General features: G+C 68.8%; 53 protein-coding genes, 1 other RNA gene and 1 riboswitch (1 of these 55 only partly in view). Of the genes, 28 read left to right on the top strand and 26 right to left on the bottom strand.

What is annotated here, in order from left to right; all coding sequences use genetic code 11:
* From A9Z05_RS24565 to cobA, 6 genes are all read left to right on the top strand, one after another.
* On the top strand, positions 1–613 hold the end of the coding sequence (locus A9Z05_RS24565; protein WP_069620398.1) for a nitrite/sulfite reductase. 1,067 nt of this gene lie to the left of the window's left edge; the window shows 613 of its 1,680 coding nt (coding positions 1,068–1,680); the start codon falls outside the window, past its left edge; it ends in the stop codon at positions 611–613.
* A 25-nt stretch (positions 614–638) separates the two neighbouring features.
* Complete coding sequence (locus A9Z05_RS24560; RefSeq protein WP_069620397.1) at positions 639–1,178, top strand: DUF934 domain-containing protein; 540 nt, start codon at positions 639–641, stop codon at positions 1,176–1,178.
* The gene (locus tag A9Z05_RS24555; RefSeq protein ID WP_069620396.1) at positions 1,175–1,918 is read left to right on the top strand and encodes a phosphoadenylyl-sulfate reductase; all 744 of its coding nucleotides are present in this window, start codon (positions 1,175–1,177) and stop codon (positions 1,916–1,918) included. Before A9Z05_RS24560 ends, A9Z05_RS24555 begins: the two co-directional genes overlap by 4 nt.
* A gap of 75 nt (positions 1,919–1,993) precedes the next feature.
* On the top strand, positions 1,994–2,956 hold the full coding sequence (cysD, locus tag A9Z05_RS24550; protein WP_006478076.1) for a sulfate adenylyltransferase subunit CysD: 963 nt from the start codon (positions 1,994–1,996) through the stop codon (positions 2,954–2,956).
* Positions 2,957–2,978: 22 nt separating this feature from the next.
* Complete coding sequence (locus tag A9Z05_RS24545; protein ID WP_069620395.1) at positions 2,979–4,295, top strand: sulfate adenylyltransferase subunit 1; 1,317 nt, start codon at positions 2,979–2,981, stop codon at positions 4,293–4,295.
* 60 nt (positions 4,296–4,355) lie between these two features.
* Positions 4,356–5,105: a uroporphyrinogen-III C-methyltransferase gene (gene cobA, locus A9Z05_RS24540; protein WP_069620394.1), complete on the top strand. Its 750-nt coding sequence runs from the start codon at positions 4,356–4,358 to the stop codon at positions 5,103–5,105.
* Positions 5,106–5,189: 84 nt separating this feature from the next.
* Here the strand turns inward: cobA and A9Z05_RS24535 are convergent, their stop codons facing one another.
* Genes A9Z05_RS24535 through lptF form a run of 3 tightly spaced genes read right to left on the bottom strand, consistent with a single transcriptional unit; the run spans position 5,190 to position 7,844 of the window.
* Positions 5,190–5,570 carry a sirohydrochlorin chelatase gene (locus A9Z05_RS24535; RefSeq protein WP_069620393.1) on the bottom strand — a complete coding sequence of 127 codons (381 nt, stop codon included), beginning with the start codon at positions 5,568–5,570 and terminating at the stop codon, positions 5,190–5,192.
* Between the two features lie 27 nt (positions 5,571–5,597).
* Positions 5,598–6,746 (bottom strand): LPS export ABC transporter permease LptG, encoded by a 1,149-nt coding sequence (gene lptG / locus A9Z05_RS24530; RefSeq protein WP_069620392.1) that lies wholly within the window; start codon positions 6,744–6,746, stop codon positions 5,598–5,600.
* Between the two features lie 3 nt (positions 6,747–6,749).
* Entirely contained in the window at positions 6,750–7,844 is a 1,095-nt protein-coding gene (lptF, locus tag A9Z05_RS24525; protein WP_069620391.1) for an LPS export ABC transporter permease LptF, read from the bottom strand.
* Between the two features lie 122 nt (positions 7,845–7,966).
* Between lptF and A9Z05_RS24520 the strand changes: the two genes are divergently transcribed.
* Genes A9Z05_RS24520 through A9Z05_RS24510 form a run of 3 tightly spaced genes read left to right on the top strand, consistent with a single transcriptional unit; the run spans position 7,967 to position 10,704 of the window.
* The gene (locus A9Z05_RS24520; RefSeq protein ID WP_069620390.1) at positions 7,967–9,478 is read left to right on the top strand and encodes a leucyl aminopeptidase; all 1,512 of its coding nucleotides are present in this window, start codon (positions 7,967–7,969) and stop codon (positions 9,476–9,478) included.
* Positions 9,479–9,512: 34 nt separating this feature from the next.
* A complete protein-coding gene (locus A9Z05_RS24515) occupies positions 9,513–9,929 on the top strand; it encodes a DNA polymerase III subunit chi (protein ID WP_050012070.1) in 417 nt (138 codons plus the stop codon).
* A 25-nt stretch (positions 9,930–9,954) separates the two neighbouring features.
* Positions 9,955–10,704: a DUF2486 family protein gene (locus tag A9Z05_RS24510; protein ID WP_069620389.1), complete on the top strand. Its 750-nt coding sequence runs from the start codon at positions 9,955–9,957 to the stop codon at positions 10,702–10,704.
* A gap of 146 nt (positions 10,705–10,850) precedes the next feature.
* On the opposite strand, the gene A9Z05_RS24505 is transcribed toward A9Z05_RS24510, so the two are convergent.
* Together A9Z05_RS24505 and ilvD are read right to left on the bottom strand one after the other, a co-directional pair.
* A complete protein-coding gene (locus tag A9Z05_RS24505; protein WP_069620388.1) occupies positions 10,851–11,177 on the bottom strand; it encodes a c-type cytochrome in 327 nt (108 codons plus the stop codon).
* A gap of 127 nt (positions 11,178–11,304) precedes the next feature.
* The gene (gene ilvD / locus A9Z05_RS24500) at positions 11,305–12,978 is read right to left on the bottom strand and encodes a dihydroxy-acid dehydratase (RefSeq protein WP_069620387.1); all 1,674 of its coding nucleotides are present in this window, start codon (positions 12,976–12,978) and stop codon (positions 11,305–11,307) included.
* 136 nt (positions 12,979–13,114) lie between these two features.
* On the opposite strand from ilvD, the gene A9Z05_RS24495 reads away from it, so the two are divergent.
* Together A9Z05_RS24495 and lgt are read left to right on the top strand one after the other, a co-directional pair.
* Entirely contained in the window at positions 13,115–14,029 is a 915-nt protein-coding gene (locus tag A9Z05_RS24495) for a LysR substrate-binding domain-containing protein (RefSeq protein ID WP_069620386.1), read from the top strand.
* A gap of 89 nt (positions 14,030–14,118) precedes the next feature.
* Positions 14,119–15,015: a prolipoprotein diacylglyceryl transferase gene (gene lgt / locus A9Z05_RS24490; RefSeq protein WP_069620385.1), complete on the top strand. Its 897-nt coding sequence runs from the start codon at positions 14,119–14,121 to the stop codon at positions 15,013–15,015.
* A gap of 163 nt (positions 15,016–15,178) precedes the next feature.
* On the opposite strand, the gene A9Z05_RS24485 is transcribed toward lgt, so the two are convergent.
* The 5 genes from A9Z05_RS24485 to A9Z05_RS24465 all read right to left on the bottom strand — a co-directional run bounded on the left by A9Z05_RS24485 (position 15,179) and on the right by A9Z05_RS24465 (position 17,557).
* Positions 15,179–15,919 (bottom strand): SIMPL domain-containing protein, encoded by a 741-nt coding sequence (locus A9Z05_RS24485; protein ID WP_069620384.1) that lies wholly within the window; start codon positions 15,917–15,919, stop codon positions 15,179–15,181.
* 183 nt (positions 15,920–16,102) lie between these two features.
* Positions 16,103–16,564, bottom strand: coding sequence for an EVE domain-containing protein (locus A9Z05_RS24480; RefSeq protein WP_059576737.1), 462 nt, complete (start codon positions 16,562–16,564; stop codon positions 16,103–16,105).
* 68 nt (positions 16,565–16,632) lie between these two features.
* A non-coding RNA gene (gene ssrS, locus A9Z05_RS24475) (6S RNA) lies at positions 16,633–16,814 on the bottom strand.
* An 81-nt stretch (positions 16,815–16,895) separates the two neighbouring features.
* Complete coding sequence (locus tag A9Z05_RS24470; RefSeq protein ID WP_011352906.1) at positions 16,896–17,210, bottom strand: cell division protein ZapA; 315 nt, start codon at positions 17,208–17,210, stop codon at positions 16,896–16,898.
* Positions 17,207–17,557: an ATPase gene (locus A9Z05_RS24465; protein ID WP_069620383.1), complete on the bottom strand. Its 351-nt coding sequence runs from the start codon at positions 17,555–17,557 to the stop codon at positions 17,207–17,209. The genes A9Z05_RS24470 and A9Z05_RS24465 overlap by 4 nt, the downstream gene beginning before the upstream one ends.
* A 154-nt stretch (positions 17,558–17,711) precedes the next feature.
* Positions 17,712–17,961, top strand: a riboswitch (cobalamin riboswitch).
* Positions 17,962–18,002: 41 nt separating this feature from the next.
* Between A9Z05_RS24465 and A9Z05_RS24460 the strand changes: the two genes are divergently transcribed.
* The 5 genes from A9Z05_RS24460 (at position 18,003) to cobC (ending at position 22,382) form a co-directional block, all read left to right on the top strand.
* The gene (locus A9Z05_RS24460) at positions 18,003–19,118 is read left to right on the top strand and encodes an iron ABC transporter permease (RefSeq protein WP_069620382.1); all 1,116 of its coding nucleotides are present in this window, start codon (positions 18,003–18,005) and stop codon (positions 19,116–19,118) included.
* Complete coding sequence (locus A9Z05_RS24455) at positions 19,115–19,930, top strand: ABC transporter ATP-binding protein (RefSeq protein WP_069620381.1); 816 nt, start codon at positions 19,115–19,117, stop codon at positions 19,928–19,930. The genes A9Z05_RS24460 and A9Z05_RS24455 overlap by 4 nt, the downstream gene beginning before the upstream one ends.
* A 61-nt stretch (positions 19,931–19,991) precedes the next feature.
* Entirely contained in the window at positions 19,992–21,047 is a 1,056-nt protein-coding gene (gene cobT / locus A9Z05_RS24450; protein ID WP_069620380.1) for a nicotinate-nucleotide--dimethylbenzimidazole phosphoribosyltransferase, read from the top strand.
* A gap of 13 nt (positions 21,048–21,060) precedes the next feature.
* On the top strand, positions 21,061–21,813 hold the full coding sequence (locus A9Z05_RS24445; RefSeq protein ID WP_069620379.1) for an adenosylcobinamide-GDP ribazoletransferase: 753 nt from the start codon (positions 21,061–21,063) through the stop codon (positions 21,811–21,813).
* Positions 21,798–22,382: an alpha-ribazole phosphatase gene (cobC, locus tag A9Z05_RS24440; protein ID WP_069620378.1), complete on the top strand. Its 585-nt coding sequence runs from the start codon at positions 21,798–21,800 to the stop codon at positions 22,380–22,382. Before A9Z05_RS24445 ends, cobC begins: the two co-directional genes overlap by 16 nt.
* A gap of 100 nt (positions 22,383–22,482) precedes the next feature.
* Here cobC and A9Z05_RS24435 read toward each other — a convergent pair whose 3' ends face one another.
* The 4 genes from A9Z05_RS24435 to cobU are packed head-to-tail and all read right to left on the bottom strand — an operon-like array spanning position 22,483 to position 25,901.
* Positions 22,483–23,400, bottom strand: coding sequence for a cobalamin-binding protein (locus A9Z05_RS24435; protein WP_069620377.1), 918 nt, complete (start codon positions 23,398–23,400; stop codon positions 22,483–22,485).
* On the bottom strand, positions 23,397–24,416 hold the full coding sequence (cobD, locus tag A9Z05_RS24430) for a threonine-phosphate decarboxylase CobD (protein ID WP_069620376.1): 1,020 nt from the start codon (positions 24,414–24,416) through the stop codon (positions 23,397–23,399). Before cobD ends, A9Z05_RS24435 begins: the two co-directional genes overlap by 4 nt.
* A complete protein-coding gene (gene cbiB / locus A9Z05_RS24425) occupies positions 24,409–25,353 on the bottom strand; it encodes an adenosylcobinamide-phosphate synthase CbiB (protein WP_069620375.1) in 945 nt (314 codons plus the stop codon). Before cbiB ends, cobD begins: the two co-directional genes overlap by 8 nt.
* Positions 25,347–25,901 carry a bifunctional adenosylcobinamide kinase/adenosylcobinamide-phosphate guanylyltransferase gene (gene cobU / locus A9Z05_RS24420; protein WP_069620374.1) on the bottom strand — a complete coding sequence of 185 codons (555 nt, stop codon included), beginning with the start codon at positions 25,899–25,901 and terminating at the stop codon, positions 25,347–25,349. The genes cbiB and cobU overlap by 7 nt, the downstream gene beginning before the upstream one ends.
* 74 nt (positions 25,902–25,975) lie before the next feature.
* On the opposite strand from cobU, the gene A9Z05_RS24415 reads away from it, so the two are divergent.
* From A9Z05_RS24415 to A9Z05_RS24405, 4 genes are all read left to right on the top strand, one after another.
* Positions 25,976–27,478, top strand: a complete 1,503-nt coding sequence (locus A9Z05_RS24415) for a cobyric acid synthase (protein WP_069620445.1) — start codon at positions 25,976–25,978, stop codon at positions 27,476–27,478.
* Positions 27,479–27,559: 81 nt separating this feature from the next.
* A complete protein-coding gene (locus A9Z05_RS37030; protein WP_176730242.1) occupies positions 27,560–27,697 on the top strand; it encodes a hypothetical protein in 138 nt (45 codons plus the stop codon).
* A gap of 149 nt (positions 27,698–27,846) precedes the next feature.
* Positions 27,847–28,260: a DoxX family protein gene (locus tag A9Z05_RS24410; protein WP_069620373.1), complete on the top strand. Its 414-nt coding sequence runs from the start codon at positions 27,847–27,849 to the stop codon at positions 28,258–28,260.
* Between the two features lie 147 nt (positions 28,261–28,407).
* Positions 28,408–29,067 carry a ParA family protein gene (locus A9Z05_RS24405; RefSeq protein WP_069620372.1) on the top strand — a complete coding sequence of 220 codons (660 nt, stop codon included), beginning with the start codon at positions 28,408–28,410 and terminating at the stop codon, positions 29,065–29,067.
* A 124-nt stretch (positions 29,068–29,191) separates the two neighbouring features.
* Here A9Z05_RS24405 and panD read toward each other — a convergent pair whose 3' ends face one another.
* The 4 genes from panD to A9Z05_RS24385 all read right to left on the bottom strand — a co-directional run bounded on the left by panD (position 29,192) and on the right by A9Z05_RS24385 (position 31,788).
* On the bottom strand, positions 29,192–29,578 hold the full coding sequence (gene panD, locus A9Z05_RS24400) for an aspartate 1-decarboxylase (protein ID WP_006484038.1): 387 nt from the start codon (positions 29,576–29,578) through the stop codon (positions 29,192–29,194).
* Between the two features lie 44 nt (positions 29,579–29,622).
* Complete coding sequence (gene panC, locus A9Z05_RS24395) at positions 29,623–30,462, bottom strand: pantoate--beta-alanine ligase (protein ID WP_069620371.1); 840 nt, start codon at positions 30,460–30,462, stop codon at positions 29,623–29,625.
* Positions 30,463–30,722: 260 nt separating this feature from the next.
* The gene (locus A9Z05_RS24390) at positions 30,723–31,595 is read right to left on the bottom strand and encodes a ScpA family protein (protein WP_021164248.1); all 873 of its coding nucleotides are present in this window, start codon (positions 31,593–31,595) and stop codon (positions 30,723–30,725) included.
* A 4-nt stretch (positions 31,596–31,599) separates the two neighbouring features.
* Positions 31,600–31,788, bottom strand: coding sequence for a DUF3460 family protein (locus tag A9Z05_RS24385; protein ID WP_006478107.1), 189 nt, complete (start codon positions 31,786–31,788; stop codon positions 31,600–31,602).
* A 248-nt stretch (positions 31,789–32,036) separates the two neighbouring features.
* Between A9Z05_RS24385 and A9Z05_RS24380 the strand changes: the two genes are divergently transcribed.
* Both A9Z05_RS24380 and A9Z05_RS24375 read left to right on the top strand, forming a co-directional pair.
* Positions 32,037–33,851: an autotransporter assembly complex family protein gene (locus tag A9Z05_RS24380; protein ID WP_069620370.1), complete on the top strand. Its 1,815-nt coding sequence runs from the start codon at positions 32,037–32,039 to the stop codon at positions 33,849–33,851.
* Positions 33,852–33,891: 40 nt separating this feature from the next.
* Positions 33,892–37,935 carry a translocation/assembly module TamB domain-containing protein gene (locus tag A9Z05_RS24375; protein ID WP_069620369.1) on the top strand — a complete coding sequence of 1,348 codons (4,044 nt, stop codon included), beginning with the start codon at positions 33,892–33,894 and terminating at the stop codon, positions 37,933–37,935.
* A gap of 85 nt (positions 37,936–38,020) precedes the next feature.
* Here A9Z05_RS24375 and metG read toward each other — a convergent pair whose 3' ends face one another.
* Positions 38,021–40,171, bottom strand: a complete 2,151-nt coding sequence (gene metG / locus A9Z05_RS24370; protein WP_069620368.1) for a methionine--tRNA ligase — start codon at positions 40,169–40,171, stop codon at positions 38,021–38,023.
* A 380-nt stretch (positions 40,172–40,551) separates the two neighbouring features.
* A complete protein-coding gene (locus A9Z05_RS24365) occupies positions 40,552–41,199 on the bottom strand; it encodes an OmpA family protein (protein WP_069620367.1) in 648 nt (215 codons plus the stop codon).
* 353 nt (positions 41,200–41,552) lie between these two features.
* Between A9Z05_RS24365 and apbC the strand changes: the two genes are divergently transcribed.
* The 5 genes from apbC to A9Z05_RS24340 all read left to right on the top strand — a co-directional run bounded on the left by apbC (position 41,553) and on the right by A9Z05_RS24340 (position 47,258).
* Positions 41,553–42,644, top strand: a complete 1,092-nt coding sequence (gene apbC, locus A9Z05_RS24360; protein ID WP_069620366.1) for an iron-sulfur cluster carrier protein ApbC — start codon at positions 41,553–41,555, stop codon at positions 42,642–42,644.
* 133 nt (positions 42,645–42,777) lie between these two features.
* Positions 42,778–43,314 (top strand): superoxide dismutase [Cu-Zn], encoded by a 537-nt coding sequence (gene sodC, locus A9Z05_RS24355; RefSeq protein WP_069620365.1) that lies wholly within the window; start codon positions 42,778–42,780, stop codon positions 43,312–43,314.
* Positions 43,315–43,509: 195 nt separating this feature from the next.
* Entirely contained in the window at positions 43,510–44,079 is a 570-nt protein-coding gene (gene dcd, locus A9Z05_RS24350) for a dCTP deaminase (RefSeq protein ID WP_006398615.1), read from the top strand.
* 81 nt (positions 44,080–44,160) lie between these two features.
* On the top strand, positions 44,161–46,440 hold the full coding sequence (locus A9Z05_RS24345) for an arginine/lysine/ornithine decarboxylase (RefSeq protein ID WP_006497175.1): 2,280 nt from the start codon (positions 44,161–44,163) through the stop codon (positions 46,438–46,440).
* Positions 46,440–47,258 carry a lysozyme inhibitor LprI family protein gene (locus A9Z05_RS24340; protein WP_069620364.1) on the top strand — a complete coding sequence of 273 codons (819 nt, stop codon included), beginning with the start codon at positions 46,440–46,442 and terminating at the stop codon, positions 47,256–47,258. Before A9Z05_RS24345 ends, A9Z05_RS24340 begins: the two co-directional genes overlap by 1 nt.
* A gap of 88 nt (positions 47,259–47,346) precedes the next feature.
* Here the strand turns inward: A9Z05_RS24340 and A9Z05_RS24335 are convergent, their stop codons facing one another.
* From A9Z05_RS24335 to A9Z05_RS24315, 5 genes are all read right to left on the bottom strand, one after another.
* Positions 47,347–48,030: an HAD family phosphatase gene (locus A9Z05_RS24335; protein WP_069620363.1), complete on the bottom strand. Its 684-nt coding sequence runs from the start codon at positions 48,028–48,030 to the stop codon at positions 47,347–47,349.
* A 95-nt stretch (positions 48,031–48,125) separates the two neighbouring features.
* The gene (gene argH, locus A9Z05_RS24330) at positions 48,126–49,535 is read right to left on the bottom strand and encodes an argininosuccinate lyase (RefSeq protein WP_069620362.1); all 1,410 of its coding nucleotides are present in this window, start codon (positions 49,533–49,535) and stop codon (positions 48,126–48,128) included.
* Between the two features lie 89 nt (positions 49,536–49,624).
* Complete coding sequence (locus A9Z05_RS24325; RefSeq protein WP_069620361.1) at positions 49,625–51,973, bottom strand: fimbria/pilus outer membrane usher protein; 2,349 nt, start codon at positions 51,971–51,973, stop codon at positions 49,625–49,627.
* Positions 51,974–52,043: 70 nt separating this feature from the next.
* On the bottom strand, positions 52,044–52,754 hold the full coding sequence (locus tag A9Z05_RS24320) for a molecular chaperone (protein WP_069620360.1): 711 nt from the start codon (positions 52,752–52,754) through the stop codon (positions 52,044–52,046).
* 6 nt (positions 52,755–52,760) lie between these two features.
* Complete coding sequence (locus tag A9Z05_RS24315) at positions 52,761–53,297, bottom strand: spore coat U domain-containing protein (protein ID WP_069620359.1); 537 nt, start codon at positions 53,295–53,297, stop codon at positions 52,761–52,763.
* Positions 53,298–53,596: 299 nt separating this feature from the next.
* On the opposite strand from A9Z05_RS24315, the gene A9Z05_RS24310 reads away from it, so the two are divergent.
* Entirely contained in the window at positions 53,597–54,592 is a 996-nt protein-coding gene (locus A9Z05_RS24310; RefSeq protein ID WP_069620358.1) for a spore coat protein U domain-containing protein, read from the top strand.
* 7 nt (positions 54,593–54,599) lie between these two features.
* Here the strand turns inward: A9Z05_RS24310 and A9Z05_RS24305 are convergent, their stop codons facing one another.
* Positions 54,600–55,409 (bottom strand): helix-turn-helix transcriptional regulator, encoded by an 810-nt coding sequence (locus A9Z05_RS24305; protein ID WP_069620444.1) that lies wholly within the window; start codon positions 55,407–55,409, stop codon positions 54,600–54,602.
* Positions 55,410–55,566 lie beyond the last annotated feature (157 nt).

Here is a 55,566-nt window from a genome sequence, read left to right as displayed (position 1 = left end):
GGATCTGGTCGCGGACTGGGCCGACGCATACTCGTTCGGCGAGCTGCGCGTGTCGCACGAGCAGAACCTGATTCTCGCGAACGTGAAGAAGCGCGACCTGTTCGCGCTGTGGGAAAAGGCGAAGGCGGCCGGTTTCGCGACGCCGAACGTGGGCCTCCTGACCGACATCATCGCGTGCCCGGGCGGCGACTTCTGCTCGCTCGCGAACGCGAAGTCGATCCCGATCGCGCTGGCGATCCAGCAGCGTTTCGACGATCTCGACTACGTGTACGACCTCGGCGAACTGTCGCTGAACATTTCCGGTTGCATGAACTCGTGCGGTCACCACCACGTCGGCAACATCGGCATCCTCGGCGTCGACAAGGACGGCGCCGAGTGGTATCAGGTGTCGCTCGGCGGCGAGCAGGGCACGGGCCGCAACGGCGCGCGCCTCGGCCGCGTGATCGGGCCGTCGTTCTCGGCGGAAGAAGTGCCCGACGTGATCGCGAAGCTGATCGATACGTTCGTCGAGGCACGCCTCGACGGCGAGCGCTTCGTCGACACGTACGACCGCATCGGCATCGCACCGTTCAAGGAGCGCGTGTATGCGGCGCGCCAGGCAGTGAACGCGTAACCAACCGGGTAGAGGGAATTTGCAGATGGCTTCGATTATCAAGAACCGCGCAGTGATCGACGACGCATGGCAGGTCGTGCGCGCGTCGGAAGACGGTGCGCTGCCCGCGGTCGACGCATTGCCGGCCGGCAAGGTGCTCGTGCCGTTCGCGTGGTGGCAGGCCGAGCGCGCGGCGCTCGTCGCCGCGAAGACGAAGGACGAACTCGGCGTGTGGCTCGCGCCGGACAGCGAACCGGCCGATCTCGTGGCCGATTTCGGCGCGATTTCGCTGATCGCCGTGGATTTCCCGCGCTTCGCGGACGGCCGCGGCTACAGCATCGCGCGCCTGCTGCGCGAGCGCCATGGCTGGACCGGCGAGCTGCGCGCGATCGGCGACGTGCTGCGCGACCAGCTGCTGTACATGTCGCGTTGCGGCTTCGACGCCTTCGCGGTGCGTGCCGACAAGGACATCCACGACGCGCTGAATGCGTTCACGGAATTCACGCAGCGTTACCAGGGCGCGTTCGACGAACCGGCGCCGCTGTTCCGCCGCCGCGCGGCTGCGGATGCGAAGGTGAGCGCATGAGCGCCGCCATCGCGCTGACGCCGGAACTTGCCGCGAAGGTCGCGCGCCTCGACGCGCTGCTCGCGCAGATCGGCGAGCGTCACGACAAGGTGAAATTCGCGAGCAGCCTCGCCGCGGAAGACATGCTGCTCACGCACGCGATCCTGTCGAAGGGCGTGTCGATCGGCATCTTCTCGCTGAACACCGGCCGCCTGCACGCGGAAACGCTCGGCATGATCGACCGCGTGCGCGAGCGCTACGGCTACGAGATCGAGCAGTTCCATCCGCGGCAGGATGCGGTCGACCAGTATGTGGCCGAGCACGGCCTGAATGCGTTCTACGAGAGCGTCGAGCTGCGCAAGTCGTGCTGCCACATCCGCAAGGTCGAGCCGCTGAACCGCGCGCTGGCCGACGTCGGTGCATGGGTCACGGGCCAGCGCCGCGAGCAGTCGGTGACGCGTGCGGAGCTTCACGAGGAAGAACGGGACGAAGCGCGCGGGATCGCGAAGTACAACCCGCTCGCCGACTGGACGGAAGCCGACGTGTGGGCGTACCTCAAGGCGTTCGACGTGCCGGTCAACCCGCTGCATGCGCGCGGCTATCCGAGCATCGGCTGCGAGCCGTGCACGCGTGCGATCCGTCCGGGCGAGGACAGCCGCGCGGGCCGCTGGTGGTGGGAGTCGCGCGACACGAAGGAATGCGGGCTGCACATCACGATCACGCCGATTCCCGCGAACGCCGAAGCCGGCGCCGCGCACTGAAAGCCGACAAGAAACTGAATATTGCGCCGCCTGCGACAGCGGGCGGCACGAACCCAGAAGAGAAGGACTGAAATCATGAGCACGACGCTCGAGCAATCCGCCTTTGCCCCGCCCACCGGCGCCGACAGCCGCATGGGCCACCTCGACTGGCTCGAAGCCGAGTCGATCCACATCCTGCGCGAACTGGTTGCCGAATGCAGCAAGCCGGCGCTGTTGTTCTCGGGCGGCAAGGATTCGGTCGTCGTGCTGCATCTCGCGCTGAAGGCGTTCGGCCTTGGCGCGAACCGCAAGACGACGCTGCCGTTCCCGCTCGTGCATATCGACACGGGCCACAACTACGAGGAAGTGATCGACTTCCGCGATCGCCGTGCGCAAGAGCTGGGCGCGGAGCTGGTGGTCGGCCACGTCGAGGATTCGATCAAGCGCGGCACGGTCGTGCTGCGCCGCGAAACCGATTCGCGCAACGCCGCGCAGGCCGTCACGCTGCTGGAAACGATCGAGCAGCACGGTTACACGGCGCTGATCGGCGGCGCGCGCCGCGACGAAGAGAAGGCGCGTGCGAAGGAGCGGATCTTCTCGTTCCGCGACGAATTCGGCCAGTGGGACCCGAAGGCGCAACGTCCGGAACTGTGGAGCCTGTACAACGCCCGCCTGCACAAGGGCGAGCATCTGCGCGTGTTCCCGATCTCGAACTGGACCGAGCTCGACGTGTGGCAGTACATCGCGCGCGAGAACCTCGAACTGCCGTCGATCTACTACGCGCACCAGCGCGAGATCGTGCGCCGCAACGGGCTGCTCGTGCCGGTCACGCCGCTCACGCCGATGCGTGACGGCGAGACGAGCGAGCTCGCGCAGGTGCGCTTCCGCACGGTCGGCGACATCAGCTGCACGTGCCCGGTCGAGAGCGACGCGGACGACGTCGAGAAGATCATCGCCGAGACGGCGGTGACCGAGATCACCGAGCGCGGCGCGACCCGGATGGACGACCAGGCATCCGAAGCCGCGATGGAACAGCGCAAGAAGCAAGGTTATTTCTGAAGCACACGAGGACATTCACATCATGAGCATCATCGAGAACACCGAAGACCTCGGCGTGTTGCGTTTCATCACCGCAGGCAGCGTCGACGACGGCAAGAGCACGCTGATCGGCCGCCTGCTGTACGACAGCAAGGCCGTGCTGTCCGACCAGCTGTCCGCGCTGTCGCGCGCGAAGAACAAGCGCACGGTCGGCGACGAGCTCGATCTCGCGCTGCTGACCGACGGACTGGAAGCCGAGCGCGAGCAAGGCATCACGATCGACGTCGCGTACCGCTACTTCGCGACCGCGAAGCGCAAGTTCATCATCGCCGACACGCCGGGCCACGAGCAGTACACGCGCAACATGGTGACGGGCGCGTCGACCGCGCACGCGGCGATCGTGCTGATCGACGCGACGCGCATCACGGTCGAGAACGGCGTCGTGCAACTGCTGCCGCAGACCAAGCGCCACAGCGCGATCGTCAAGCTGCTGGGGCTGCAGCACGTGATCGTCGCGATCAACAAGATGGACCTCGTCGACTACAGCGAGGCGCGCTTCAACGAGATCCGCGACGCGTACGTCGCGCTCGCGAAGCAGCTCGGCCTGGCCGACGTGCGCTTCGTGCCGGTGTCGGCGCTCAAGGGCGACAACATCGTCGGCGCGAGCGAGCGCATGCCGTGGTACGCGGGCGAGCCGCTGCTCGACGTGCTCGAGTCGCTGCCGGTCGAGACGCAGGCGCATGACGCGCTGCGCTTCCCGGTGCAGTGGGTCGCGCGCCAGGACGGCAGCTCGGCCGACGATTTCCGCGGCTACATGGGCCGGATCGAGTCGGGCGAAGTGAAGGTGGGCGACGCGATCGTCGTGCTGCCGTCGAACCGCACCGCGACCGTCGCCGAGATCGTCGCGCCGGTGCCGGGCGGCACCGCGTCGGTCGCGCACGCGTTCGCGGGCCAGACGGTGACGATCCGTCTCGAAGAGGACGTCGACGTGTCGCGCGGCGACATGTTCGTCACGACGGCCGAGCCGGTCGAGCCGGCCAGGAAGCTCGAGGCCGACCTGTGCTGGTTCGACGACGCGCCGCTGTCGCAGCAGCGCAAGTACCTGCTGAAGCAGACCACCAGCACGGTGTTCGCGAAGATCGGCGCGGTGAAGCAGGTGCTCGACGTGCATACGCTGTCGCACGCGACCGACCGTCAGGAACTGAAGATGAACGACATCGGCCGCGTGGCGCTGACGCTGCAGAAGCCGATCGTCTGCGACACCTACGATGCGCACCCCGGTACGGGCGCGTTCGTGCTGATCGACGAGGCGACGCATCACACGGTCGCCGCGGGCATGATCCGCGCGTTCTCGGCGTAATCGTCAATCTGCGCGGCGGCGAACCGGCCGCCGCGGCAGGACCCTAGCGAAGCGACAAACATGGGCAAGGTATATCTGATCGGAGCAGGGCCGGGCGCCGCGGACCTCATCACGGTGCGCGGCATGCGGCTGCTCGAGCAGGCCGACGTCGTGCTGCACGACGCGCTCGTCGAGCCGGCGATGCTCGACTATGCGCCGAACGCGCGCAAGATCGCGGTCGGCAAGCGTTGCGGACAGCGCTCGACCGCGCAGCATTTCATCAACAAGCAGATCGTCGATGCGGCGCGCGAGCATGCATGCGTCGTTCGGCTGAAGGGTGGCGATCCGATGCTGTTCGGCCGCGCGGAAGAGGAAATGCGCGCGCTGGAAGCGGCCGGCATCGACTACGAGGTCGTGCCGGGCATCACCGCGGCGCTGGCCGGCGCGGCAACGCTGAAGCGTTCGCTCACGTTACGCGGCGTGTCGCGCAGCGTGGCCTTTGCGACGCACAGCCGCGCGCCGGGCAGCGACGAGATCCGCGAAGCTGCGCGCGCCGATTCGATCGTCTACTACATGGGCCGCGACAGCGCGCCCGGCATCGCGCAGGAACTGATCGACGCGGGCCGTGCGCCGGCGACGCCGGTGGCGATCGTCGAGGCCTGCAGCACCGCGCGCGAACGCACGCTGACGCTGACGCTGGCGCAGATGGCGGCCGGCGACGCGCAGGCTTGGCTCGATCCCGCGGAACCGAGCCTGCTGATGATCGGCGATGCCTTCGCCGAGCGCGCACGGCAAGCGCAGGCGAGTGCGCCGGTGCGCCATGCCGCCTGAGCGCGGCTCGAACGCGGTCCGAAACGAAAAAAGCGCCGGCAGATGCCGGCGCTTTTTCTTTGGGGGCGGCGAACGCGTGGGCGGCTACGCGGCGCCGCCGAGCTGGTCGATGCAATAGCGCGCGACCGCGTCGAGCACGCCGTCGTCTTCGCCGACGGCCGTCGCGCAGCGGATTTCGACGCCCGGATGCGCGGCGCGGCATGCATCGACGAGCTGCGGCAGGTCGCGGCGCACGTGGCCGCCCTGGCCGAAGAACACGGGCACCACGGTGATGCGCGCGCAGCCGGCCGCGACTTGCGCGGCCACGGCCTCACCGAGCGACGGCGTCATCAGTTCGAGGAACGCGAGCGACACCTGCGCGGCCGGGGAGGCGCCGCGCAGCCGCGCGGCGAGCCGCTCGAACGGCTCGGCCCAGCGCGGGTCGCGGGCGCCGTGGCCGAACAGGACGATACCGTGCGAATGCATGTCGAAGCCTCCATCGCGACGCGGCGCTCAGTGCCGGTCGACCCACTTGAGCGCGAACAGGCCGAGCGCGAGATAGATGAGGCCCGGCGTCGCGGCGGTGAGCGGCGCGGGCCACGTGTTCAGCGTGCCGATGTGCGAGAACAGCGTGTTGAGCAGCTGGAAGCTCATGCCGAGCATGATGCCGCCGAACACCTTCACGCCGACCACGCCGGCCCGCGTGTGCAGATACGCGAACGGCAGCGACAGCACGAGCATCACGAACACGGCGAACGGATACAGCAGCTTGCGCCACAGCGCGATGTCGTAGCGCTGCGTGTCCTGCTGGTTCTCGCGCAAGTGCTGGATGTAGCGGAACAGGTTGATGAGCGACATGCGCTCCGGCGACACGAGCAGCACCGACAGGATCTGCGGCGTCAGGTCGGACCGCAGCCGGTATTCGGGCAGCGACACCTGCTGCGACCGGTACACAGGGTTCAGCGCGTCGGCCGGCTGGCCGCTGATCGGCTTGATCGGCGTCAGCTCCGTTTCGGTGACGCCCGTCAGCAGCCAGTGGCCGGGCGGCTCGTAGCGGCCGGTTTGCGCGATCCGCACGTTCTGCAGCTGGAATTTCGAGTCGAATTCGTAGATGCGCACGTTGCTGATCGTCGAGTCGGGCGACAGGCTGCCGACGTTGACGAAGCGCGTGACCTGCTCGCCGTTCTCGCGGGCCGCGAGCGTGTCCTTCACCCACACGCCCGACTGGAAGTTCGACGACACCGATGCGCCGAGCGCCTGCAGCCGCACGCGTTCGGACAACTGATCGGCGTACGGGCCGACGAATTCGCCGATCAGGTAGGTGACGATCACGAGCGGCACGCCGATCTTCAGCAGCGAGCGCAGCGCCTGGTTGGTCGCGAGGCCCGACACGCGGAAGATCGTGAATTCCGAGTTCGCGGCCATCTGCGCGAACACGTAGATCGCGCTGATCAGCGCGGCGACCGGGATGATCTCGTAGAAGCGCGACGGCGTCTGCAGCGCGACGCGCAGGACCGCGTAGCCGAACTTGTAGTTGCCGTGCCCGACCGAATTCAGTTCGCTGATCAGGTCGAAGAAGAAGAACAGACCGGAGAACGCGAACAGGATGAAGATGAACGTGACGTAGATCTGCCGCGCGAAGTACTTTTCATAGAGCCGCATCGATCATGCTCCCGAGCGGCCGAACAGCGCGCGTGTCAACAACGGACGATTGCGCACGCGCAACCAGAAAATGAACGCGACGATCGCCGCGACGAGCACGTGCAGGCCGACCAGACCGACACCGAACGACATCTTGCCCTGCTCGATCTGCGCCTGCACGACGTTCAGCAGGTTCGAGTACGTGAGGTAGATCAGCACGGCCATCACGAGGTTGATCGTGCGGCTGCGGCGCGGGTTCTGGTACGCGAGCGGGATGCCGAGCACCATCAGGTTCAGCGCGATCAGCGGCAGCCCCGCGCGCCACGCGAATTCCGCGAGGTTGTCGCGCGTCGGGTTGCGCAGCAGGTCGGGCGTGGGCGTGCTGTTGGTGGTCTGCACGTTGACGACCGGCTTGCTCGTGATCTTCACGCCGTAGCGCTCGAACTCCATGATCTTGAAGTTCGGCTGGCCGGGCGTGCCGTCGTAGCGGCGGCCGTCCTCGAGGACGACGAAGCGATCGCCGTCCTTCGAGGTTTCCGTATGGCCGGTTTGCGACACGACCACGTTGAGCTTGCCGTTTTCCGTCGACGTGACGAAGACGTTCTGCACCTTGCTCTGGTCAGGCGACATCTTCTCGATGAAGAACACGCGATGATTCGCGGCCGATTCGCGGAACTGGCCCGGCGCGAGCAGCGAGATTTCGTCGCGCTGCTGGAAGCGCGCCTTGATCATCTTGCTCTGCTGGTTCGACCACGGCCAGCCGACGAATGCGAAGAACGTGATCAGCAGGATGATCGGCGCGGCGAACACGCCGATCGGCTTGATGAGGCGCGTGAGGCTCACGCCCGACGCGAGCCACACGACCATTTCGGAGTCCCGGTACCACCGGGTCAGCACGAACAGGATCGACACGAACAGCGTGACGACCAGCATCACGGCGAGATAGCCGATCACGGTCAGGCCGATCAGCACGAGCACGTCCCGCGGATCGATTTCGCCGGACGCGGCGTAGCCGACGATGCGAATCATCATCGTCGTGAGCATGATCGTGAGCAGCACCATGAACACGGCGCCAGCCGTATACGCAAGCTCGCGCTGGAGGGAGCGTTCGAAGATCATTCTTGATGAGAAGAGGGCGGGAGGCTGCGCACGCGTGGTGGGGCGCTCGCGCCGCCACGGGAAAAATAGCGGATAATTGCGGCTTTCATCCTTAGCCCAGATTTTATCCGAGGACAAGCGCGATGGACTTTAGCATAAAAGGCTGTGATTGGAGCAAAGGCGAGGCCAAGGGGTTCCTGACCGGGAAGTCCGACTGCATCGTGCTCGGCATCTTCGAGGCGCAGACCCTGTCGGGCGCGGCGCTCGACATCGACACGGCCACCAAGGGGCTGATCTCGCGCGTGGTGAAGGCCGGCGACATGGACGGCAAGCGCGGCAAGACGCTGTTCCTGCATGAAGTATCGGGCATCGGCGCGTCGCGCGTGCTGCTCGTCGGGCTCGGCAAGCAGGATGCTTTCAATCAGAAAGCCTACAACGACGCGGTGACGGCCGCGTGGCGCGCGCTGCTGGCGACCAAGGTCGTCCAGGTCACGTTCTCGCTCGCGCAACTGCCGGTCGACGAGCGCAGCTCCGACTGGGGCGTGCGCGCCGCGATCCTCGCGCTGCGCAACGAGACCTACCGCTTCACGCAGATGAAGAGCAAGCCGGAGCCGGCGTCGCACACGCTCAAGCGCGTCGTGTTCAGCGTCGACCCGGCCGACGAAAAGGCCGCCAAGGTCGCGATCAAGCAGGCCGTCGCGCTCGCGAACGGGATGGATCTGACCCGCGACCTCGGCAACCTGCCGGGCAACGTCTGCACGCCGACCTATCTCGGCAACACCGCGAAGAAGATCGCGAAGGATTGGGGCCTGAAGGCCGAAGTGCTCGGGCTCAAGCAGATCCAGGCGCTGAAGATGGGGTCGTTCCTGTCGGTCGCGCGCGCGTCGGTCGAGCCGCCGCAGTTCATCGTGCTGCACTACCAGGGCGCCGCCGCGAAGGCCGCGCCGGTCGTGCTGGTCGGCAAGGGCATCACGTTCGATACGGGCGGCATCTCGCTGAAGCCGGGCGAAGGCATGGACGAGATGAAGTACGACATGTGCGGCGCGGGCTCGGTGCTCGGCACGATCCGCGCGGTCGCCGAGATGGGCCTGAAGATCAACGTCGTCGCGATCGTGCCGACCTGCGAGAACATGCCGGGCGGCAACGCGACGAAGCCGGGCGACATCGTCACCAGCATGAAGGGGCTGACGATCGAGGTGCTGAACACCGATGCCGAAGGCCGCCTGATCCTGTGCGACGCACTCACCTATGCCGAGCGCTTCAAGCCGGCCGCCGTGATCGACGTCGCGACGCTGACGGGCGCGTGCGTGATCGCGCTCGGCGCCCACAACAGCGGGCTGTTCTCGACGAACGACGCGCTCGCGGGCGAACTGCTCGACGCGTCGCGCGAGGCGAACGACCCGGCATGGCGCATGCCGCTCGACGACGAGTACCAGGATCAGCTGAAGTCGAATTTCGCGGATCTCGCGAACATCGGCGGCCGTCCGGCCGGCGCGGTGACGGCCGCGTGCTTCCTGTCGCGCTTCACCGAAAGCTATCCGTGGGCCCACCTCGACATCGCGGGCACCGCATGGAAGGGCGGTGCCGCGAAGGGCGCGACGGGCCGTCCGGTGCCGCTGCTCGCGCAGTTCCTGATCGACCGCGCCGGCCAGTGATGGCGGGGCAGACGACGCTGCGGGTGGGCGGGCGATGACGCGGATCGATTTCCACTCGAACGTCGGCGATTCGCTCGCGTACGCGTGCCGGCTGCTGCGCAAGGCCTATCTGGCCGGGCAGCCGGTCGTCGTGCTCGCCGAGCCCGCGCGCCTGCGCGCGCTCGACGAGCGGCTCTGGACGTTCTCGCCGCTCGATTTCATCCCGCATTGCGGCGTCGACAGCGAGCACGCGGCCGGCACGCCGATCGTGCTGGCCGCCGATCTCGACCGCGCGCCGCATCATCACGTGCTGCTGAACCTCGGCGCGACCGTGCCCGCGCAATTCGCCCGCTTCGAGCGCCTGCTCGAAGTGGTCGGCAACGCGCCGGACGAGCTGGCCGCGGGCCGCGACCGCTACCGGTTCTACCGCGACCGCGGCTACGCGCTGAACAACTACAAGCAGGGCGGCTAGCCGCAACCGTCGACGGAGTGTTCCCGTGACAGAAGCCGATTCATCCTCGATCCCGACGCTGACCGACGTGCTGGTGCCCGGCAAGCCGGCGCGCTCGCCCGCGTCCGCCGCTCCCGGGCCGCACGACGGCGCGGCGATTCCGGTGCTCACCGACGTGATCGCACCGGGCGCCGCCGCTGCCGTGCCGGCCGAATCCCGTCAAACCGAAGCCGACCCCGATTCCGTCGTGGTCGAACCCGTGTCGACGCCGCACGTGCCGGCCGTCGAACTGCCGGGCGACGTGGCGACGGCCGCCGCCGCGGGCGACACCGATGCGCCGGCCGAACCCGGCGCATCGGAGCACGTGGTCGCCGAAGAGGCGGCCGTGATGACGGCGCCGCTGCGCTCGTCGCTGGTCGATGACGACCTGCCGCAGCACACGTTCGCCGCGATTGCGCGCGAAGTGGCCGAGCACGCGCCCGACGCGTCAATGCCGGAGGCGGTCCTGCCGAGCGCGGCGCCGCAACCGGAAGCACCGGCCGCCGCCGCGCTGACGCCGGAAGATGCGCAGCACATCGCCGAACGGCTTCGCAATCGCCTGACGACCTATCTGACCGGGCCGGGGCGCGAGGCCATCGAAGCGCGCTGTCGCGATGCGCTGCACGAGCATTCGGCCTGGCTGGTCGGCCAGGTCACGCGCGAGGTCGCCCTCGCGCTGGAAACCGAGGTGATGGACTGGGTGCGCGATGCGGTCGATGAAGAGATCGCCCGTCGCCGCGCCGGTCATTCCGGCTGAACGGCAAGCGTTCGCGGCGGTGAAGAAGAGGGGGCGGCCCGGTCAGGGGCCGCGAAGCCGGCGGTGATGCGCCCGGTCGGGCGGTGCGCGGTTGCCTGCCTGCCACGCGTTGCACACGGCGTCGGTGCGTCGCGCGGGCAGCCGATTCAGCGAACCGACAACACCCATTGGGCGAGCGTACGTGCTTCGGTGCTCGTCAGTTGCGTATTGGCGGGCATCGGCACGCTGCCCCATACGCCGACGCTGCCTTTCACGATCGATTGCGCAAGATAATCGGCGGCGTCGTTGCGCGTCGCGTACTTGCCGGCGATGTCGTGGAACGACGGGCCCATCAGCGGCTTGCCGATCGCATGGCAGGCCATGCAGTTCTTGCGCTGCGCGAGCGCGAGCCCGTCGGTCTGGTCGGCGCGCGCCGCCGCCGCGCCGCCGGCCAGCAGCGTCGCGAGCAGCACGCGCAATATCGTCTGTTTCATGCGGTTCTCCGCCGGCGGGGACGGCCGGCTTCATGGTCCGCGCATTATAAAAGCAAAGGGGAAGCACGTTTTGCGCGTTCCCCCGGTGGCCCCTTTTATTGGGGATGCATGCGTGGGTGCCGCTGCATCAACCGGTGACCGCCCCCTGGTTGGCCGGCCGGGCGAGTGCCGCGAATTTCGCGAGCACGCCGCGCGTATAGCGCGGCGCCGGCTGCCGCCACGCGGCGCGGCGGCGTGCGAGTTCCGCATCGTCGACGTTCAGCTGCAGCAGCAGCCGGTGCGCGTCGATCGTGATCGAATCGCCTTCCTGCACCAATGCGATCGTGCCGCCGACGAACGCCTCCGGCGCGACGTGGCCGACCACCATGCCCCAGGTGCCGCCCGAGAAGCGGCCGTCCGTGATGAAGCCGACCGATTCGCCAAGCCCCTTGCCGATGATCGCGGAGGTCGGCGCGAGCATTTCCGGCATGCCGGGGCCGCCCTGCGGGCCGAGGTAGCGCAGCACCAGGATGTCGCCCGCGCGGATCCGGTCGCCGAGGATCGCGTCCATCGCGCTCTGCTCGTCGTCGAACACGCGGGCCGGGCCCGTGATCACCGGGTTCTTCAGGCCGGTGATCTTTGCGACCGCGCCGTCTTCCGCCAGATTGCCCTTCAGGATCGCCAGATGGCCTTCCTTGTACAGCGCGCGGTCGATCGGGAAGATCACGTCCTGATCCGCGCGCGGCACGGCCGGCACGTCCTTCAGCTCGTCGGCGATCGTGCGGCCGGTGATCGTCATGCAGTCGCCGTGCAGCAGCCCCGCGTCGAGCAGGATCTTCAGCACCTGCGGAATCCCGCCGGCCCGATGCAGGTCGGTCGCGACGTACTGTCCCGACGGCTTCAGGTCGCAGATCACAGGCACGCGCTTGCGGATGCGCTCGAAGTCGTCGATCGTCCAGTCGACCTCGGCCGCATGCGCGATCGCGAGATAGTGCAGCACCGCGTTGGTCGAGCCGCCGGTGGCCATGATCACCGACACCGCGTTCTCGATCGACTCCTTCGTGATGATGTCGCGCGGCTTCAGGTCGCGCTTCACGGCCTCGACCAGCACGCGCGCCGATTCGGCGGCCGAATCGACTTTCTCCTGGTCGGGATTCGCCATCGTCGACGAATACAGCAGCGACATCCCGAGCGCCTCGAACGACGAACTCATCGTGTTCGCGGTGTACATCCCGCCGCACGAACCCGAGGTCGGACACGCGTTTTTCTCGACGCCTTCGAAATCCTCCTGCGACATCCGGCCCGCGGTGAATTCGCCGACGGCCTCGAACGACGACACGATCGTCAGGTCGCGGCCTTTCCAGTTGCCCGGGCGGATCGTGCCGCCGTACACATAGATGCCCGGCACGTTCAGGCGCGCGAGCGCGATCATGCCGCCCGGCATGTTCTTGTCGCAGCCGCCGACCACCACCACGCCGTCCATCCACTGGCCCTGCACGCAGGTTTCGATGCAGTCGGCGATCACTTCGCGCGACACGAGCGAGTACTTCATCCCTTCGGTGCCCATCGACATGCCGTCCGAAATCGTCGGCGTGCCGAAGATCTGCGGGTTCGCGCCGGCCGCCTTCACGGCGTCGACCGCCGCGTCCGACAGCCGCTGCAGGCCGGAATTGCACGGCGTGATCGTCGAATGGCCGTTCGCGATGCCGATCATCGGCTTGTCGAAATCGTCCTTCTGGTAGCCAAGCGCGTAGTACATCGAACGGTTCGGCGAACGGGCCACGCCTTGCGTGATGTTTTTAGAGCGGCGGTTGTACGACATGGGGAGCTCCATCGTTGTTTTGACGACGCCGGCGCGAACGGCGCGCCGGGTGGATCAGTCAAGCATGGAGTTTCCGTTCTGGGATGTCCAATATATTATTTGTCGCCTATTAAGTCGTTTTACGAATGAGTGGAGTATGGCCGATCCGATCCCCGACCTGCGCCAGTGGCGCTATTTCGTCACCGTTGCCGACGAACGCCATTTCGGCCGCGCGGCCGAGCGCCTGTCGATGACGCAACCGCCGTTGTCGCAGGCGATCCGCGCGCTCGAGGACGCGCTCGGCGTCGCGCTGTTCGTGCGCACCAAGCGCTCGGTCGCGCTGACGGCGGTCGGCGCGGCGTTGCTGCCGGAGGTGCGCCGGCTGCTGGCGTCGGCCGATGCGCTGCCGCCGCTGGCGCGCCGGCTCGCGCGCGGCGAGGCCGGCTCGCTGTCGCTCGCGTTCGTGTCGACCGCCGATTACGGGCTGCTGCCGTCGTTGTTGCGTGCGTTCGGCACGCGCTATCCGCAGGTGCGGCTGCAGCTCACGGAAGCGACGAGCGACGTGCAGATCGACGAACTCGTCGCCGGGCGCATCGACGCCGGGCTCGTCATTCCGCCCGTGCCGCCGCGCCACGCGGCCGGGCTGTCGTACCTGTCCGTGGTGCGCGAGCCGCTGGTGGTCGCGATGCCGGCCGGGGCGTCCGACGCGCCCGAGGACGAGCCCGTGCAGCTCGCCGACGTCGCCGCGTTGCCGCTCGTGATCTTTCCGCGACGTTTGGCGCCCGGCTTTTATGACATCATTACGGGCTGCTACGGCGCGGCGGGGGAAACCCCGCGCATCGGCCAGGAGGCGATCCAGATGCAGACGATCGTCAGCCTCGTGTCGGCCGGCATGGGCGTCGCACTGGTGCCGCAATCGCTGCGTAACCTGCGGCGCACCGGTGTGGTCTACCGGCCGCTCGCCGGTCACGCGCCGGTCGTCGAGACGGGTCTCGTTTGGCGTACCGGCGACGTCAGCCCCGTGCTCGCCGGCTTCATCGACGTCGTGCGCGCGCAGGGTCCGGCCGCGTGACGTGAACGATGGCGCGCGGGCGCCGTCCAACGCGCGGTCCTGCACGTGTGCGACGGCCGTACCGTATTCGAAAACTTCTCCGCTAACCCATGATCATTCACCCGAATTTCGACCCCGTTGCGATCCATCTCGGGCCGCTGGCCGTGCGCTGGTACGGCCTCATGTATCTTGTCGGCTTCATCGCGGCGATCGTCGTCGGCCGGGTCCGCCTGAAGCTGCCGTATGTCGCCGCGCAGGGCTGGACCGCGAAGGACATCGACGACATGATGTTCTACGGCGTGCTCGGCACCGTGCTCGGCGGCCGGCTCGGCTACGTGCTGTTCTACAAGGCCGATTTCTACTTCTCGCATCCGCTCGACGTGTTCAAGGTGTGGGAAGGCGGCATGTCGTTTCACGGCGGCTTCCTCGGCGTGACGCTCGCGATGATGCTGTTCGCGTGGCAGCGCAAGCGGCACTGGCTGCAGGTCACCGATTTCGTCGCGCCGATGGTGCCGTTGGGGCTCGCAGCGGGGCGGCTCGGCAATTTCATCAACGGCGAGCTGTGGGGCCGCGTGACCGATCCGACGGCGCCGTGGGCGATGCTGTTCCCGGGCGCGATGCGCGACGACGCGGCATGGCTGCCGAAACACCCGGCACTCGTCGAGAAGTGGCATCTCGCCGACGTGTTCATGCAATACCAGATGCTGCCGCGCCATCCTTCGCAGCTCTATGAAATCGCGCTCGAGGGTATCGCACTGTTCTTCGTGCTGTTCCTGTTCGCGCGCAAGCCGCGGCCGATGGGCGCGATATCCGCGCTGTTCCTGATCGGTTATGGCGTCGCACGTTTCACGGTCGAGTTCGCGCGCGAGCCCGACGACTTCCTCGGCCTGCTCGCGCTCGGCCTGTCGATGGGGCAGTGGCTGTCGCTGCCGATGATCCTCGCGGGTATCGCGCTGATGGTCTGGGCGTATCGCCGCCGCGCGGCGAACGCGAATGCGGCTGCTTGAAGTGGCTGCATGAAGTGGCGGCATGAGGTGGCTGCATGAGCTCGCTGCATGACGCGGTATCGATGTACGCGTGATCGGCGCATGCATCGGCTGTCCGGACGCACATGAAAAACGCCGGCCTTCGGGCCGGCGTTTTTCGTTTCCGACAACGGCGCGATGCGCGTTACTTCATCTGCACGGAGCCGTTGACGGTGACCGACACGGTGGCCTTGCCGCCTTCGACCGCGATCGGCGCACTCATCTTCGCGCTGTCCATCGGCGCCGCCGCCATCGCCATCATGCGCGGGTACGGCTGCACGTTGCGGCCGCTGCCGACGTTCACGTCGCGGATCGTGTAGCTGCTGTAGCCGAACGCCTTCGCGGCTTCGTCCGCGCGGGCGCGGAACGACTTGATCGCTTCGGTCGTGAGCTTCTGCTCGGCCGTCCGCTGCGCTTCCGGCGACAGCGAGAACTCGACGTTCGCGACCTGCATCAGGTTCGACAACTGGCCGGCCAGCTTCGACGCCGCGGCGAAATCGCGCGATTCGAGCGCGACCTCGGTGCGGCCGCGCCATGCGGAGATCTTGCCGTCGCGATCGGTGCTCGGATACACGGAGAACGCGCCCGTGTGTGCGGTGACGCCCGTCACGCCCTTCGCCTGCGACAGCGCCGCCTCCGCGCGCTGGTTCAACTGCGCGGTGAGGCTGCCCGGGTCCTTGGCCTGCTGCTCGTAGAACAGCGTGATGTGGATGATGTCCTGCGGCACGTCGGCGCTGGCCTGCGACGAAAGCGACAGCACGCCGGCCGGCTCCGGAAAGTGCGGGTTCGCCGCCTGGGCATGCGCGGCGGGCGACGCGAGCGTCAGCGCGACGGGAATGGCGGCGGCGAGGGCGAGCGACAGCGCGAGAGCGGATTTCTTGGTCATTGTTGGACTCCTTGTGCGAGGGCGTGCACGCGGATCACGCGTGCACGACGCGGGCGTACCGCGCGACGAAAAAGAACGATGGCCGGCCCGATCGGCCGACAGCGGTTGCTTAGGCCGCGCGAAAGCGCCGCGAGTTCCGTGACGGCGGTGCGTACTGACCAGATTTGACCTTTTGGCCGACGCCTACTTCATCAACTTTTCGGTGATGAATCGCCATTCCGCGCGCGTGACGGGCGTGATCGACAGCCGGTTGCCGCGGGCGAGCACGCGCATGTCGGCGAGTTCGTCGTGCTCGCGCAGCGCAGCGAGCGGCACGAGCGGCGACTTCTTCACGAAGCGCACGTCGACGAGCAGCCAGCGCGGGGCTTCCCGCGTCGATTTCGGGTCGTAATAGGGGCTTTTCGGATCGAACTGCGTGGGATCGGGGTAGGGCGTGGACGACACTTCGGCGAGCCCCGCGATACCCGGCTCGGGGCAGCTCGAGTGATAGAACAGCACGCCGTCGCCGATCTTCATCGTGTCGCGCATGAAATTGCGCGCCTGATAGTTGCGCACGCCGGTCCACGGCAGCGAGCGCTGCGGTGCGTTGGCGAGATCGTCGATGCTTGCTTCGTCCGGTTCGGACTTCATCAGCCAGTATTGCATGGTCGTGATCGACGCAGAAGGGGCTGCTGCAAAAGGAAACGGCATCGGGAGTTCCCGATGCCGTTGGATAGGCCCCCGCCTTGGCCGCTAGGCCGGCATCCTGAACCTGAGGTTCAGAATTGGTCGCAGTTAGCAGCACTTCGGGTACATCAGACAGAGTGACGCGCGCGCCCGTGCTACAAATTTCCGCAACCGTGCACATGGCATTGGTTCAAGGAATATATGACCTTGGCGAACCAGGCAGGGAAGCTGACTGAACTGTGTTTCGATGCGCCAATTTGACCACCGTTGACCGTCGAGATCAAGCGGAATCGACGCATCGTTTGAAACGTTACTGCGTCTCGTGCTGTGCGAGCACCGCGCCGAGCTGTTCGTTCATCTGGTGCATTGTACGACGGATTTCCTCGGCCGGAAATGCTTCACCGTGCCGCACGCTCGTTTGCAACCGCAGCAATTCCGACGCAAGCGACAGCGCCGCCATCACCGCGATGCGATCGGTGCCGCGCACCGAGCTGTTCGAGCGGATTTTCGACATTTCGGCGTCGACGCGCGCGACCGCTTCGAGCAGCGCCGCTTCGGTCTCGGCCGAACAGGCGAGCCGATAGGCCTGACCGAGAATCGAGACTTCGATCTGCTTGGTGCTCATGCATGTTCTCCGTGGCTGGCCGCGTCATCGCCATCCGTGCGCGCCTGTGCATCGAGCAGGTCGAGCTGGTTGTCGGCTTGCTCCGCGCTCTTCGAGCGCGGCAGCTTTTCGAGAATCGCGTTCAGTTTCACCTGGGCGTCGTCGATCTTCGCCGACAGCGTGTCGCGCTCGGCCGCGAGCGCATTGCGTTCGTCGCGCAGCTGCGTGAGTTCCGCGCGGACCGTGTCCGCTTCCGCGCGCAATTGCGCGACCTGCTCCTCGAGCGCGAGCCGTTCCGAGTGATAGCGCTTGTTCAGCGAAATCAGACGGCCAATATTTTGAGACAGGGTTTCGAGTTCGTTGAGCATTTGCTGCGTCCTCTAAAGACCCAGCATTTTAGCGCGGAATACCGCGCAATCCGACATCTGTAACGTTTCCAGTCGTAACACCCCTGCTTCTTGCCGCGAATGGACGCGTCCCGCGCGGCTCCGGACGCTTCCTTGACGCTCGCGCGACCGGCTCCTAAACTGGCGCCGCCTCGGTGCTCGCGCGCAGGACGCGCGGTTAAACGGGAAGCAGGGTGCGGGCTCGAGGAGCGCGCGAACCTGCGCTGCCCCCGCAACGGTAAGCGGCCGCGTCGCGTGACGCAGGCCGGCTCGGGCGCGTTTCGCGTGCAGGTCGCACGCGGGCGCGGGCCACTGCGCGTCATTGCGCGGGAAGGCGAGCCGGACCGCCGCCAGCCCGGATACCGGCCGAGACGGGGAGCCCGCACGGGCTTCATGGCGCGCGGCCTGCGGGGAAGCGGGGCGTGCAATGTTTCACGGAACGTTCTTCGATGCCGACCCCAATCGTCCGCCACGCGCCCCTGTCGCGCGCGGCCGGCCACCGCAAGCGGATGCGCCGCGTGTCGTGCGCACGGCCGTGCGCGGCATGAGCGCGGCACGCGCCTTCGCGATCTGGGCCGCGCTGGCCGCCATGGTCGCGCTGCTGTTCGTCGCGTCGCTGTCGATCGGCAGCGTGCCGATGTCGCCGTGGCAGGCGCTCGTGTCGCTCGTGCCGCACGGCGGCGATACCCTGTTTGCCGATATCGTCCGGACGCTGCGCCTGCCGCGCGCGCTCGCGGGTTTCGCGTGCGGCGCGCTGCTCGCGCTGGCCGGCGCGTTGTTGCAGGTGCTGCTGCGCAATCCGCTCGCGGAGCCGTACGTGCTGGGCGTGTCCGGCGGCGCGGCCGGTTTCGCGCTGGTCGCGATGATCGCGGGCGGCGCGTGGTGGCTCGTCGACGCATCGGCGTTCGCCGGTTCGCTCGTCTCGGTCGCGCTCGTGCTCGGTCTCGCGAGGCGCGAGCTGTGGCGCGGCGAATCGCGCGACGCGTCGCCGCGGCTGCTGCTCACAGGGGTCGTGATCGCGGCGGGGTGGGGCGCGCTCGTCACGCTGTTGCTGTCGCTCGCGCCCGACGCGCGGCTGCGCGGCCTCATCTTCTGGCTGACGGGCGACCTGAACGGCGCGACGGCGCCGTGGTTCGCGTGGGGCGCGCTGCTGCTGAGCGCATGCGTCGCGTTGCCGGCCGCGCCGCAACTGAACGTGCTGCTGCGCGGCGACGCGACCGCGCAGGCGCTCGGCGTGCCGGTCGCGCGCCTGCGCATGCGGATCTATCTCGTCGCGTCGCTGGCCGCCGCGGCCGCGGTGACGACGGCCGGGACGATCGGCTTCGTCGGCCTCGTCGTGCCGCATGCGTTGCGGCTCGCGTTCGGCAACGACCAGCGGATGCTGCTGCCGGCCGCGATGCTCGCGGGCGGCGGTGGCGTGATGGCGGCCGACCTGCTCGCGCGCACCGCGATCGCGCCCGCGCAGTTGCCGGTCGGCGCCATGACCGCGTTGATCGGCGTGCCGGTGTTCCTGTGGATGTTGCTGAGGAGACCGATGCGATGACGAGCGCCGCACCGCACGCCGCTGCCGGCGACATGCGCTACATGGCCGTCGACCTGACGCTGAAGGCCGGCGCGCGCACGCTGCTCGACCGCTTCACGCACGCGTTCCGCCCCGGCGAGATCTGGTGCGTCGCCGGGCCGAACGGCGCGGGCAAGACGACGCTGCTCGCCACGCTCGCGGGATTGCAGCCGCCCGCCGGCGGACACGTCGAGATCGACGGTCGGCCGCTTGCCGTGTGGCGCCCCGAACAACTCGCGCAGCGCCGCGCGCTGATGCCGCAGCAACTGCACGATGCGTTCAGCGCGACCGTGTTCGACACGGTGCTGCTCAACCGCTTTCCGTATCTCGGCGGCTGGGGCTGGGAGCGCGACGGCGACCGCGCGGCCGCGCGCGCCGCACTCGCGACGTTCGACCTGAGCCCGCTCGCGTCGCGCGACGTGATGTCGCTGTCGGGCGGCGAGCGGCAGCGGGTCGCGCTGGCCGCGACGCTGTGCCAGGATGCGCCGCTGATGCTGCTCGACGAACCGCTCGCGCATCTCGACCTGCATCACCAGGTCGACTGCCTGACTGCGCTGGCCGCCTGGCTCGCGGCGGGCCCGCGCACGGTGATGTTTTCATGTCACGACCTGAATCTCGCGCGGCGTTTCGCGACGCATGCGCTGTTGCTCGACGGCCGCGGCCATGCGTGGGCCGGCCGCGTGCACGACGTGCTGACGCCGGAGCGCGCGAGCGAGGCGTTCGGCTATCCGCTCGTGCTGATCCGCGAGAACGGCCGCGATGCGCTGCTGCCGGCGTGGCCCGCGCGACAATGACCTTTCCCGTTCCGACTTTTCCGATGCGCGGCGCACGCCGTGCCCACCATACGGCTCCTCGATGACCACTTCGACCCAATTCCCGCCCGCGATCGCGCCGCTCGACGACGCGCTGCGCACGCGCCTGCAGCACGTGATCGACCACAAGACCAAGCCGCCCGGCAGCCTCGGCCAGCTCGAGGCGCTCGCGCTGCAGATCGGCCTGATCCAGCGCACCGAGCGGCCGGTCGTGCAGCGTTCCGTGACGATCGTGTTCGCGGGCGACCACGGGATCGCGGCCGAGGGCGTCAGTCCGTATCCGCAGGCGGTGACTGCGCAGATGGTCGCGAACTTCCTCGCCGGCGGCGCGGCGATCAACGCGTTTTCGGGTGTCGCGCAGAGCACGCTCGAGATCGTCGATGCGGGCGTCGCGTCGCCGCTGCCGTTGTCGGACCGGCTGGTGTCGCTGCCGGTCGCGCGCGGCACGCGCAACTTCGCGGCGGAGCCCGCGATGACGCGTGAAGAAGCGATGAAGGCGCTGGCCGCGGGCGCGGCGCGTGTGCGCCTGCACGCGTCGCTCGGCACGAACGTGATCGGCTTCGGCGAGATGGGGATCGCGAACACGTCGTCGGCCGCGTGCCTGATGAGCCGCCTGCTCGACGTGCCGATCGACGCATGCGTCGGCCGCGGCACGGGCCTCGACGACCAGGGTCTCGCGCACAAGCGCGCGGTGCTCGGCCGCGCGCTCGTCAAGCACTCGCATGCGATCGCGCCGCTCGACGTGCTCGCGACGTTCGGCGGTTTCGAGATCGCGATGATGACCGGCGCGTACCTCGCGGCCGCGAGCGAGCGGATGACGATCCTCGTCGACGGCTTCATCGCGACCGCCGCGCTGCTCGTCGCCGAGCGCATCGCGCCCGGCGTGCGCGACTACTGCGTGTTCTCGCATACGTCGCACGAGGCCGGCCACCGGCGCATGCTCGAGCATTTCGGCGCGAAGCCGCTGCTCGCGCTCGACCTGCGGCTTGGCGAAGGCACCGGCGCCGCGCTTGCGCTGCCGCTGGTGCGCGCGGCGGCCGCGTTCGTCAGCGAGATGGCGAGCTTCGAATCCGCCGGCGTCGACGATCGTGACGCCTGAGCGCACGCGCGGCATGCGGGCCGAACTGCGCTACTTCTTCGTCGCGCTCGGCTATTTCACGCGCGTGCCCGTGCCGCGCTCGATCGGCTACGCGGCCGGCGATCTCGACCAGGCCGCGCGCTATTTCCCGCTCGTCGGCGCGTGCGTCGGCGCATGGGGCGCGCTCGTCTATCTCGTCGCGCTGCATGTGCTGCCCCCGTCGATCGCGGTCGGGCTGTCGATGGCGGCGACGCTGCTCGCGACCGGCGCCTTCCACGAAGACGGCCTTGCCGACAGCTGCGATGCGTTCGGCGGCGGCTACACGCGCGACGACGTGCTGCACATCATGCACGATTCGCGGATCGGCACGTTCGGCGCGGTCGCGCTCGTCATCGCGCTCGGTTTGAAATGGCAGGCGCTGGCGTCGATGCTGCCGCTGCGCGCCGCATGGACGATGATCGCCGCGCACGCGGCGAGCCGCGCGATGGCCGTGAGCCTGCTGATGACGCTCGACTACGTGCGGCCCGAAGGCAAGGCGAAGCCGGTCGCGCAACGAATGGGCGCACGTGCGGCGTGCGTCGCGGCGGTGTTCGGACTGCCGTGGCTGTTCTGGCCGGACTGGCGCATGGGGGTTGCCGCATGCGTGGCGCTCGTGCTCGTGCGCGCGTGGGCGGTCCGCTATTTCGTGAAGCGGATCGGCGGTTATACGGGCGACTGTCTCGGCTTCGCGCAGCAACTGGGCGAACTGGCGATCTATCTGGTGGTGCTCGGATGGACGTCGTCCTGATCCGTCATCCGGCCGTCGGCATCGAGCCGGGCGTCTGCTACGGGCGCAGCGACGTGCCGCTCGCCGAATCGGCCGACGGCGGCGCGCAGGCCGTGCGCATGCATCTGGCGGAACGGGGTATGCCGTCGCCCGAACAGGTGTGGACGAGCCCGCTGACGCGCTGCGCGTCGGTTGCCGAACGGCTCGCGCGGGCATTCGACGTACCGCTGCTGTGCGATGCCGACTGGCAGGAAATGGATTTCGGCGCGTGGGAAATGCAGCGCTGGGACGATATCGACCGCGCGGCGCTCGATGCGTGGGCAGCCGACCTGATGCATGCGTGCGCGCACGGCGGAGAAAGCGTCGCGCGATTCGTCGCGCGGGTGGCGCGGCAGGCCGATGCGCTGGCGGCGTTCGACGGACCGCAATGGGTCGTCACGCATGCCGGTGTGATCCGCGCATTCGCGTCGCATGTGTTGCGCGTGCCGCTCGACGCGTTGCTGTCGCGGCCCGTGCCGACGGGTGGGGGGGTGTGGCTGCGCAGGGAAGACGCCGCGCGAACGTGGGAAGTCGTGCACTGGGATGCATAGGTGCGCTTGCGTCTGCCTATGAACGACGCTGCGCACCGAGCTGTCTCGAGCACCCACGCATCCGGCATCGGTGCGCGATGCATCCGCAACCCGCCGGAGATCAGCGCGCCGGCCGCCGCGCACGCGCGGCATCCAGATCCTCGCACAGCGCGGCCGCGCCCTGCGCGATCCGCGGCGCCGGTCGCGTCAGCAGATCGCCGTCGATCGCGAACAGGTTGTTGCGCGCCACGGCCGTCAGCGCGGGCCACGTGCGCCAGCGCGCGAGGCTCGGCAGCGGTTCGTTCGAACGGGTCGCGCCGGCGCTCGTCGTCACGATCGCCTCCGGATTCGCCGCGAGCACGGCCTCGTCGGTCACGGTCGGCGCGAGCGGCTTGAGCGACGCGAACACGTTGCGGCCGCCGCAGAGTTCGAACACTTCGTTGATCAGGTGCGTGCCGTTGAGCGTCGTCAGCGGGCGGTCCCACACCTGGAAGAACAGCGTGACGGGCGGGCGTGCCGCGTAGCGTGCGCGCAGTGTTGCGATGTCCCGCGTAAAGGCGGTCGCGGCGGCATTGGCGGCCGGTTGCGCGCCGAGCAGCGTGCCGAGCCGGCGCAACGACGACGACACGTCGTCGAGATGCTTCGGTTCGCTGAAGAACAGCGGGATGTGGAGCGCGCGCAGCGCGTCGGTCTGCCGCTCGGCGTTGCCGTGCCGCCAGACGACGATCAGGTCGGGCTTCAGCGCGGCGATGCGTTCGAGATCGAGCGCCTTGTTGTCGCCGACGCGCGGCACCGCCTGCGCGGCGGCCGGATAGTCGCTGTACGTGACGGTGCCGACGAGCTTCGCACCGCCGCCGGCCGCGTAGACGAGCTCGGTCGCGTGCGGCGCGAGGCTGATCACGCGCTGCGCGGGCGCGGGCAGCGTGACCGTATTGCCGGCGTCGTCGCGGGTCGTGACGTCGGCGTGGACGAGCGGCGCGTGAGCGAGCGCGACCAGCAGCGCGGCGGGCTTTAGCCGGCGGAACAGGCGTGCACTCATGCGGAGGCCTGCTGCAGCAGCGGCACGCAATGGGCGAGCGCATCGCCGAGGCGCTGCCATTCGGCTTCGCTGCCCGGCAGGCCGATGCGCACGCTCGACGGCGTCGGGAAGTACCGCGTCCAGATCCCGCGCGCCGCCAGCGCCGCGTGCAGCGCCGCGGCGCGCGGATCGGCGGTCCAACTGAAGAGCGATGTCGCGCGCACCGCGAAGCCGTGCGCGCGCAGCAACGTGGCGAGTCGTTCGCCGTCGGCCGCGAGCCGATCGCGCGCGGCAGCTTGCCACGCGCGATCGGCGAACGCCGCGGCGACCGCGTGGCGCGCGGGGCCGCCGACCGTCCATGCGCCGAGCCTGTCGCGCAACGCGACGATTTGATCGGGGCATGCGAGCACGAAGCCCGCGCGGATCCCGGCCAGCCCGAAGAACTTGCCGACCGAGCGCAGCACGACGAGCCCCGCGCGATCGACCTGTGGCGCGAGCGATGGCGTCGCGCCCGTATCGGCGAACGCTTCGTCGACGATCAACGTGCCGCCGCGTGCCGCCAGTTGCGCATGCCAGCCGAGCAGGCGTTCGGTCGGCACGAATTCGGCGGTCGGGTTATTCGGATTTCCGACGATGACGTGGCGCAGCGTCGCGGGCAGCGTATCCGCGCGAATGTCGAGCGGGACGACGCGATGGCCGTGGCGCGCGAACGCGGGCGCGTATTCGCCGTACGCGAGCGCCGCGACGCCGGCGTCGCCGGCCGGCAGCAACGCCGGCAACGCGCGGATCGCGGCCTGGCTGCCGGCAACCGGCAGCACGTGCGCGGCATCGGGCGCGTGGTAGTACCGTGCGGCGCAGGCCGCGAGGCCGTCGCCGTCGTCGGGCAGCCGGCGCCAGGCGTCGGCCGGCACGGGCGGAACCGGGTAGCCGACCGGATTGATGCCGGTCGACAGGTCGAGCCACGCGTCGTACGGAATGCCGTGGCGACGGGCGGCCTCATGCAGGTTGCCGCCGTGCGCGATGGATGAATCAGACATGATGGGTAGCCATGACGAGTGCGCTGCTCGCGACCAGCAGTGCGAGCCACAGCGCGAGCGTGCGAGTGACGAGCGACAGCGCGGCGACGATGTGAAGGGCGGTGGCCGTGGCGCCGGTGCCGAGCGCCGGCCGATCCTCGATCTCGCCGTGATAGACGGCCGCGCCGCCAAGCTGCACGTTCAGGCTGCCGGCGCCCGCGGCCATGACGGGGCCCGCGTTCGGGCTGTCCCAGTGGCGCGCCTGCGTGCGCCAGCAGCGCCACGCGGCGGCCGTGTCGCCGAGCAGCGCGTAGCTCGCGGCGGTGAGGCGCGCGGGAATCCAGTTCAGCGCATCGTCGATGCGCGCGGCGGCCCAGCCGAAGGTCAGGAAGCGCGGCGTGCGGTAGCCCCACATCGCGTCGAGCGTGTTCGCGAGCCGGAACAGCAACGCGCCGGGGCCGCCCGCGACGACGAACCAGAAGAGTGCGCCGAAGATCGCGTCGTTGCCGTTTTCCAGCGCCGATTCGACGGCCGCGCGCGACAGCGCACCTTCGTCCGCATTGCTCGTGTCGCGCGACACGATGCGGGCGGTCAGCGTGCGCGCCGCGTCGAGGTCGTGCCGCAGCAGCGCGGCGGCGATCGGCGCGACGTGGTCGGCGAGGCTCTTCGCGCCGAGCGCGAACCACAGCAGCGCGACGTGCAGCGCCGCCGCGAACGGCCAGGGCAGCGCGGCGACGAGCCATGCCGCGACGGCCACCGGCGGCACGACCGCCGCGAGCCACGCGGCGACGCCGACCACGCGGCCGCGCCGGCCGGTGTTCAGCGCGGCTTCGATGCGCGCGGCGACGCGGCCGAACGCGACGAGCGGATGCCAGCCGGCCGGCTCGCCGATGGCGCGGTCGACGATCGCGGCGGCGACCGCGAGCATCGCGACGACGGGCAGCGACAGCATCAGCATGACGGTGCGCCTGCCTTGAGGTCGAGCGGCAGCCCGGCAACCAGCAGCGTGACGCGTGTCGCGAGCGCGGCGACGCGCTGGTTCAGGCGGCCGAGCTCGTCGACGTAGCGGCGCGTGACCGACCCGAGCGGCACGACGCCGAGCCCGATCTCGTTGCTGACGACGATGACCTTCGCGCGCGCGCCGCGTAGCGCGTGCTCGAGCCGCTCGACGTGCGCCGCGTACTGCGCGTCGTCGAGCGGTGCGCCGTCGGCGGGGCACAGCAGGTTCGTGAGCCACAGCGTCAGGCAGTCGACGAGCAGGCACGCGTGCGGATCGTCGAGCCGCGCGAGCGTGCCCGCGAGATCGACGCTCGCGTCGGCGAACCCCCAGTCGGCCGGCCGGCGCGCGCGGTGATGCGCGATGCGCTGCGCGAATTCGGCATCGGCGGCGGTCGCCGTCGCGATGTAGGTGACGGGGCGGCCGCTGTCGGCGGCGAGCCGCTCGGCATGCGCGCTCTTGCCCGAGCGCGCGCCGCCGAGGACGAAGGTGAGGTCGTGCGGAATCATCGCGTGATTGTAACGGCGCGGGCGACCCGGCGCGGGCGATAATGCCGCCTTTGCTTCGCGACACCTTTCACACGATGAATGCACCCGAGCCGCGGCCGCGCGGCACGCTGATGATCCAGGGCACGACGTCCGACGCGGGCAAGAGCACGCTCGTCGCGGGCCTGTGCCGCCTCGCGCGCCGCGGCGGCGCGCGCGTGGCGCCGTTCAAGCCGCAGAACATGGCGCTCAACAGCGCGGTGACGGTCGACGGCGGCGAGATCGGCCGCGCGCAGGCGTTGCAGGCGCTGGCCGCCGGCGTCGCGCCGCATACGGATTTCAATCCGGTGCTGCTGAAGCCGACGAGCGACCGCGGCGCGCAGGTGATCATTCACGGCCACGCGCGCATGAACCTCGACGCACGCGCGTATCACGACTACAAGCCGGTCGCGTTCGATGCGGTACTCGAGTCGTATGCGCGCCTACGCGCCGGTTACGACACGGTGATCGTCGAAGGCGCCGGCAGCCCGGCCGAGATCAACCTGCGCGACGGCGACATCGCGAACATGGGCTTTGCCGAGCGCGTCGACTGCCCGGTCGTGCTCGTCGCCGACATCGATCGCGGCGGCGTGTTCGCGCATCTGGTCGGCACGCTCGCCTGCCTGTCGGACAGCGAGCGCGCGCGCGTGCGCGGCTTCGTGATCAACCGCTTCCGCGGCGACCTCAAGCTGCTCGAGCCGGGGCTCGACTGGCTGAGCGCGCAGACGGGCAAGCCGGTGTTCGGCGTGCTGCCGTATCTGCACGGGCTGCTGCTCGACGCCGAGGACATGCTGCCCGCCCAGGCGCGCAGCGCCGCCGCCCGCGGCGATGCCGGCGTGTTGCGCGTCGTCGTGCCCGCGCTGCCGCGCATCAGCAACCACACCGATTTTGATCCGCTGCGCGCGCATCCGCAGGTCGAATTCACGTACTGGAAGAGCGGCCCCGTGCCCGACGCCGACCTGCTGATCCTGCCCGGTTCGAAGAGCGTGCAGCGCGATCTCGCGTGGCTGCGCGATGCGGGCTGGGACGCGCTGATCCGGCGCCATCTGCGCTACGGCGGCAAGGTGATCGGCATCTGCGGCGGCATGCAGATGCTCGGCCGCACGCTCGACGATCCGCTCGGCCTCGAAGGCGCGCCCGGCAGCGTGCCCGGGCTCGGGCTGCTCGATTTCGACACGACGCTGCAGCCCGACAAGACGCTGAAGAACGTGACCGGTCAGCTCGCGCTGCCGGGCGCGGCGCCCGTGCGCGGCTACGAGATCCACATGGGCGACACGCGCGGGCCGGCGCTCGCGACGCCCGCGCTGACGCTGGCCACCGATGCCGCGCGGGACGGCGCGCGTCCCGACGGCGCGAGGTCGGCCGACGGCCAGATCCTCGCGACCTACGTGCACGGGCTGTTCGACGCCCCCGACGCCTGCACGGCGCTGCTCGCGTGGGCGGGGCTCGACGGCGCGGCCCGCATCGACTACCTGGCGCTGCGCGAGGCGTCGCTCGAGCGGCTGGCCGACACGTTCGCCGAGCACCTCGACCTCGACGCGCTGTACGCCGAGTTTCGTTGAGACCGCGCCGTCCGCCCTCGCTTTTTCCGCGCGATCGCGTACAACAGAGGAGGGCGGAGGTCCGCCCGAAGGAGGGCGACGATGAGGGCTCGATGGTGGTGGAGCGTACTGCTCGCGGCGCTGCTGGGCGTGTCGGCGGCCGCGCATGCGTGCGATTCGTATGCGCCGGGCGGCGGCCAGTCCGGCGGCGACGCCACGCAAGGCAAGAGCGGTTACTGAGCGGGATGCAGGGCATGATCGGTCATGCCCTTTTTTGTGACTTTATTCGTTCTCGAATGGAATTAATTTAAGCGGGCTGGCGTGTTTATCGGTCGAATGGGTTCGAATAGAGTGCGATCCATTCCCATCCACTCCCTAAGGAATCCGTCATGAACGCCACCCGCCTGAACGATTTCGCCGCGACGCTGCTGCGCGTCGCCCTCGGCGTGCTGTACCTCGCGCACGTCGCGCAGAAAGTATTCGTCTTCACGCTGCCCGGCACGGCGCAGTTCTTCGCGTCGATCGGCCTGCCGGGCTGGCTCGCGTACCTGACCACGTTCGTCGAACTGGCGGGCGGCCTCGCGCTCGTCGCGGGGTTCCGCGTGCGCATCGCCGCGCTGGTGCTGCTGCCGTTCATGCTCGGCGCCGTTGCCGCGCATCTGCCGAACGGCTGGAGCTTCGCGTCGCCGCACGGCGGCTGGGAATATCCGGCGTTCTGGGCCGTCACGCTGGCCGTGCAGGCGCTGCTGGGCGGCGGCGCGTTCGCGCTAGGCGCGCGGGAGGCCGCGGTCCAGCGTGCGTGACGTGAAGGAAAGCGGACGAAAGTGGTGCGTGGGTCCACACCACCGGTTCCGGTGACCCCCCGTTTGCCGATATCATCGCTCCCTGTATCCGCAATCGAGCGGCGCCTGCCATGCGGCCGGCGCCGCGCGGCTTTTTCGGGGGAATTCATGACGGTCATCGTGGTGGCGAATCCGAAGGGCGGCGTGGGCAAGAGCACGCTGTCCACCAATCTAGCCGGCTATTTCGCGGCGCAGGGCGCATGGGTCGCGCTGGCCGACCTGGACCGGCAGCAGTCCGCGCATGCGTGGCTCGACCTGCGGCCGGCCGGCTTGCCGACGATCGAGGCGTGGGAGCTCGATCCGGAAGCGCCGTCGAAGCCGCCGCGCGGGCTCGAATATGCGGTGATCGATACGCCGGCCGGCCTGCACGGCACGCGGCTCAACGTCGCGCTGCAACTGGCCGACAAGGTGATCGTGCCGCTGCAGCCGTCGATGTTCGATATTCTCGCGACCCAGCAGTTTCTGGAACGCCTCGCCGGCGAAAAGGCCGTGCGCAAGGGCAGCGTCGAGGTCGGGATCGTCGGGATGCGGGTCGATGCGCGCACCCGCTCGTCCGACCAGCTGCACCGGTTCGTCGAAGGCCTCGGCCTGCCGGTGCTCGGCTACGTGCGCGACACGCAGAACTACGTGCAGATCGCCGCGCACGGCCTGACGCTGTGGGACGTCGCGAAAAGCCGCGTCGAGAAGGATCTCGAACAGTGGCGGCCGATCGTCGAATGGGCCGAACGTCGCGTGCCGAAGGCCGAGAAGGCCGTCAAGGCTTCCTGAGCGGCCGGGCCGTCCGGCCGGCGCGATACCCGAGACTCAATGAGAAAGGGCCGGATCCCGTGGCTCACGGGTATCCGGCCCTTCAGTGGCAAGCGGCATCGCCGGCGCGGGGGCGCCGCTCAGCTTACGTCCAGTTCTGCGTCGGCACGTGATCGCGGTGGCCCTTGATCTTGTTGCCTTCGTCGATGAACACGAGCTTCGGCTTCCAGCCGGCCTGCAGTTCCGCTTCGTCGACCATCGCGAATGCCGCGATGATCACGAGGTCGCCAAGCTGCGCGCGGCGTGCGGCCGAGCCGTTCAGCGAGATCATCCCGCTGCCGCGTTCGCCCTTGATCGCGTAGGTCGAGAAGCGCTCGCCGTTGTTGATGTTCCAGATGTCGATTCGTTCGTTTTCGATGAGGCCCGCCGCTTCGAGCAGGTCTTCGTCGATCGCGCACGAACCTTCGTAGTGCAGTTCGCAGTGCGTGACCGCCGCACGGTGGATCTTCGATTTGAGCATGTGGCGCTGCATGGTGTCTCCGTGATGCGTCGTGAGAGGCGCGGGCGGGCCGCCCGTCAGATTTCCAGGTTGTCGATGAGGCGCGTCGCGCCGAGCTTCGCGGCCGCGAGCACGACGAGCGGCTCGCCGGCTTCGAGTTCAGCGGCGCTCGGCGCGATCAGGTTCGCGCGGCGGCGGATCGCGATGTAGTCGGGCACCCAGCCGCGTTCGGCCAGATGCGCGTGCGCGTGCTGCTCGAGCTTGCCGAGATCGCGTTCGCCGCCGAGCACGCTGTCGCGCACGCGCTGCAGCGTTTTCGCCAGTTCGGGCGCTTCGTTGCGCTCGTCGGTCGTCAGGTAGCGGTTGCGCGACGACAGCGCGAGGCCGTCCTCGTCGCGCACGGTTTCGGCGGCGATGATGTCGACCGGCAGCGCGAGCTGCTGGCACATCCGGCGCACGATCATCAACTGCTGGTAGTCCTTCTTGCCGAACACGGCGACGCGCGGCTGCACGCAGGACATCAGCTTGGTGACGACCGTGCACACGCCGGCGAAGAAGCCGGGCCGGAACTCGCCTTCGAGGATCCCGCCGAGATCGTCCGGCGGCAGCACGCGATACTCCTGCGGCTCAGGGTACATGTCGCGCTCGGTCGGCGCGAACAGCACGTACACGTTTTCCTGCTGCAGCTTCTCGATATCGTCCTGGAGCGTGCGCGGGTACTTGTCGAAATCCTCGTTCGGGCCGAATTGCAGCCGGTTGACGAAGATGCTCGCCACGACCGGGTCGCCGTGCTGGCGCGCGAGGCGCATCAGCGACAGGTGCCCTTCGTGCAGGTTGCCCATCGTCGGCACGAACGCCGTGCGGTTCTGTCCGCGCAGCTGGTCGCGCAGTTCCTGGATCGAGCTGATGACTTTCATGATCGGGTAGCGGGTTCCTCGCGCAGGCGCGCGTTGACGCCGCGGCAGCGGCATCGGGGTCGAAGCGGAGAACGCCGGCGCGCGGGCGGCGCATCGGGCGTCGGCGGATTGTAGAGGATTTGGCCGCGCGACGCATCGATAAAAGAACGATCGTTCACTTTATAGTGGGACGTGTCGGACACCCGCCGGACGGCCGTTCGCCGCGGCGAAGCGGCGAGCGTCGGGATGCACCGGGGAACGGGAAGCGGCGGGGGCAGCGCTTACGCGGGCAGGTAAGCGAGACGTACGTAGATCGGCGCGAACGGTTCGGCCTGCGTGATCTCGAGCAGCGATTCGCGCGCGAGTTCGAGCATCGCGATGAAGTTCACGACGACGACCGGCACGCCGCGCGACGTATCGAACAGTTCGGCGAATTCCATGAAGCGCGCGTTCTGCAGCCGGCGCAGGATCAGGCTCATGTGTTCGCGCACCGACAGCTCCTCGCGGGAGATCTTGTGGTGCTGGACGAGCTTCGCGCGCTTGAGCACGTCGGCCCACGCGGCGCGCAGGTCGTCCGAATTCACGTCGGGAAAGCGCGGCGTGACGCTCTGCTCGATGTACACCTCGGCGCGCAGGAAATCTCGGCCAAGCTGCGGCAACTGGTCGAGCCGCTGCGCGGCGAGCTTCATCTGCTCGTACTCGAGCAGCCGGCGCACGAGTTCGGCGCGCGGATCCTCGGCTTCCTCGCCGGTGTCGGCCTTCTTGACCGGCAGCAGCATCCGCGACTTGATCTCGATCAGCATCGCGGCCATCAGCAGGTACTCGGCCGCGAGCTCGAGGTTCGACGTGCGGATCTGGTCGACGTAGCCCAGATATTGCGCGGTGACCTGCGCCATCGGGATGTCGAGCACGTTGAAGTTCTGCTTGCGGATCAGGTACAGCAGCAGGTCGAGCGGGCCTTCGAACGTCTCGAGGAATACCTCGAGCGCGTCGGGCGGGATGTACAGATCCTGCGGCAGCTTGAACAGCGGCTCGCCGTACAGGCGAGCGAACGCCGCGACGCCGTCGACCGTGTCGGGCGTCGAATCGGCGCCCGCGGGCGCGGCGATCGCGTCGTCCTGCCGGGCGGCGCTGGCCTCGTCGGCGGCGCTCACGTCGTCAGAAGTTCTGGTAGTAGACGTACGACGTTTGCTTCACGCGCGATTCCTGCTGCTCGGCGCGCTCTTCGAGATCGATCGGCTGCTTGTCCCACAGCAGGGAACGGCCCTTGCGTTGCTCTTCCTCGAGCGTCGGCTTCTGCTGCTTGAGCTGGTTCAGGAACTGCGTGACGTCGGACTGGTACGGCATGGCTGGATCTTCCGTTTCGGGCGGCGCACGATGCGCCGGATTCTCGATGGCGGGATTTTACCGCATCGCGGGGAACAGCCGGCGCCAATCGCGCATCGAACCGCGGGCCGGCGCCGGCGGGCGTCGTGCCGCGGCCCGGCCGGGGCCTTGGCACTCTTTCACAATCGTTTGGCTGTGACGTCGGCGCCCTGTGGTCAAATACAGGGTTTTCCACGAAAACGTAACACTCCAGGACGGCGAGGTCATATTTGGCGGGGCAGTCGAACCAGCAAGCACACACGGCGCATGACGCGGGCCGGCGCGCGGCACGCGATCGCGCCGACGCCGCGGCCCGCGTCGCGCGGGCGGCCCTCGCGGGTTGCCTGGCCGCGTGCTTCGCGCTGCCGGCCCACGCGAAGTACGACGTCGACATCGACGCGCCGCGTTCGATCCGCAAGCTCCTGAAGACGCACCTCGATATCGCCCGCTTCGCGAAGCGTGACGACATCAGCGACGACCAGTTCGACTTCCTCGTGACCGCCACGCCGCAGCAAGTGCGCGACCTGGCCGCGACGGCCGGCTATTTTTCGCCGGTCGTGCGCACCGACGTGCGCACGCGCGACGGCAAGCGCGACGTGCGCATCGCGGTCGATCCGGGCAAGCAGACCGTCGTGTCGACGGTCGACCTGACGTTCAAGGGGCCCGTCGAAACCGAGGATCCGAAGCAGGAGACGGCCACCCGGTTCGCGTTCTCGATGAAGCCGGGCGACCCGTTCACGCAGTCCGACTGGGACGACGCGAAGGGCGCGGCGCTCCGGCAACTGCAGTCGCGCCGCTATCTCGGCGCGAAGATCGCGTCGTCCGAGGCGCGCATCGATCCGCGCACGCAGCGCGCGACGCTCGCGGTCGCGTTCGACAGCGGTCCGACGTTTACGATCGGCAAGGTCGACGTCGACGGCGTGCGCCGTTATCCGGAAAGGATCGTCACGAACGTCAATCCGCTGTCGGAAGGCGAGATCTACGACGTGCGGCGGATCGCCGAACTGCAGCGGCAGCTGCAGAACACGCCGTACTACGCGAGCGTCGCGATCGACGTCGGCGACGATACGTCGAAGCCCGAGCGCACGCCCGTGCACGTGAAGGTCAGCGAGTTCCCGTACAACAACATCCGCGGCGGCGTCGGCTTCGCGACCGATACCGGGCCGCACGTGCAGGGTTCCTATACGTATCTCGACACGTTCGGCGCCGCGTGGCCGCTGACCGTGTCGGGCCGGGTCGACCAGATCCAGCAGTACGGGCAGGTCCAGCTGTCGATGCCGCCGGGCGAGAAGGGCTGGACCAACAGCGTGCTCGCGTCGTACACGAACACCAACGTGTCGGACACGCGCATCTACAGCGCGCGCGTCGGCGTGCAGCGCACGCGCACCGGCCAGTTCATCGACTATGCGTATTCGCTGATGTACTACCAGGATCGGCTCGACCAGAACGGCGCGGGGCCGACCACGAGCCGCGCGCTGGTGCCGCAGTGGGCGTGGACCCGCCGCAACGTCGACGATCCGCTGTTCCCGCGCTCGGGCAACCTGATTCACGCGGAGGCCGGCTTCGCGGTCAAGCACGTGCTGGCCGACGAAACCTTCATTCGAGGCTACGCGCGCGGGCAGCAGTACCTGCCGATCGGCAAGCGCGACCTGTTCGTGTTCCGCGCGGAGCTCGGCGGCGTGTTCACGAGCGGCAGCTCGAGCGGCGTGCCGGCGTCGCTGCTGTTCCGCGCCGGCGGCTCGAACTCGGTGCGCGGTTACGGCTACCAGAGCATCGGCAACAGCGTCGACGGCTCCGTTTTGCCGACCAAGTACCTGATGACGGGCACGGCCGAATACCAGCACTGGTTCAACCGCGACTGGGGCGCCGCGACGTTCTTCGACATCGGCACCGCGACCGATGCGTGGGGCGAGCGCGTGTTCTACCCGGGCGTGGGCGTCGGTGCACGCTGGCGCAGCCCGGTCGGCCCGATCAACGTCGACGTCGCGTACGGCTTGCGCAACCACAGCGTGCGCCCGTACCTGACGCTCGGCATCGCTTTCTGAACCTGCCGTCCTATCGACGACGACCCGCACGACGAACCGCATGACGAAGGACCCGAACGACACGCCGCCGCCTCACGATCCGGATTCGCCCGACGGCGCGCCCGGCACGCCGCCGCGCGCGCCGCGCCGCGGCCGTGCGTGGCGTGCCGTCGCGTGGACGCTCGCGACGGTCGTGCTGCTCGTCGTGCTCGCGGTGGGGCTCGTGCTGGGCGCGGTGACGACCGAGCGCGGCACGCGGCTCGCGTGGCAGGTGGCCGGCAAGGTGCTCGGCACGCGGCTCGCGGGCACGCTCGAAGGCGGCTCGCTCGCGACCGGCGTGCGCTTGCGCGGGTTCGCGTGGACCAGCCCCGACGGCACCGGCACCGAGGTTCGCATCGACCGGCTCGACGGCCGCTGGGCACTGACGCGTGCGCCGTGGCGGCTGTCCGTCGCCTATCTGCGCGCCGGCACGATCGACGTGCGGATTGCGCCCGGGCCGTCGACGCCGAGTAAGACGCCGCAGGACCTGAGCCTGCCGCTGCAGGTGCGGATCGACGACCTGCGCGTCGATCGCCTCGCCATTCACGAAGGCACGTCGACGACCCAGCTCGACCATCTCGCGCTGAACGGCCGCAGCGACGGCCGCCACCATGAACTCGTGCTCGACGGCGTCGATACGCCGTACGGCGCGCTGACCGCGCGCGCGAAGCTCGACGGCGTGAAGCCGTTCGCGCTGACGGGCAACGCGACCTACGTGGGCAAACTCGCCGATGAACCGGTCAATGCGAGCGCGAACGTGTCGGGGTCGCTCGAAGCGCTCGTCGCCGACGTCTCCGCGAGCGGGATGAAGCTGAACGGGCGCGCGCACGTCGAAGCCGCGCCGTTCGGCGCGGTGCCGCTCACGCGTGCGTCGCTCGCGTTCGACCACGTGAACCCGCAGGCGCTGTCGCCCGGCGCGCCCGTGGCCGACCTCGCGGTGCGCGCGGAACTCGCACCGGTGAGCGCGCCGGCCGGCTCGGCGCCCGCGAAGGGCTTCGCGGTGACGGGGCCGGTGTCGATCGTCAACGCGAAGCCGGGCACGCTCGGCGACCATCTGCTGCCGTTGATCGACGCGCACGCGACCGTGCATCTCGACGCGCACGCGCAGCGCATCGACGGTCTCGCGCTGAAGCTGATCCGCGACGGCAGCGTGACCGGCGGCGGCACGCTCGCGGGCGGCAAGGGCCGTTTCGACCTGAAGGTCGCGAACCTCGACCTGAACGCGTTCGTCGCCGAGCTGCGGCCGATGCGCCTCGGCGGCCCGCTCGGCGTGACGCTCGCGGGCGACGTGACGACCGTCGACTTCAACCTGAACGACCCGAAGCTCGCACTGGGTGCGCGCGCCAAGGTCGCGCTGACGAAGCAGCAGACCGTGCTGACCGACACGCGCGTGACGGCGGGCAAGGGGCGCATCGACCTGACGGGCGTGTTCCGCCACGACGCGCATTCGAGCTATGACGCGAAGGCGACGCTGACCGCGTTCGATCCGCTGCTGCTCGCCGCGATGAGCGCGCCGAAGGCGGGCGTCGGCAAGGCGCCCGCGAAAGCGGCCAAGGCGCCGGCCAAGCGCGGCGAGACGCGCGTGTCCGGCACGCTGACGGCGTCGGGCGCGTTCGCGCCGCAGGTGTCGACGAAGGCGACCTTCAAGCTCGCCGACAGCCTGTACGACGGCGTGCCGCTGACCGGCGCCGGCGTCGTGCAGCTCGCCGGCTCGCGGATTCTGCCGAGCAACGCGAACCTGTCGATCGCAGGCAATCACGTCGACCTGCGCGGCAGCTTCGGCGCGCCCGGCGACCGGCTGCGCTTCGTCGTCGACGCGCCGCAGCTCGACCGGCTCGGCTTCGGGGTCGAAGGGCTCGTGCAGGCGCAGGGCGACCTGACCGGCAGTTTCGCGCATCCGAACGTGACGGCCACCTACAAGGCCGAGCACGTCGTCGTCGGGTCGAACCGGATCGGCACCGCCCAGGGCCGCGCGGACATCCGCGACGGCGCGCACGGCGCGCTCGTGTTCACGGCCGACGCGGCCGACATCGCGCTCGGCTCGTTCAAGCTCAAGTCGTTGCGCGCGAACCTCGACGGCACGCGCGCGAAGCACACGCTCGACGCGTCGGCGCTCGGGATGGCCGGCGGCCGCGTGATCGACCTGACGCTCGCGGCGAACGGCGGCGTGGTCGAGAACCGCGACGGCATGCGCTGGGACGGCACCGTCACGCGGCTCGCGAATCGCGGCACGCCGACGCTCGCGCTGCAGGCGCCGCTGACGATATCGGCCGGCGCCGGCCGCGTGACGCTCGGCGCGACGCGGCTCACGCTCGAAGGCGCGGCGATCGACCTGAAATCGTTCGTGTTCGATCGCGGCCAGATGCGCTCGGCCGGTTCGGTGACCGGCGCGTCGGTTGCGCGTTTCCTCGAGGTGCGCCAGGAACTGACCGGCCAGCGGCCGCCGGTGCGCACCGACGTCGTGCTCGATGCCGACTGGGATTTCTCGCTTGGTGCGAACGCGACGGGTTACGTGCAGGTCAAGCGCCGCGGCGGCGACGTGACGATCGAGACCGGCCGCGGCATCGCGTCGCTCGGCCTGACCGACCTGTCCGCCCGCGCGAGCTTCGCGCCCGGCAACCGGCTCAACGTGACGGCGCTCGCGAAGGCAAGCCGGATCGGTACGCTCGACGCGAACGTCGCGGTGCCGTTCGCGCTGCGCGACGGCGTGTTCGGCATCGTCGACGACGGCCCGCTGTCGGGCCGGATCGATGCCGACATCCCGGCGCTGAAGACCACCGGCAACCTGTTCGGCCCGAGCTACTTGCTCGGCGGACGCGCGGCGCTGAAGCTGACGGTGTCGGGCACGCCGGCGAAACCGAACCTGTCGGGGACGCTGACGGGCGACGAGTTGTCCGCGACGCTGATCGACCAGGGCGTCCAGTTGAAGGACGGCATCGTGCGCGTGAAGCTGTCGGACAACCTCGTCGAATTCCAGCAGGTCGAGTTTCACGGCGGCGACGGCACGCTGCGCGCGCTCGGCCGCGTGCGCCTCGACGGCGAGGCGCCGGACCTGACCGCCAGCATCGTCGCGGACAAGCTCGAGCTGTTCGCGGCGCCGGACCGCAAGCTGTCGGTGTCGGGCAAGGCCACCGTCGCGAACGACGGGCCGCGCGGCGCGCTGGCGATCGACGGCAAGTTCGTCGTCGATCGCGCGCTGTTCGACCTGCCCGAGCAAGGGGCGCCGCACCTGTCGGATGACGTCGTGATCGTGCAGCCGGACGGCACGGTGCGCGGCGAGACGCCTACCGGTACCGCGGCCGCGAAGCCGAAGCCGGTCGAAAACAAGCCGGCGCCGTCGCTGGCGCCGCGCGCGAACATCGACGTCGGGCTCGGCAACAACTTCCGCTTCAAGGGCCACGGCGCGGATCTCGGGCTGCGCGGCACGATTACCGTGATGAGCGCGCCGGGCGTGCCGCTGCGTGCGATCGGCAACGTGCGCGTGACCGAAGGCTCGACGTACACGGCGTTCGGCCGCAAGCTCGCGGTTGAGAACGGCTTCTTCACGTTCAATGGCCCGGTGTCGAACCCGGGCGTCAACATCCTCGCGATGCGGCGCAATCAGGAGGTCGAGGCCGGCGTGCAGGTAACGGGCACGATCCAGGCGCCGACGGTCAAGCTCGTGTCGGAGCCGAACGTGACGGACAACGAAAAGCTGTCGTGGCTGCTGTTCGGGCACGGCACCGACCAGGGCAACAACGTCGGCCAGCAGGGCGCGATGACGGCGGCGCTCGGGCTGCTCGGCAGCGTGACCGGCAAGCGGGTCGCGCAGACCTTCGGCCTCGACGAGGTGTCGGTCGGCCGCAGCGAAGTCGGCCTGACCGATCCGCAGGTCGTGCTGGTGTCGAAGGCGATCAACGAGCGGTTCGTGCTCGGCTTCGAGCAGGGGCTGCAATCGGCAAGCAACGCGTTCAAGGCGACGATCAACCTGACGCGCTTCTGGTCGGTGTCCGCGTACGGCGGCACGTTCCAGGGTGTCGACCTGAACTACACGCGGCGCTTCGACCGGTGGTTCGGGCAGCGGTGACGGCGGCCGCGGCGTACCGGGCAGCGATAAAAAAGCCCCGCACGATTCAAACCGTGCGGGGCTTTTTTGCGGCAGCGCGCGCCGCTTACTTCACGCGCATGCCCGGCTTCGCGCCGCTGTGCGGTTCGAGGATGTAGAGGCCCGGTTCCGCCTTCTCGTCGGTGGCCGACGCGGCGAGCACCATCCCTTCGGACAGGCCGAACTTCATCTTGCGCGGCGCGAGGTTCGCGACCATCACCGTCAGCTTGCCGACGAGCTGCTCGGGCTGGTACGCAGACTTGATGCCCGAGAACACGTTGCGGGTTTTTTCCTCGCCGACGTCGAGCGTGAGCTGCAGCAGCTTGTCCGAGCCCTCGACGGCCTGGCATGCGACGATCTTCGCGATCCGCAGGTCGATCTTCGCGAAATCGTCGATCGAGATCGGTGCGTCGTCGGCGCCGGTCGCGACGGCCGGCTTCGCGTTCGCGTTGCGCTTCGCATCCTTCGCGGCGTTCGTGCTCGCGGCGGCCGCACCCGTTGCCTCGGCCTGCAGCGAATCGCGGTTCGCGGCGAGCAGCGCTTCGAGCTGCTTCGCGTCGACGCGCGTCATCAGGTGCTGGTACGCCTTGATCGGCTGCGCCGACGACAGCGGCTTCGCGGCATCGGCCCACGCGAGCGGCGCGATCCCGAAGAACGCCTCGACCGCAACGGCGACGCGCGGCAGCACCGGCTTCAGCGCGAGCGACAGCAGGCGGAACGCCTCGAGGCTCACGCTGCAGGTTTCGTGCAGCGCGACCGCGTTGGCCGGATCCTTCGCGAGATCCCACGGCTTCGCGCCATCGACGTATGCGTTCACTTCGTCCGCGAGCTCCATCGTGTGGCGCAGCGCGCGGCCGTATTCGCGTGCTTCGTAGCTTGCGGCGATCTGGGCAATCGCATCGCGCAGCTTCGCGACGAGCGGATGATTCATCGCGCTGTCCTGCACGCGGCCGTCGAAGCGCTTGATCAGGAAGCCGGCCGCGCGGCTCGCGATGTTCACGTACTTGCCGACGAGATCGCTGTTTACGCGCGCCTGGAAGTCGTCGAGGTTCAGGTCGATGTCTTCCATCGTCGCGTTCAGCTTCGCCGCGAAGTAGTAGCGCAGCCACTCGGGGTTCAGGCCCGTGTCGATGTAGCTTTGCGCGGTGATGAACGTGCCGCGCGACTTCGACATCTTCGCGCCGTCGACGGTCAGGAAGCCGTGCGCGAACACGTTGGTCGGCGTGCGGTGGCCCGAGAACTCGAGCATCGCGGGCCAGAACAGCGTGTGGAAGTACAGGATGTCCTTGCCGATGAAGTGATACTGCTCGGCCTTCGAGCCCGGGCGGATCCACGCATCGAAATCGATGCCGTTACGGTCGCACAGGTTCTTGAAGCTCGCGTAGTAGCCGACCGGCGCGTCGAGCCACACGTAGAAATACTTGCCGGGCGCGCCCGGGATCTCGAAGCCGAAGTACGGCGCGTCACGCGAGATGTCCCAGTCGGCGAGCTTGGCTTCGCCGGCGTCGCCGAGCCATTCGCGCATCTTGTTGGTCGCTTCGGGCTGCGCGAGGCCGCTCACCCATTCGCGCAGGAACGATTCGCAACGCGGGTCGGACAGGCGGAAGAAGTAGTGCTTCGAGGTCTTGCGCACCGGCGTCGCGCCCGACACGACCGAATACGGGTTCAGCAGTTCGGTCGGCAGGTACGTCGAGCCGCACACTTCGCAGCTGTCGCCGTACTGGTCCTTCGCGTGGCACTTCGGGCACTCGCCCTTGATGAAGCGGTCCGGCAGGAACATTTCCTTGACCGGATCGTAGGCCTGCTCGATTTCGCGCTCGGCGATCAGGCCGGCTTCCTGCAGCGCCAGATAGATCTTTTCGCTGAGCACGCGGTTCTCGTCCGAATCGGTCGAGTAGAAGTTGTCGAACGACACGCCGAAGCTGTCGAAGTCGCGCTTGTGCTCGGTCCACACGCGGTCGATCAGCTGCTTCGGCGTCAGGCCTTCCTTCTCCGCGCGCAGCATGACCGGCGTGCCGTGCGTATCGTCGGCGCCGATGTAGTAGACCTCATGGCCATGCATTCGCAGCGTCCGCACCCAGATGTCGGTCTGGATGTACTCGACCAGGTGGCCGATGTGGATCTGCCCGTTGGCATAGGGCAGTGCGGACGTAACGAGGATCTGGCGGCTGCCTTGCGGCGCCGCAGCCTGCACGGGAGTGAGGTCGGATGCGGACATAGGGTCTGGAGAAGAACAGCGGGAAAAACGACGGGAAACCGCGATTCTAGCAGGGGCGCGGGCCAGCGCGGCGGGCGGGCGCCGCGGACCGGGCGCCGGCACGGGCGGGGCCGCACACGCGGCGTGCCCGGCGGCGTTATGCTGCGACGCAACACGAATTCTGCGGGCAAAAAAAAACCGGGGCGGATACGGCCCCGGAGCAACAACGACAAGAGGAGAATGGTGACGCGCCGGCAACACCAGCCGCGTACCGTAAATACTGACCACGGCCTGCGACAGAAGTTCGAAAATTTTTTCGATTTGTTACCGGCCCCGCCAAAAGCCTTGTCCGGCGGGGCTGTGCGGGCGCCGCGCCCGCACGTTTCCTCTTGCGGTCGCGCTTATTGACGCTGTTGCGGCGCGCGCAGATAGATCTCGACGCGGCGGTTCTGGGCGCGGCCGGCTTCGGTCGCGTTGTCCGCGATCGGGTTCGACGGGCCCATGCCTTGCGCCGACAGACGGCCGCCGTTCACGCCGCGCTGCACGAGCGCGTTCACGACGCTTTGCGCGCGGTTCTGCGACAGCGTCTGGTTCAGCTGCGCCGAGCCCGTGCTGTCCGTGTAGCCGACGATCGATGCCGTCAGTTGCGGGTTCTGGTTCAGCGTCGTCGCCAGGTCGTTCAGCAGCGGCGTGAACGCCGGCGTGATCGCGTACTGGTTCGTCGCGAATGTGACCGAGCTCGGCACGTTGAGCTTCAGCGAGCCGTCCGGCTGCTCGGTGACCTGCGTGCCCGTCTGTGCTGCCGACGGCGCGAGCTTGTTCTTGATCGCCTGCCAGTTGTAACCCGTCACGCCGCCGACCAGGGCGCCGACGCCCGCGCCGATCGCCGCGCCCTTGCCGCCACCGGCCAGTGCGCCGATGCCCGCGCCCAGCGCCGCACCCGTGCCGGTGCCGACGGCCGTGTTGTTACCTTGCTGCGTGGCGCAGCCTGCCAGCAGCGCGCCGGCGAGTGCGAAGACGGACAGGCGAGTCGCGATTTTCATGTTCATCTTGGATTCCTCTCTTGGTTGAACGAGTCGACAACGACGACAAACAACAGTTATGGCTCCCTGCGCGGGCCGCCCGAAAAAGGAAGGCCGGCCGGCGCTCGCGGCAGCCGCCGAGGCGGTCGCATGCCCTGTCCGTCAGCGTGGCTGTTCGGGCAGCGCGACGCGTCAGCCTCTACAATATAGGCGGTGAGTGGCCGATTTGGCCCTATAGCATGCCGCACGCGAAGAGTGCGCCGGGTCGCGCGTTCGCGCAATGGCGTGCAACAGATTCTTTCACTTTTCCCGAATTTCGCCGCGAAATTTGATATTTTTTGACGTTTTGCGCGCGAGAAAAACGTTTTCATGGAGTTTCGATGAGCATTGACCGGGCCCAAGTCGACGCCGCGCTGGCGGCAGTCGTCGACCCCAATACCGGCCGCCCGTACGCGGCGAACAAGGGCGTGCGCAACGTCGCGATCGACGGCGATGTCGTGGCGCTCGACGTGGTGCTCGGTTATCCGGCGCGCAGCCAGCACGACGACGTGCGCGCGCGCGTCGCCGCGGCGCTCCGGGCCGTGCCCGGCGTGCGCGATGCGCGCGTCGCCGTGTCGCAGGAGATCGTCGCGCACACGGTGCAGCGCGGCGTGAAGCTGCTGCCGAATGTGAAGAACATCGTCGCGGTCGCGTCGGGCAAGGGCGGGGTCGGCAAGAGCACGACGGCCGTGAACCTCGCGCTCGCGCTCGCCGCGGAAGGCGCGTCGGTCGGCATTCTCGACGCCGACATCTACGGCCCGTCGCTGCCGACGATGCTCGGCATCCACGGCCAGCGCCCCGAGTCGCCGGACAACCAGTCGATGAACCCGCTGGTCGGCCACGGGCTGCAGGCGAACTCGATCGGCTTCCTGATCGAGGAAGACAATCCGATGGTGTGGCGCGGCCCGATGGCGACGTCCGCGCTCGAGCAACTGCTGCGCCAGACCAACTGGCGCGAGCTCGACTACCTGATCGTCGACATGCCGCCGGGCACCGGCGACATCCAGCTCACGCTCGCGCAGCGCGTGCCCGTCACCGGTGCGGTGATCGTCACGACGCCGCAGGACATCGCGCTGCTCGACGCGAAGAAGGGGCTGAAGATGTTCGAGAAGGTCGGGATTCCGATCCTCGGCATCGTCGAGAACATGAGCATCCACATCTGCTCGAACTGCGGCCACGAAGAACACATCTTCGGCGCCGGCGGGGCGGAGCGGATGGCGAAGGATTACGACGTGACCGTGCTCGGCAGCCTGCCGCTCGACATCGCGATCCGCGAGCGCGCCGACAGCGGCACGCCGACGGTCGCGGCCGATCCCGAAGGCGCGCTCGCGCGTCGTTACCGCGACATCGCGCGCGGGGTGGCGCTGGCGATTGCCGAGCGATCGCGCGACATGACGTCGAAGTTCCCGTCGATCGTTGTTCAAAATACGTAAAACCCTTGCGGGGCGGGGCCTCACGCTGTTTGCGGCGCCGCGAGGCGCGGTATCATGGCGACTTTTCCCGGGTCCCTTTACCCGCCCGGCGCGGCCGTCGTCTCAAACGGCCGCCAGCCGGCATGAGGATCGAATGAAACAACGACATCACGGCGTGCGCGCCGGCCGCGCGCAGCGCGCGCTGCTTGCCGCCGCCGCGCTGGGCCTGCTGGCCGGCTGTACCTCCTTTTCCACGTCGCACGAAAAACGGGCCGACGCGCAACTGCAGCCGACGGTCGGCTCGCAGGCGCGCGGCGCGGTGACGTTCGTCGAGCGCCCGGACGGCGTGCAGGTCACCTACAACCTGGTCGGCCTGCCGCCGAACAGCGATCACGCGCTGCAGGTGCACGAGCGCGGCGACTGCAACGCGGGCGACGGCTCGAGCGCCGGCCCGGTGTTCGCGCCGGCCGCCGATCGCTTGCGCGCGGGCGCGCGCGTCGCCGGCGATCTCGGCAACATCCATGCGGATGCGAACGGCGTCGCGGCCGGCTTCATCGTCGCGCCCGATCTGGCCCTCGATGGCGTGCGCTCGGCGATGAACCGTGCGGCGCTGGTGCACCGCGACGCGAGCGACCCGGCGTTTGCGCAGCATGGCGCGGGGCCCGCGCTGGCCTGCGGCGTGATCCGTTGACGGCCGCCGCGTGCGTGGGCCGATGATCGCGTAAAATGTCCGCCTTTCCCGGCCGCCGCCCTGAACCGGCGGCCTTCGTCTTCCGTCACGCAGCGTTTCCTGGCGCCCCAATATGAAACGACCCCAACGCTCACTTTGTTCGCTGTCCCCCGACGGGACGGCCAGCCCCCTTGGGACGGCCCTGCGGAGGCTGGCATGAGCATCAAGTCCGACAAATGGATTCGGCGCATGGCCGAAGAGCACAAGATGATCGAGCCGTTCGTGCCCGATCAGGTCCGTGCGTCCGAGGACGGCCGCCGGATCGTCAGCTACGGCACGTCGAGCTACGGCTACGACATCCGCTGCGCGGACGAATTCAAGATCTTCACGAACATCAACTCGACGATCGTCGATCCGAAGAACTTCGACGAGGGTTCGTTTGTCGATTTCAAGGGCGACGTGTGCATCATCCCGCCGAACTCGTTCGCGCTGGCCCGCACCGTCGAATATTTCCGCATCCCGCGCACCGTGCTGACCGTCTGCCTCGGCAAGTCGACCTACGCGCGCTGCGGGATCATCGTCAACGTGACGCCGTTCGAACCCGAGTGGGAAGGCTACGTCACGCTGGAATTCTCGAACACCACGCCGTTGCCCGCGAAGATCTACGCGAACGAAGGCGTCGCGCAGGTGCTCTTCTTCGAAAGCGACGAAGTGTGCGACGTGTCGTACGCCGATCGCGGCGGCAAGTATCAGGGGCAGCGCGGTGTCACGCTGCCGAAAACCTGATCTGGTTGCATAACGTCTCACCAGTTTCCGGGTGACCGCTGCGCGTGACGCGCCGCGGTCGTTCTTTTTGGAGAATCGCCCATGAAGTTTCGTTTCCCCGTCGTCATCATCGACGAAGATTTCCGCTCCGAGAACATCTCGGGCTCCGGCATCCGGGCGTTGGCCGAAGCGATCGAGAAGGAGGGCGTCGAAGTCCTCGGCCTCACGAGCTACGGCGATCTGACGTCGTTCGCGCAGCAATCGAGCCGCGCGTCGTGCTTCATCCTGTCGATCGACGACGACGAACTCATGCTCGGCGAAACCGGCCCGGACGGCGAGCTGCCCGAGCTCGCGACCGCGATCATCGAGCTGCGCGCGTTCGTCACCGAAGTGCGCCGCCGCAACGCGGACATCCCGATCTTCCTGTACGGCGAGACGCGCACGTCGCGGCATCTGCCGAACGACATCCTGCGCGAGCTGCACGGCTTCATCCACATGTTCGAGGACACGCCGGAGTTCGTCGCGCGCCACATCATCCGCGAGGCGAAGGTCTATCTCGATTCGCTCGCGCCGCCGTTCTTCAAGGAGCTCGTCAAGTACGCGGACGAAGGCTCGTACTCGTGGCACTGCCCGGGTCACTCGGGCGGCGTCGCGTTCCTGAAGAACCCGCTTGGCCAGATGTTCCACCAGTTCTTCGGCGAGAACATGCTGCGCGCGGACGTCTGCAACGCGGTGGACGAACTCGGCCAGCTGCTCGACCACACGGGCCCGGTCGCGGCGTCCGAGCGCAACGCGGCGCGCATCTTCAGCGCGGACCACCTGTTCTTCGTGACCAACGGCACGTCGACGTCGAACAAGATCGTCTGGCACGCGACGGTCGCACCGGGCGACATCGTGCTGGTCGACCGCAACTGCCACAAGTCGATCCTGCACGCGATCACGATGACGGGCGCGATCCCCGTGTTCCTCACGCCGACGCGCAACCATTTCGGCATCATCGGGCCGATCCCGCGCGACGAATTCAAGCCGGAGAACATCCGCAAGAAGATCGAGGCGAACCCGTTCGCGCGCGAGGCGCTGCGCGAAAACCCGGACATGAAGCCGCGGATCCTGACGATCACGCAGAGCACGTACGACGGCGTCGTCTACAACGTCGAGATGATCAAGGATCTGCTCGGCGACCTGCTCGACACGCTGCACTTCGACGAAGCGTGGCTGCCGCACGCGACGTTCCACGATTTCTACCGCGACATGCACGCGATCGGCGACGGCCGTCCGCGCACGGGCGCGCTCGTGTTCGCGACGCACTCGACGCACAAGCTGCTCGCGGGCATCTCGCAGGCCTCGCAGATCGTCGTGCAGGATTCGGAGAACCGCACGTTCGACAAGCACCGCTTCAACGAGGCGTACCTGATGCACACGTCGACGAGCCCGCAGTACGCGATCATCGCGTCGTGCGACGTCGCGGCCGCGATGATGGAGCCGCCGGGCGGCACCGCGCTCGTCGAGGAATCGATCGCCGAGGCGATCGACTTCCGCCGCGCGATGCGCAAGGTCGACGCCGAATACGGCGACGACTGGTTCTTCAGCGTCTGGGGCCCGGACAACCTGTCCGAGGAAGGCATCGGTTCGCGCGAAGACTGGATGCTGAAGCCGAACGACCACTGGCACGGCTTCGGCCCGCTCGCGGAAGGCTTCAACATGCTCGACCCGATCAAGGCGACGATCATCACGCCGGGGCTCGACGTCGACGGCGAGTTCGGCGAGACCGGCATTCCGGCCGCGATCGTGACGAAGTACCTGGCCGAGCACGGGATCATCGTCGAGAAGACCGGCCTGTACTCGTTCTTCATCATGTTCACGATCGGCATCACGAAGGGCCGCTGGAACTCGATGGTGACCGAGCTGCAGCAGTTCAAGGACGACTACGACAACAACCAGCCGCTGTGGCGCGTGCTGCCGGAATTCGTCGCGCAGCATCCGCGCTACGAGCGCGTCGGCCTGCGCGACCTGTGCACGCAGATCCACGACGTGTACCGCGCGAACGACATCGCCCGCCTGACGACCGAGATGTACCTGTCGGACATGGAGCCGGCGATGAAGCCGTCGGACGCGTTCGCGAAGCTCGCGCACCGCAAGATCGACCGCGTGCCGCTCGACGAGCTCGAAGGCCGCGTGACGAGCATCCTGCTGACGCCGTACCCGCCGGGCATTCCGCTGCTGATCCCGGGCGAGCGCTTCAACAAGACGATCGTGAACTACCTGCGGTTCGCGCGCGACTTCAACGAGCGCTTCCCGGGCTTCCACACCGACATCCACGGCCTCGTCGCGGAAGAGGTGAACGGCCGCGTCGAGTACTTCGTCGACTGCGTGCGCGACTGATGGCGGCGCACGGACGATTCCGCACGATGCGCGCGGCGCTGGCCGCGCTCGTCGTCTGGGCGGCAGGATGGGCGGCGCTCGGGGGCGCGGGTGTCGCCCATGCGGAAGTCGCGGCGGCCGACCCGATCGACGTCGCGATGCGGCAATGCCTCGCGCGGCGCGACCGGTCGTCGCCGGCCGGGCAGATCCAGTGCATGGGCGAAGCGCAGCAGCAGTGGCAGGCCGTGATGGACGGCGCGTACCAGCGCCTGTTGAAGGATGCGCCGGCCGACGCGAAGCGCGGCTGGCAGGACAGCCAGCGCCGCTGGCTCACGTGGCGCAAGGACGAAGTGCTGCTGCTGAAGGCCGTGTACGACACGACGCGCGGCACCGCGTATGCGATGTCGAGCGCCGACCTGCAGCTGCAGCCGGTGCGCGATCGCGCGCTGGCGCTGCGTGGGGCGGCCGATCGCTATGCGCCGCCGCCTGCCGCCGTGCCGGTCGCGGCGACGAGCGGTGCGCAGGGCGGTGCCGGCGTGGTCGCGCCGGCCGGCGCCAAGCCGGCGAATGCGCCGCGCGATTCGGCGATCCGTCGCGTGCGGCCGTGCGTGCAGGACGCCGCGTGTGAACACGCATTGTTCGACCTGAACCGCTATTACCAGAAGCTGCACCGCAAGATGCCCGCGCATTCGGCCGCGACGCTCGTGCGCGCGCAGCGCGCCTGGGTGGCGTTCCGCGATGCGACGGCGCCGCTCGTCGGCGAGGACGGACGCGTCGACCTGATCGGCGCGCGCATCGCGACGATGAAGCGGCTGTCGGAGACGGCCGGCAATCGGTAGGCATCGCCGCGATGCCGGTGATCCGGCACGGCAACGCAAAACGGGCACCCTCGGGTGCCCGTTTGCATTGGGGCGGCGCGTGCGCCGCTTACGCGGGCTGCTGCGTGTCGAGACGCCCGAACCACGACGGCACCAGCGCGACCGCGTCGTCGAGCGACGCGAGCACGTGCAGGCTCAGTGCGACGATGTCGGGCGTCGGCGCCTTCAGGTCGGGCACGGTGACGACCGCGGCGCCGGCGCCGGCCGCCGACTGCGCGCCGAAGTCGCTGTCCTCGAACGCGACGCACGCGTGCGCCGGCACGCCGAGACGCTCGGCCGCGAGCCGGTAGACGGCCGGATCGGGTTTGCCGCGCGCGACTTCGTCGCCGCCCGCGATCGCGCGGAAGAACGGCAACACGCCGACCGCGTCGAGCCGCGCACGGATCACGTCGCGCGCGGACGACGACGCGACCGCGCACGGAATGCCGGCCTGCGCGAGCGTTTCGAGCAGCGCGAGCGCGCCCGACTTCAGCGGAAACTTCGGATGAGGTTCGGGGGCGGCGAGTTGCTCGCGCACGCGGATGCGCACCGCGTCGAACGTATCGGCGTCGCCGATCAGCCGCGCCAGGATCACCTGGCCTTCGGCGAACGAGCGGCCGACGATCTGCAGGTAATCGATCTCGGTCAGCACGACGCCGTGCGCGTTCGACACGTCGATCCACGTGTTCATGATGGTCCGCTCGGAATCGACGAGCAGGCCGTCCATGTCGAAGAGCGCGGCGGAAAAGGTCATCGGGGCATCCGTGAAGCGGGGAAGGCGATGGGCGGCGCGACGGCCGCCCGAATGAAAAACGGACGCCGAAGGCGTCCGTCCGGGACGGCGGGCCGTTACTTGCCGATCGCGGCGCGGGCGGCCTTGACGGCCGCGCGCACCTGGTCGGGCGCGGTGCCGCCCGGATGGTTGCGGCTCGCGACCGACCCTTCGAGCGTCAGGTAGCCGAACACGTCGTCGCCGATCAGGTGCGCGACGTTCGGCAGCTCCTGCTTCATTTCGTCGAGCGTCAGGTCGGCGAGGTCGATCCCGCGGTCGTCGCAGATCTTCACCGCGTGCGCGACGGCTTCGTGCGCGTCGCGGAACGGCAGGCCGCGCTTCACGAGGTAGTCGGCAAGGTCGGTGGCCGTCGAGAAGCCCTGCAGCGCGGCCGCGCGCATCGCGTCCGGCTTCACGGTGATGCCGGCGACCATTTCCGCGAAGATCCGCAGCGTGTCGGCAACGGTGTCGACCGTGTCGAACAGCGGTTCCTTGTCTTCCTGGTTGTCCTTGTTGTACGCGAGCGGCTGGCCCTTCATCAGCGTGAGCAGCGCCATCAGGTGGCCGTTCACGCGGCCGGTCTTGCCGCGCGCGAGCTCGGGCACGTCCGGGTTTTTCTTCTGCGGCATGATCGAGCTGCCGGTGCAGAAGCGGTCGGCGATGTCGATGAAGCCGACGCGCGGGCTCATCCACAGCACGAGTTCTTCGGAGAAGCGCGACACGTGCGTCATCACGAGCGCCGACGCCGCGGTGAATTCGATCGCGAAGTCGCGATCCGACACCGCGTCGAGCGAGTTCGCGCAGATGCCGTCGAAGCCGAGCGTCTTCGCGACCGCGTGACGGTCGATCGGGTAGCTGGTGCCCGCGAGCGCGGCCGCGCCGAGCGGCAGGCGGTTCACGCGGGTGCGGCAGTCGCGCATGCGTTCCGCATCGCGCGTGAACATCTCGACGTACGCGAGCAGGTGGTGGCCGAACGTGACCGGCTGCGCGACTTGCAGGTGCGTGAAGCCCGGCATGATCGTGTCGGCGTTCTGTTCCGCGAGGTCGATCAGTGCGCCGCGCAGGTCGTTCAGCAGGCCGCCGATGCGGTCGATCTCGCCGCGCAGCCACAGGCGGATGTCGGTCGCGACCTGGTCGTTGCGCGAGCGGCCCGTGTGCAGGCGCTTGCCGGCATCGCCGATCAGCGCGGTCAGGCGCGCCTCGATGTTCAGGTGGACGTCTTCCAGGTCGAGCTGCCATTCGAATTCGCCACGCTCGATCTCGCCCTTGATCTGCGCCATCCCGCGTTCGATCGCGGCCAGGTCGTCGGCGCTGATGATCTTCTGCGCGGCGAGCATGTTCGCGTGCGCGAGCGAGCCGGCGATGTCGACGAGCGCGAGGCGCTTGTCGAAAAACACCGACGACGTGTAGCGCTTGACCAGTTCCGACATCGGTTCCGAGAAGCGGGCCGACCAGGCCTCGCCCTTTTTGTGCAGTTGGGACGTCATGGCGATTCTTCGAAGGGGAGTTGGGCGGCCGTGCGCCGCCGAGGGAATCCCGCGATTCTAACATTCGCGCAGCGGCCGGCCGGCGCGCGCTACCGCGGGCCGCAGGCCAGCGGGCCGATGCGCGGCAGCGTGCCGTCGTCCGGCCGCCGGTACGCGAATTCGACGGTGCAGTCGCGGCCGCCGCCGGAGATCTCCAGGTGGTTGTTCTCGACGAGGCCGTCGACGAAGGTCAGGCCGTCGTAGCCGATGATCGTGCGCTGACCGCTTTCGACGTGGCGGACCTCGAGCCCCGGCGGAAGCGGCGTGCCGTCGGACGCGTGCAGTGCGATCGACGCGGCGCTGTAGCGCGTGATGGCGAAGTGCGCGAGCACGCCGGAGCGGGCCTGCGGCACGACGTCGAGCGTCGTGTCGGCGATCCGCGCGTCGGCCGGCAGCGCGCTGCCGTCGATCGCGACGCGATTGCTCTGGTACGCATTCAGGTCGGGCACCAGCAGGTAGCCGGCCCGGTCCGTTGCGCCGATCAGCCGGTTCTGGTGCAGCACGGGCACGCGCCCCGTGTCGGTCGAGACGAGCGCGAAGCCGTCGTCGACGCGGCGTGCCGTCATCACGCGGCCGTCCATCAGCACGAACGCGCCCGTGACGTCGACCGCCGCGTTGCCGCGCCCGTCGAACGATTGCGCGAGCAGCGTGAGCTGACCGGCGCGGCCGAGATACTGCAGCTGGCCCTGCCCGTAGCGGGTGCCCGCGTTGGCGCCGGCCTGCACGTTCCAGCCGAAGCCGCCGCCGTAGTCGGGCGGCCGCGATGCATTGAGCGTGTAGGTCGATTCGCCGTTCTGCCGCCCGGCGTTCGCGGAGACGGACGTGTTGCCGCCGAGCCCGATGCTCAGGCTCACGAAGAAGCCGCGCGCATCGCGTTGCCGGAAGTCCTGGAAGCCGCTGAACGTGATCGAGGTCAAGCCGCCGAGATTGACGAGGTAAGCGATCGAGCCGATCCGCGATGCGGCGACGCCCGGATACCTGAGGGCCAGATAGCTGAACGACAGCGTTTGCGCGCGCAGGAACGGGAACGACACCGTCACGCGATCGGTGGCGCGCGAGACCGGCACGCCTTCGCGGCTGCCCAGGTCGACGTAGTCGCCGAATGCGCGCAGCGTCTGCGCGTCGATCGAGAAGCGCGGCGTCACGTACTGGTAGCCGACGCCCGCCTGCACGCCGGTCCTGCCCGGCGCGCTGAGCGCCAGCGACGCGTTCGCCACGCCGCGCTCGCCGAGGCGCGCGAGCACGCCGGCGCCGGCGTTGTAGACGCCGGCCGTCGCTTCCCCGTGCGCTTCGACGGTCAGCCGCTCGCTGATCCCGTAGCGCAGCGAGCCGCTCGCCGCCGGCGTGCGCGCGTAGTCGAACGAATCGGTGCCGTACGCGCGGCGCAGGAAACCGGCTTCGACCGAATAGCTGGCGAGGCCGGGCGCGAGCAGGCGCGTATCGACGTACAGCGGAATCGACGTCGCGATCGAGCGGCCGAGCGCGTCGCGCGTGACGACCGTCGCGTTGCCCGCGCCGGTGATGCCCGGCACGCTGTTGATCACGAACGGCCCGCTCGGCACGTCGCCGCTGAACTGGCGCACGTTGTTCACGTACAGGTCGACCGACGTCGGCACGACCGCGCTGCCGGACAGCGCGGGCACCGGAAACGTGACGAGGTCGGGGCGCAGGCCGAAATTGCTGCGCCACTGCACGCCGCCCAGGCGCAGCGAGCGCGTCCAGGACAGCGACGACGAAATCGTGTCGCCGACCTGGGTCGTCGTGAGCGTGCGGGGATTCGAGCGGGTCCAGGACGTGTCGTAGCGCACGTAGCGCCGGCGGTCGTCGTACAGATACGCGATGCCGGTGCTGCTGAGTACGCCGGCCGGATCGAAATAGCGCGCCTCGCTCCAGACCGCGAGCGGTGCGCGCGCGACGGTTTGCGCGTAGGCGTCGTAGTTCAGCACGAAGCCGCGGCCGGACGTGGCCGGCGGTGCGGCGGCGAGCGCGCGCGTATCGAACGTGTGCGGAATGCGCAGTGCGTCGGGTACGCGCAGGTCGAGCGTCTGCCGGCCGGCGTCGTAATCGTAGTGCAGCCCCGCGAGCGTATCGAGTGCGACGAGCGTGTTCGACGGCGCGTTCGCGGGGCCGCCGGTCGCGATGCCCAGGTCGTTCAGGTCGGCGGACGCCGCGTACAGCCGCCCGTCGATCTGCCGAAACCCGGCGATCCGATGCGTCGGTTCGCCGTTGACCGACACGTCGAGATACAGCCCGTCGGCTTGCGCCGCGGCTTCGGACACGGCGGCGGGTGGCATCGGCGCCGGCGCCGGTTGCGCGCATACGGCGAGCGCGTGCAGCGCCAGTATCAGCGCCAGCGCGAGCGGCGCGGCGGTGGGCCGGCCCGGCCCGGCGTGTCGCATGGGGCGGTCGGCCCGGAGGGTCTTGCTCGGCATCGGCACGGGCAACGTCGTGCGACCCTGCTCGGGTGGCTCAGGGCGCCGTCAGCCGGGCTTCGACCGGCTGCGCGTTGACGGTCGCCTGGATCTTGACGAACGGCGCGCCGGCGTCGAGCTTGAGCGGCCAGCGTCGCGTACTGCCCGCGAGCGCATAGCCGAGCAGCCCGCGCGTGACTTCGTGGACGCCGCCTCGCGCATCGACCAGCCGGACCGCGGAAATCTGCGCCCGCCGTCCGCCGCGATTGTCGACCGCGAGCCGCATGCCGGTCCCGTCGGGTTCGACGCGCCAGTCGAGGCGCGGGGACGCTGGCGCGGCATCGGGCTCGACGAATACGGGCACGGAATAGCGCAGCCGGATCGTCACGCCGTTGTCGATCGGCGTGCCCGGCGCGGGCAGTTCGTCGATCAGCACGCGATAGCTCTCCTCTGCGGCCGGCGTGCCGCGGCTCGTGCGCACGAGCCGGATCAACTGCTCGGCGTTCGCGTCGATCCGCAGCAGCGGCGGCGACGCGGCGAGCGCGTCGGTCGGCGTCATCACGTCGGTGCCGTTTTCCTGCGTCCAGCGATAGGTGCGGACCTGGCCGTAGATCGCCCGCCCGCCCGGGTTGCTGAGCGTCATGCTCGCGGCCGCCGCCGACGGCGGCAGCTCGATCGTCACGGGCGTGATCTGCAGCGTGGCGGCATGCGAAACCGTCGTCGCCCATCCGACGCACAGCGCGGCCAAGGCGCGCGGGAACAATCGCACGGCCCGTCAGAAATAGACGGTGGCGGTGACCGAGGCCTGGTAGGTGTCAGGCTTCGGCGTCGCCTGAGCGGGCACCTGGCCGTACACGTTCAACACCTGCGCGGAACCGGTGCCGGTGCCGCCGACCGTGTCGGTGCCCTGCGTGTTGCCCCAGATCGTCGAGTGGCCCGAGTCCTGGTAGAGCTGGTAGCCGACCGTCGTGCCGGTATTGCCGGTGGTGGTACCGCCCATCAGCCGGCTGGCGACGGTCGAGCCGGTGACCGCGCCGGCGTCGAGCCCGACGTTGTAGGGTGTCGAGTTCGTGCAGGTGACGGAGAGGGTCGTTTGCTGGTTGAGCGTCGACGCGAGCACGCCGGTCGTGCCGAATGCAAGCGGGTTCGCGGCGATCGTACAGTTCGCCTGGATCGTGAGCGTGACGTTGAATTGCGCGGTGGCCGTGCCGTTCGAATAGACTGCGGCAACGGTGACGGGCTGCAGCACCGGCGCGAAGGCGAACGTGGCTGCGAGCATGGCTGAAAAAACACGACGTCGGGAATCTATCATTATGATTGTCTCCTGCCGTTCAAGGGGTCGCCCGGCCGCGGAGTGCCTGCCGCGTGGTCTGTCGCCGGTCGCCGTTACCGCTCTGTCGTTGGTGGAAGACTACTCCACGGGTTCGGTCGCGCGCAATGGAGAAAACGCCGACCTGGCGTGCGTTGTCCGGGAGGGGCGGACGGATTCCATCGGCCTATTTGACATGGATCAAGTAACAGTGCGAACGATCGATGCACGGACCGATACGATGACGGCGCGGCCCGATCCGCGAACCCGGTCGGGCGGACGTTTTTTTGCGGGGGAAACGCATGGCGGATGACGGCTTCGTCCTGGCGCGCCGCTGGATGCGCGCGCTATCGTGCCTGCTGCTGGCAGCGGTACTCGGCATGCCGTGGATGCCGGCGCGTGCGGATACGTGCACGGTGACGCCGCCGGTGCCGAGCTTCGGCTCGGTCAGTCCGATCACGCAACAGGCCTACACGACGACCGCCACGATGACCGTGAACTGCACGTGGGACACGCTGAGCCTGAACACCGGCGTGCTCGTGTGCGTGAACCTCGGCGGCACCAGTCCGCGCTACCTGAGCAACGGGACGAACCAGATGCAGTACGACCTGTATCAGGACGCGGGCTATTCGCAGGCCTGGGGCGCCGTGAGCAGCGGCACGACGCCGATATCGCTGACGTTGACGAAACCGGTGCTCGGCACGTCCGCGAGTGCGAACGTGACCATCTATGGCCGCATCGCGCCCAACCAGCCGACCGTGCCGACCGTGAACAACGACAGCACCGTCTATACGCAGAGTTTCAGCGGCAACCAGGCCGCATACAGCTACAGTTTTTCGCTGCTTGGCGTGCTGCCGACACCGTGTGTGTCGCAGTCGACGGCCGGCACGATGACGGTTACCACGACCGCCACCGTCGTCAACAACTGCATCATCAGCGCGACCGGCGTCGCGTTTCCGCCCGCAGGCGTGCTGGCGTCCGCGCTGACCGCGAGCGGCTCGATCAGCGCGCGCTGCACGAACGGCGACGCATTCCGGATCGCGTTGAACGGCGGCGGCAGCGGCAACGTCGCCGCACGTACGATGCAGCGCGCGGGCGGCGGGTCGGTCAGCTACCAGCTCTATCAGGACAGCGGCTTCACGCAGCCATGGGGCGACGGCACCGCCGGCACGTCGATGGCGACCGGCACCGGCAGCGGGTTCGCGCAGGCGATCACCGTGTACGGCCGCGTGCCCGCGCAAGCGACGCCGGCGCCCGGCAACTACAGCGACACGATTACCGCGACGATCAGCTTCTGAGCCGCGCTCAGTCGCGCACCAGTACGACCAGCTTCAAGTCCTCGCGGTGCGCGGGCTTCAGCGTGATCTGCTGGTACACGAGGCGGCCGTCGGCCGGATGGTCGAATTCGCGCCGCCCGCCTTCGCGCTCGAACACGTCCTGCGACGCCCAGTACTGCGCGAACGCGTCGCTGCCGGCCGTCAGCGCGTCGATCAGCGCGCGCGTCGGCGCATCGGTCAGGTGGCGGATCGCATCGGCGCGGAATTCGGCGGCGAGCCGCCGGGCGCGGGTTTCCCAGTCGACGATCAGCGTGCGGGCGGCCGGCGACATGAACGTGAAGCGCAGCAGGTTGCGGTCGTGCTCGCCGTCGAGCCAGCCGGAAAAGAGCGCGGCGGCGGGCGCATTCCACGCGAGCGCGTTCCACTGGCGGTCGAGCACGTAGGCGGGCGTCGCGATCGCCGCGACGGTCGCGGCGAGCGTCGGCGGCAGGTCGCCGCCCGCGACGTCGGGCTCGGCCGGGTCGCGCTGCGCGGCCAGCTCGAACAGATATGCGCGCTCGGCCTTCGACAGCTGCAAGGCGACGGCGATCCGGGCGAGCGCGTCGGCCGAGGCCGACACGGGCCGGCCCTGTTCGATCCACGTGTACCAGGTCGGGCTGACGCCGCACAGTTGCGCGACTTCCTCGCGCCGCAGTCCCGGCGTACGGCGGCGCGGGCCGGGCGGCAGGCCGACGGCCTGCGGCGACAGCCGCTCGCGATGGGCACGGATGAATTCACCGAGCGCGCGGGCGGGCGTGGCGTCGAGCGGCGGGACGGGGGCGGAGGAGGGTTGGCTAATGCGGAAACGGCGAAGTGGAAGCGAAAACGCGGCAACGATCAAACGATCAGACAGGTGGATCGAATACCAGAATAACTGCTTAACTTGTACTGGTACAAACGCAGGCCTATTGTAGCGGCTCGCGCGCTGGCAGGGCAGCGGGCGTCCCCCACAATAC

It is taken from the genome of Burkholderia sp. A2, assembly GCF_001729305.1.
Lineage (GTDB): Bacteria > Pseudomonadota > Gammaproteobacteria > Burkholderiales > Burkholderiaceae > Burkholderia > Burkholderia sola.
The sequence above is the reverse complement of the archived record's forward strand: the minus strand, read 5'-3'. Positions and strand labels throughout refer to the sequence as shown.

Bases quoted from the DNA above. Each gene is read 5' to 3' on its own strand.
- A9Z05_RS24560 (WP_069620397.1), top strand. From the start codon at position 639: ATGGCTTCGATTATCAAGAACCGCGCAGTGATCGACGACGCATGGCAG.
- A9Z05_RS24555 (WP_069620396.1), top strand. From the start codon at position 1,175: ATGAGCGCCGCCATCGCGCTGACGCCGGAACTTGCCGCGAAGGTCGCG.
- cysD (WP_006478076.1), top strand. From the start codon at position 1,994: ATGAGCACGACGCTCGAGCAATCCGCCTTTGCCCCGCCCACCGGCGCC.
- A9Z05_RS24545 (WP_069620395.1), top strand. From the start codon at position 2,979: ATGAGCATCATCGAGAACACCGAAGACCTCGGCGTGTTGCGTTTCATC.
- cobA (WP_069620394.1), top strand. From the start codon at position 4,356: ATGGGCAAGGTATATCTGATCGGAGCAGGGCCGGGCGCCGCGGACCTC.
- A9Z05_RS24535 (WP_069620393.1), bottom strand. From the start codon at position 5,570: ATGCATTCGCACGGTATCGTCCTGTTCGGCCACGGCGCCCGCGACCCG.
- lptG (WP_069620392.1), bottom strand. From the start codon at position 6,746: ATGCGGCTCTATGAAAAGTACTTCGCGCGGCAGATCTACGTCACGTTC.
- lptF (WP_069620391.1), bottom strand. From the start codon at position 7,844: ATGATCTTCGAACGCTCCCTCCAGCGCGAGCTTGCGTATACGGCTGGC.
- A9Z05_RS24520 (WP_069620390.1), top strand. From the start codon at position 7,967: ATGGACTTTAGCATAAAAGGCTGTGATTGGAGCAAAGGCGAGGCCAAG.
- A9Z05_RS24515 (WP_050012070.1), top strand. From the start codon at position 9,513: ATGACGCGGATCGATTTCCACTCGAACGTCGGCGATTCGCTCGCGTAC.
- A9Z05_RS24505 (WP_069620388.1), bottom strand. From the start codon at position 11,177: ATGAAACAGACGATATTGCGCGTGCTGCTCGCGACGCTGCTGGCCGGC.
- ilvD (WP_069620387.1), bottom strand. From the start codon at position 12,978: ATGTCGTACAACCGCCGCTCTAAAAACATCACGCAAGGCGTGGCCCGT.
- A9Z05_RS24495 (WP_069620386.1), top strand. From the start codon at position 13,115: ATGGCCGATCCGATCCCCGACCTGCGCCAGTGGCGCTATTTCGTCACC.
- lgt (WP_069620385.1), top strand. From the start codon at position 14,119: ATGATCATTCACCCGAATTTCGACCCCGTTGCGATCCATCTCGGGCCG.
- A9Z05_RS24485 (WP_069620384.1), bottom strand. From the start codon at position 15,919: ATGACCAAGAAATCCGCTCTCGCGCTGTCGCTCGCCCTCGCCGCCGCC.
- A9Z05_RS24480 (WP_059576737.1), bottom strand. From the start codon at position 16,564: ATGCAATACTGGCTGATGAAGTCCGAACCGGACGAAGCAAGCATCGAC.
- A9Z05_RS24470 (WP_011352906.1), bottom strand. From the start codon at position 17,210: ATGAGCACCAAGCAGATCGAAGTCTCGATTCTCGGTCAGGCCTATCGG.
- A9Z05_RS24465 (WP_069620383.1), bottom strand. From the start codon at position 17,557: ATGCTCAACGAACTCGAAACCCTGTCTCAAAATATTGGCCGTCTGATT.
- A9Z05_RS24460 (WP_069620382.1), top strand. From the start codon at position 18,003: ATGTTTCACGGAACGTTCTTCGATGCCGACCCCAATCGTCCGCCACGC.
- A9Z05_RS24455 (WP_069620381.1), top strand. From the start codon at position 19,115: ATGACGAGCGCCGCACCGCACGCCGCTGCCGGCGACATGCGCTACATG.
- cobT (WP_069620380.1), top strand. From the start codon at position 19,992: ATGACCACTTCGACCCAATTCCCGCCCGCGATCGCGCCGCTCGACGAC.
- A9Z05_RS24445 (WP_069620379.1), top strand. From the start codon at position 21,061: ATGCGGGCCGAACTGCGCTACTTCTTCGTCGCGCTCGGCTATTTCACG.
- cobC (WP_069620378.1), top strand. From the start codon at position 21,798: ATGGACGTCGTCCTGATCCGTCATCCGGCCGTCGGCATCGAGCCGGGC.
- A9Z05_RS24435 (WP_069620377.1), bottom strand. From the start codon at position 23,400: ATGAGTGCACGCCTGTTCCGCCGGCTAAAGCCCGCCGCGCTGCTGGTC.
- cobD (WP_069620376.1), bottom strand. From the start codon at position 24,416: ATGTCTGATTCATCCATCGCGCACGGCGGCAACCTGCATGAGGCCGCC.
- cbiB (WP_069620375.1), bottom strand. From the start codon at position 25,353: ATGCTGATGCTGTCGCTGCCCGTCGTCGCGATGCTCGCGGTCGCCGCC.
- cobU (WP_069620374.1), bottom strand. From the start codon at position 25,901: ATGATTCCGCACGACCTCACCTTCGTCCTCGGCGGCGCGCGCTCGGGC.
- A9Z05_RS24415 (WP_069620445.1), top strand. From the start codon at position 25,976: ATGAATGCACCCGAGCCGCGGCCGCGCGGCACGCTGATGATCCAGGGC.
- A9Z05_RS37030 (WP_176730242.1), top strand. From the start codon at position 27,560: ATGAGGGCTCGATGGTGGTGGAGCGTACTGCTCGCGGCGCTGCTGGGC.
- A9Z05_RS24410 (WP_069620373.1), top strand. From the start codon at position 27,847: ATGAACGCCACCCGCCTGAACGATTTCGCCGCGACGCTGCTGCGCGTC.
- A9Z05_RS24405 (WP_069620372.1), top strand. From the start codon at position 28,408: ATGACGGTCATCGTGGTGGCGAATCCGAAGGGCGGCGTGGGCAAGAGC.
- panD (WP_006484038.1), bottom strand. From the start codon at position 29,578: ATGCAGCGCCACATGCTCAAATCGAAGATCCACCGTGCGGCGGTCACG.
- panC (WP_069620371.1), bottom strand. From the start codon at position 30,462: ATGAAAGTCATCAGCTCGATCCAGGAACTGCGCGACCAGCTGCGCGGA.
- A9Z05_RS24385 (WP_006478107.1), bottom strand. From the start codon at position 31,788: ATGCCGTACCAGTCCGACGTCACGCAGTTCCTGAACCAGCTCAAGCAG.
- A9Z05_RS24375 (WP_069620369.1), top strand. From the start codon at position 33,892: ATGACGAAGGACCCGAACGACACGCCGCCGCCTCACGATCCGGATTCG.
- metG (WP_069620368.1), bottom strand. From the start codon at position 40,171: ATGTCCGCATCCGACCTCACTCCCGTGCAGGCTGCGGCGCCGCAAGGC.
- A9Z05_RS24365 (WP_069620367.1), bottom strand. From the start codon at position 41,199: ATGAACATGAAAATCGCGACTCGCCTGTCCGTCTTCGCACTCGCCGGC.
- apbC (WP_069620366.1), top strand. From the start codon at position 41,553: ATGAGCATTGACCGGGCCCAAGTCGACGCCGCGCTGGCGGCAGTCGTC.
- sodC (WP_069620365.1), top strand. From the start codon at position 42,778: ATGAAACAACGACATCACGGCGTGCGCGCCGGCCGCGCGCAGCGCGCG.
- dcd (WP_006398615.1), top strand. From the start codon at position 43,510: ATGAGCATCAAGTCCGACAAATGGATTCGGCGCATGGCCGAAGAGCAC.
- A9Z05_RS24345 (WP_006497175.1), top strand. From the start codon at position 44,161: ATGAAGTTTCGTTTCCCCGTCGTCATCATCGACGAAGATTTCCGCTCC.
- A9Z05_RS24340 (WP_069620364.1), top strand. From the start codon at position 46,440: ATGGCGGCGCACGGACGATTCCGCACGATGCGCGCGGCGCTGGCCGCG.
- A9Z05_RS24335 (WP_069620363.1), bottom strand. From the start codon at position 48,030: ATGACCTTTTCCGCCGCGCTCTTCGACATGGACGGCCTGCTCGTCGAT.
- argH (WP_069620362.1), bottom strand. From the start codon at position 49,535: ATGACGTCCCAACTGCACAAAAAGGGCGAGGCCTGGTCGGCCCGCTTC.
- A9Z05_RS24325 (WP_069620361.1), bottom strand. From the start codon at position 51,973: ATGCGACACGCCGGGCCGGGCCGGCCCACCGCCGCGCCGCTCGCGCTG.
- A9Z05_RS24315 (WP_069620359.1), bottom strand. From the start codon at position 53,297: ATGATAGATTCCCGACGTCGTGTTTTTTCAGCCATGCTCGCAGCCACG.
- A9Z05_RS24310 (WP_069620358.1), top strand. From the start codon at position 53,597: ATGGCGGATGACGGCTTCGTCCTGGCGCGCCGCTGGATGCGCGCGCTA.